This window comes from Streptomyces sp. NPDC015532, assembly GCF_043078065.1.
In the GTDB taxonomy this organism is placed as follows: Bacteria; Actinomycetota; Actinomycetes; order Streptomycetales; family Streptomycetaceae; genus Streptomyces.
In genome coordinates this window covers 1-41,256 of sequence record NZ_JBIBSY010000030.1, presented here as the reverse complement: position 1 = coordinate 41,256, position 41,256 = coordinate 1, and the positions used below count along the sequence as shown (strand labels likewise).

Here is a 41,256-nt window from a genome sequence, read left to right as displayed (position 1 = left end):
CTGCAGGGGGGACCCTGTGGGAGAGTAGGACGCCGCCGAACAATTTTTGAGAAAACCCCCGGACCGGGGATACCGGTCCGGGGGTTTTCTGCGTTTAGGGTCTTTGATATGCGCTACGACCTGATTATTTTCGACAATGACGGCGTCCTGGTGGACAGCGAACCGATCTCCAACACCTTGCTGGCCGCCTATCTCACCGAGCTGGGGCATCCCACCTCGTACGAGGACTCCCTGCGTGACTACATGGGCTCCGCGATGCACCGCATCCACGACCTGGTCCTGGAGCGCACCGGACGGCGGCTGCCGGACGACTTCGACGACGTGTTCCACGCGCGCGTCTTCGCCGCCTTCGAGCGGGAGCTGAAGCCCGTCCCCGGAGCCGGCCAGGTGCTGGAGAAACTGGCCGCGGACGGGGTGCCGTACTGCGTGGCCTCCTCCGGGAGTCACGAGCGGATCCGGGTCGGACACCGGACGACGGGGCTCGACCGGTGGTTCGACGAGGGACGGGTCTTCAGCTCGCAGGACGTCGGGCGGGGCAAGCCGGCCCCCGATCTGTTCCTCCACGCCGCCGAGAGCATGGGCGTACGACCGGAGAGGTGTGCCGTCGTCGAGGACAGTCCGCTGGGCGTACAGGCGGCCAACGCGGCCGGGATGGACGTGTACGGGTTCACCGCCATGACACCGGCCGACAGACTGACCGGCGCCACCCAACTCTTCTCCGACATGGGGGAGTTGGCTGACCTGCTGGTATGACGGAACCCATCGGCGGGCGCTGACATTTGTCATGCCGAGCTCCGGACGATCGTTTCTGTCGGCGGGTGGGGTCCGGCCGCGAAGCTGAGTACATCGAAACGGGACGTACACAGCGACGACGAGGGGACCCGATCATGAGCATCACCGCCGCCGGGATCAGCACCGGAGAGACCACCCGCGCCGCCCGGACGGACACGGTCACGACCCCGGGGACCGCCGGTCCCCGGCCGAGCTTCCTGCCGCTGATCGTGGACGTGGCGGTGCCCGTCGGGTCGTACTACCTGCTCAAGAACGGGTTCGGGATGAGCACGATGGCGGCCCTCGGCTGGAGCAGCGTCGTGCCGGCCGTGCGGACCGTGTGGAGCGTGGTGAGGGAGCGCAAGGCGAACATGCTCGCCGGGCTGATCCTTCTCGTCAACGTGGTCGGGCTCGCGCTCAGCCTGGTCGCCGGTGACCCGCGGCTGATGCTGGCGAAGGACAGCGGGGTCAGCAGCGCGATCGGCATCGGTGTCCTGGTGTCCGTGCGGCTCGGGCGGCCGATGATGACGCCGGGCATGAAGCCGTTCCTCGTGAAGGGTGACGCGGCGCGGGCCGCCGCCTGGGACCGGCTGGCGGCCGGCTCCGAGCCGTTCCGGAAGGCCGAGCGGACGTTCTCGCTGGTGTGGGGCACGGTCCTGCTCGGTGAGTGTGTCGCCCGGGTCGTGGGTGCCTACACGCTGCCGATCGACACGATGGTCTGGCTCGGCACGGTCGTCATGATCGCCTCGATGGTCCTCGCCTTCCTGCTCAGCGGGCGCTTCGCCGTCGTCCCGATGGAGAAGATGCTGGAGCGGGAGCTCGCCGCCGGGGCCGGGACGCGGGGCTGAACAGCCGCGCGCCGAGGGCCCGGACGGGTCCGCCGCGAAGACCTTGACCGTCCGTCCCCGAAGAGCTGAGCAAAATTCACCTTCGGCTTGATCTACCCACCGGTAAGCCGGGGCCCTACGCTCGCCGCCATGACAGATGTGCTGCGGCGCGGTAGGGCCTCTTTGGCGTTCAGTTTCTTCGCTCAGGGTGCCGCCTTCGCGCTGCTCGTGACGCGTATCCCGGCCATCCAGGACCGCTACGGGATCTCCGACGCCCTGCTGCCGGCGTTCCTGGCGGCCGTCCCGGTCCTCGCCGGGCTGGGCAGCGTCACCACTGAGCATCTGGTCAAGCGCATACGCCCCAGCCGCATCCTGCGGTGGTCGCAGCCGGTCGTGCTGCTGGCCCTGCTCGGGGTCGGCGCCGGTGACCAGCTCGTCGAGGTGGCCGTCGCCCTCGGTGCCTTCGGCCTGGCGGTCGGCGGTCTCGACGCCTCGATGAACATGCTCGGGGTGAGTCTCCAGCGGTCGTACGGGCGCAGCATCATGCTCGGTTTCCATGCCGCGTACAGCCTGGGCGGGATCGTGGGCGCCTCGCTCGCGTGGGCTGGGGCGCACTGGCATCTGTCGCTCTTCGTGTCGTATCTGCCGGTCGTGCTGGTGCTGCTGCCGCTCACCCTGGTGGGGAGCCGGTGGTACGTCGACGCGGGCGTGGACACGGAGGGGAAGGAGGAGGCGGTGGCCGGCGCGGGTGCCGGTCCGCTCGTCTTCCGGATGCTGCTGCCGCTGTGCCTGGTGATGACCTTCGCCTACATCGGGGACTCGACCGTCTCCAACTGGAGCGCGAAGTACCTCAAGGACGTGCTGGGCAGTTCGGAGCAGATGGCGACCGTTCCGTACAACGTCTACATGGTGATGACGCTGGTGGGGCGTGCCGTCGGGGACTTCGGGGTGCGGCGGTTCGGGGCCGTGGCGGTGGTGCGGCTGGGTGCCGTGGTCGCCGCGCTCGGGTTCGGGGTGGTGGCCCTCGCGCCGGGGGCCGGGGTGGGCATGCTGGGGTTCACGCTGCTGGGGCTCGGGCTGTGTGTGATCGTGCCGCAGACCTTCGCGGCCGCGGGGCGGCTCTTCCCCGGGGCGTCGGACACGGCGATCGCGCGCCTGAACATCTTCAACTACGTGGGGTTCCTGATCGGCTCTCCGTTGGTGGGCGCGCTGGGTGACGCCTGGAACTACCGCGGGGCCATGCTCGTGCCGATGGTGCTGGTCCTCGCGACCTTGGGGTACGCCCGCTCGTTCGATCCTCAACCGGACCGATACGGTGACGTGCATGAGCGGCCGCGCACAGCTGATGTGGGACGAGGCAGTAACGGGGTATGACTTCGGTCCGGACCATCCGATGGATCCGGTCCGGCTCCGGCTGACGAAGGGGCTCGTCGACGCCTTCGGGCTCGACCGGGCCGTCGACGTCGTCGCGGCGAAGCCCGCCGGGGATTCGACCCTGCGGCTGGTGCACCGCGAGGACTATGTGGCGGCGGTCAGGGCCGCGTCCGCCGATCCCCGGTCGGCGGATCCGTCGTACGGCCTCGGGACGATGGACGATCCCGCGTTCACCGGGATGCACGAGGTGTCCGCGATGATCGCCGGGCAGTCCGTGGGCGCCGCGGAGGCCGTGTGGCGCGGGGAGGCGCTGCACGCGGTGAACTTCGCGGGCGGGCTGCACCACGCGATGCCCGGCGGCGCGTCCGGGTTCTGCATCTACAACGACGCCGCTCTCGCCATCGCGCGCCTTCTGGAGCTGGGCGCCGAGCGGGTCGCGTACATCGACGTCGACGTGCATCACGGTGACGGCGTCCAGGCGGCCTTCTGGGAGGATCCGCGGGTTCTGACGATCTCGCTGCACGAGCACCCGCGGACGCTGTTCCCGCAGACGGGGTGGCCCGAGGAGACCGGGGCGGGCGGTGCGGAGGGTACGGCCGTCAATGTCGCGTTGCCGGCGGGTACCGGGGACGCGGGCTGGCTGCGGGCGTTCCACGCGGTGGTGCCCGAGCTGATCGCCGATTTCCGGCCGCAGGTGCTGGTCACCCAGCACGGAGCGGACACCCACTTCGAGGACCCGCTCGCGCACCTGGCCGTCTCGCTCGACGCGCAGCGGGCCGTGCAGGTCGCCTGTCACGACCTGGCGCACACGTACGCCGACGGACGCTGGGTCGCGCTGGGGGGTGGCGGATACGCGGTGGTGGAGGTGGTGCCGCGCTCGTGGACGCATCTCGTGGCCGTGGCGGCGGGCCGTCCCGTCGAGCCCGAGACGGTGGTCCCGGAGAGCTGGCGCCAGGAGGTCTTCGCCCGCACCCGGCAGTTGGCGCCGATGCGGATGACGGACGGACGGTGGCCGGTGTCCTGGAAGGACTGGGAGGCGGGGTACGACCCGGCGGACCGTCTCGACCAGGCGATCGTGGCGACACGCAAGGCCGTGTTCCCGCTGCGCGGGATGCTTCCGTAGGCGAGGTCTCCCGTGTCGGGAGCCGGCACCCCCGGCGCTGCCGCCCTGGTGGACCTTTAGGCCAACTGTGGGGCATATGGCCCATGTTGCGCATCCGGTACGGGTGAATGCGTCAGCATCGCTGACGTGTTGAGCACCGGCGCGTTGCGTGCCCATCTTCTGGCCGCCCGGCTCGCCGGGCCCGTGGCCACCTCGCGCGAGGAGAGCCTGCGCAGCTACCGGCTCTTCGCCGCCCGCGACCCCCGTCTGATGCTCGGACTCGATCCCGAATGGACATGGTGCCAGCGGGATTTGATCGAGTTGATGGCCGACAAATGCGGAGTTTCGGCTGATCCGTCACACACTTCGGGGCATGATGTGATCGACCCGGAGCGGACCCTGGCGGCCCTCGACGCCTTCGCGGAACGGCTCGGCGAAGCCGCCCGGCGTCGTCACCCTGTGCTTCTCGGTACGGGTCACCCACACCGGCTGATCGATTTCTACGCCGCGCTCGCGGACGCCCTGTCGGCGGCGGGGTGTACCGTCCTCACCCCCGCGCAGGGTAGCTCTATCGACATAACGACCCGGTTCGGTCTACGCACCCACCGCCTCGACTACGTACAAGGTGTCGCGCTGGTGCGCGAACCCGAGGCGGGAGCCGCCGGTCGTGCGACCGGCGCACACACCCATTCACCCCTTCCGGTCCGGACCGTTCTGGCGGCCGCCGCCGCGGGCGGAGGGCCCCTCCCGGAGCTGGTCATCGGGGACCACGGATGGGTCTGCGGGGCAGGTCAGCTGGGGTTCGAGGCCATCGGTCTGGCCGATACGGACGACCCCGCCCTGTTCGTCGGAGAGGCGGAGGGGCGGGTGTCCGTCGCCGTTCCCCTAGATGACGCTGTGCGGTCTGATTACTACCGACCGCTTACTCGCTATGTACTCAATCGAGCGTGTCTGTCACAGTAGGCGGCCGATGGCATCTCCTCTTCCCCACTCGCATCACCCGCCCCTACATTGGGGAGTGAGTGCGCAACGACGAAGAGTCACCGGAAGGGGAAGCCGGTGGCCGTCGAGTGCGGAAGGTTCAGGTGTGACATGGCTGCAGGCGACAGGCCTCTGAACGAGGTCCAGTTCCTTACCGTGGCGGAAGTGGCCTCGGTGATGCGAGTGTCGAAGATGACCGTGTACCGGTTGGTGCACAGTGGTCATCTGCCGGCGATCCGGGTGGGGAGGTCCTTCCGGGTGCCGGAGCAAGCGGTTCACGAGTACCTCCGCGAGAGCTACGTGGGGGTGGAGACCGCCTGACGGCGTTCCGGGAGACCGTTCGCGATCTCCCGGAAACACCTCGATTACGACCTCAGCTCTCGGGCGGGTAGGCTGGCCCCTCATAGGTCGTGTGGGCCCATGCAGCCCAGCACCGAGTAAAGAGAAGTGAGCGAGGGTAGTCGTGGGCTCTGTTATCAAGAAGCGGCGCAAGCGGATGGCGAAGAAGAAGCACCGCAAGCTGCTCAAGCGCACTCGCGTTCAGCGTCGCAACAAGAAGTAAGCGACGCGCGGAAACGCGTACTGTGGCCTCTCACCAGCGGGTGGGAGGCCACAGGCGTATCCGGCCGGGGAAAGGCCGCTCAAGGGTCGGCGAAGGCCGCGCGGCGGCCGGCCGAGGTCCTGGGTGAGGGGCCGGGCGATGGGCCGGGTGTCCCGGCGCGGCGGTGGCCCGCGAAGAGGACCCCCGAAAAACCGCTCGACCGTCGAACGTCTTCGGCCATCTGCGCGGTGTCCGGCTGTGGGCCGAATGGCTGGGTCTGGTCACCGGTTCACCGCTGCCGTCACTTCATGCATCGGGCGGTCATCACAGCGCAACATCAACCCGCTAAGTTGGCCGCACACGGGGAACGCGGCAGGTACGAGCGGAGCTACGTCCAGTTCTGGAAGGAAGGCGCTGATCTTGGGGAAGGTCGTGCTCGTGACCGGGGTGGCCCGGCGGCTCGGGGGCCGGTTCGTACGACGGATCCAGCGTGACCCGCAGGTGGACCGGGTGATCGCCGTGGACGCGGTGCCTCCCGAGCACCACATCGGTGGCGCCGACTTCGTGCAGGCCGACATCCGCCAGCCCACCATCGCCCGGGTGCTCGCCGAGTACTCCGTCGACACGGTCGTGCACATGGATGTGACGGGCACGGCGCTGGGCTCCGGCAGCCGGACCACGGTCAAGGAGACCAACGTCATCGGCACCATGCAGCTCCTCGGCGCCTGTCAGAAGTCCCCGACGGTCAAGCGGCTCGTCGTGAAGTCCAGTACGAACGTCTACGGCTCGGCACCGCGCGACCCCGCCGTCTTCACCGAGACCACCTCGCCCAAGTCGCTGCCCAGCGGCGGCTTCGCGAAGGACACGGTCGAGGTCGAGGGCTACGTACGCGGCTTCGCGCGCCGCAGGCCCGATGTCGCCGTGTGCGTGCTGCGGTTCGCCAACATCCTCGGCCCGAGCGCGGATTCGCCGCTCGCCTCGTACTTCTCGCTGCCGGTGCTGCCGACGGTGTTCGGCTACGACCCGCGGCTCCAGTTCGTCCACGAGAGCGACGTCATCGAGGTGCTGCGGCTCGCCGCGCACGAACCGCAGCGGGGCACGCTCAACAGCGGCACGTTCAACATCGCCGGGGACGGCGTCCTGCTGCTCTCGCAGTGCGCGCGGCGGCTGGGCCGGCCCACGGTCCCGCTCCTGCTGCCGGCCCTCAGCTGGGCCGGTACGGCCGTGCGTACCCTGGGGGTGACGGACTTCTCCCCGGAGCAGCTGCGGCTGCTCACGCACGGCAGGGTGGTCGCGACGGTCCAGATGCGCGAAACCCTGGGCTACGAGCCGAAGTACACGACGGCGGAGACCTTCGCGGACTTCGCCCAGAGCAGGGGTCCCGGACTCCTGCCCCCGGAGGCCCTTGCGGGGGCCGTGGACAAGATCGCCGCGCTGCCTGCTCTGGGCGGCGGCCACCCCCCGACGCAGAGCGCCAACTGAGGAGCGCATCAACGATGGCGGACGCCAAGGTCATTCCGTTCGACGACGACCGCTCGCGCGGGGCTGCGATGCAGCGCCCGGCGAGGCGCCGGGCCGCGGGAAGCCGGCGCAAGGGTGAGCCCGTGGTCGTGCGCGAGGTCCAGCCCATGCCCGGACGGACCCTTCCGCAGGATGATGTTCCCGTGACGCAGGAGGAACAGCCCCGGCAGCCCCAGCAGGGCGGCAACAGCCTGGAGCAGCGCATCGCGGGGGGCCTGTCCTTCCTGCGCCGCAGGCTCACCGGCGACTACGAGATCGACGAGTTCGGGTACGACCAGGAGCTGACCGACCAGGTCCTGATGTCACTGGTCCGGCCGGTGTACGAGAAGTACTTCCGCGTCGAGGTGAAGGGCGTCGAGAACATTCCGTCCGAGGGCGGCGCCCTGATCGTCGCCAACCACTCGGGCACGCTTCCGCTGGACGGCCTCATGATGCAGGTCGCCGTGCACGACAACCACCCCGCGAACCGTCATCTGCGGCTGCTCGCCGCCGACCTGGTGTTCATGCTGCCGGTCGTCAACGAGCTGGCCCGCAAGGCCGGTCACACGCTGGCCTGCGCGGAGGACGCCGAGCGGCTGCTGGAGCGCGGTGAACTGGTCGGGGTGATGCCGGAGGGCTTCAAGGGCATCGGCAAGCCGTTCAGCGAGCGCTACAAGCTCCAGCGGTTCGGCCGGGGCGGCTTCGTCTCGACGGCGCTGCGCGCCGGCACTCCGATCATCCCGTGCTCGATCGTCGGGGCGGAGGAGATCTACCCGATGATCGGCAACGCGAAGACCCTCGCGCGGCTGCTGGGATTCCCGTACTTCCCGATCACGCCGACCTTCCCGTGGCTGGGCCCGCTCGGTGCGATCCCGCTGCCCACCAAGTGGACGATCCAGTTCGGCGAGCCGATCCGCACGGACAGTTATCCGCCGGAGGCGGCGGACGACCCGATGCTGATGTTCAACCTGACCGACCAGGTCAGGGAGCAGATCCAGCACACCCTCTACAAGCTGCTGGTCCAGCGCAGGTCCGTGTTTTTCTGATCATGCAGTTACGATTCTGTTGATCATGTCTTGATATGCCGGTACGTCGATGGGGGCGCCCTCCCCGAGGAGGGCGCCCCCATCGACGTACCGCGGTGGGTCCGTCAGTCGCTGTCCTGCGTGTCGATGCCGAGGCCCGGCAGGAGGCCGGGGAGCAGCGGCGGCAGGGTGACGTCGGGTTCGCTCGGCGCGCTGCTCTTGCCGCTTCCGGACGACGGTGAGGTGCTGGTGTCGTCCTGTGGCGGGTCGAGCAGACCGCCGGTGCCGCCGCCGAGCAGGCCCTCGCCGCTGCTGCCCGAACTGGACGGCTTGGGCTTGGTGCTGTGGCTCTCGCCCGCCGGTCCGCTGCTGGCGCTGGGTGTCGGAGTCTCCGTACCCGGCGAGCCGGTGGACTCCTCGCTCCTGCCCCGGTGACGGCCGGTGCCCTCGGGGGCGGGCGTCGTGGGCAGCAGCGAGCGCAGCGGGTCGACCTCGTCGTCTATGGCCTCGAAGACCGACGAGACCTGGTCACTGACGTCACCGAGCTGCACGGGCAGTCGGTCGCGCAGTGCGCCCCAGGCCTCGCGGTGCGACTGGGAGAAGGCGGACAGGGCCTGGATGGGGCCCAGTGAGCCGTCCCGTTCGTACGCTTCGTGCAGCAGTCGGTGGCCTTCGGTGGCGTCGTGCTGCATGCCGGACAGAGCGCGGCGGATCTCGCCCAGGGACTCGTGGTCGAGGTGTCCCGAGCGGCCCCGCTCCATCAGCCGACGGGCCTCGCTCAGGCGGTTCGAGGCCTGGTCGAGGTAGAGCTCGCCCCGGTCGCTGTCGCCGTCCGCCAGACCCAGCTTGATGTCTTCCATGCCGCGTTTGAGCCCGTAGAGCGAGTCACCGGGCAGGGCGTCGGAACTCGCGGCGGCCACACCGCCGAAGGCTCCGGCGGCCACACCGACGGTGAGCCCGCCCGCGGCCAGTCCTTTGGACAGCCGGGACCGGGGCCGCAGCTTCCCCAGTCCGGTCGCCCGGTGCGAGCCCTTGGCCCGATGAGACCGCTGTTCGGGCAGGCCACGGCCCGGACCCTCGCCTCCGGCGGCGGTGCCTTCCTGCAGCATGGCCTCCATCGCCGCGACGAGCTGGGCTCGCTGCACGATCTTGACCTCGGGGTCCAGCTCCGGTTGGGGCAGCTCGCCGAGACCGGTGGCAAGGGCCAACAGCAGCCCTTGCTCGGTCTGTTCCGCAGCAGCCCGGGACGGTGCCGACCCATCGGGCTGCTCGGCCGCCGTGCCCTGGTCGATCTCCTCCAGGGCCTGGGCGAAGGCGTTCGCCCGCCGGTGTGTTGATACGTTCGCGATCACTGGCGGCACCTCCTCTCGTCATGACGGTCGACTCCCCAGGGGGTCCTGAGGGTTGCACCCCCTGGCCGTGTCCACGCGATCGGGTGATCGGTGAGGGCCAAGGGGTGACCACAGGGAGCCTGTATCCCGCACAACGAGCGTCACGGCACTTGGGTTACGGACGACGGATGCGCGGACCGCGAAGTCAACCGACTTTTACAGAAGGTGAGTTGGACGTCGCTGAGCGTGCGGGGCCACTGTGGTCGAAAGCGGGCTCAGCGGACGTCTTCGGGCAGGAGCCGGGCCAGCGTGCGGACGGCCCGGTACTGGAGGGTCTTGATGGCGCCCTCGTTCTTGCCCATCACCCGGGCGGTCTCGGCGACCGAGAGCCCTTGGAGGAACCGGAGTGTCACGCACTCCTGCTGCTGAGGGTTGAGCCGTTTCACGGCGTCGAGCAGTGCGGCGTTCGACAGGGACTCCAGGACGGAGTCCTCGGGGGAGCGCTCGACCTCGTTGGCGTCGAGCATCTCGCCGGTGGTCACTTCCAGCCGGAAGCGGCTGGACTTGAAATGGTCGGCCACCAGATTCCGGGCGATGGTCACGAGCCAGGCGCCGAAGTCACGCCCCTGCCAGGTGAAGGTGCCGATCCGTCGCAGCGCCCGCAGAAAGGTCTCACTCGTGAGGTCCTCGGCGGTCGCCTTACCTCCAACCCGGTAGTAGATGTAGCGGTACACGGTGTCGCTGTACTGGTCGTAGAGCCGTCCGAAGGCGTCGGCCTCGCCGGCCTGGGCGCGCTCCACGAGATCCATCATCCGGGCGCTGTCACTGTCCGCGGCCGGACGGCGTGCGGTGGTGGCCGAGCCTGAGCGGCCCCGCCTGCCGACCGCCGCGTTGCCGTCGGCCAGGGCGTAGCAAGGTCCGACGGGCGCGGGGAGGGCGAAGGCGGGGACGGCGTACGCGGTGGGGACGAAGCCGCGCAGACGGTCCAGGACCGTTGCGCGCAGCGTAGCCAGGCCCGAGGCGTCAACCCCGACGTGTGAGTACACGGGACTCCCAGAGGCAGAGCTTCCATCACGTGCAGTGCGGGACCTTTCACCCGTCGTAGCGACGGAAGGGCACCGGTTTGCGTCTGAGGAGAATAACGCTTCGTACAGGCAGCACTACACCCAGTTGCTAAAATCATCGATTACGACGCTTTTGGCACGGATCGGTGCCTGTTCAAGTACCGATCGGTGATCGCTTGTTGATCGCATCGGTTCGTGTTCCGTCTGAGTGCAGGGCGTGTTGTGCCCGCCTGCGGAGCACGTGACTGAGTCGCCCAAGACGTGGGTAGGACCATGTGATTGCCTGGCGGAGCAGAGCTCCCGTCCCAGGTCCGGACAGGTATTCGCCCCCTCCGCCCCTACCCGTCCCGTACCTGGGACTCCGCCCTGGACCCCGCTCCTCAAACGCCGGAGGAGCCGAAACTTTCCGCGGCCGGGGCCGGATCGTTCTGGATGGACGTACCCGCAGCCGACCACGCACGGAAGGGGCCGTGCCGGTACATCGATGCCCGTCGCCACCGACGGTCACATCTCCGTCCGACGGCGACGGGCTGATGCACCGGCACGGCCCCGACCCACCCACCGGCCGGAACCGCGAACGCCAGAGGCAGAGGCAGCGGCGAGCTACCGACGGCGACGGTGGAGCGCGATCGCCGCGGCCGTGCCGCCGGCCACCGCGCCGACCCCGGCCGCGGCGGGAATCCCGACCTTCGCGGCCTTGCGCGCGGTGCGGTAGTCCCGCAGCCGCCAGTCGAAGTCCCGCGCGTGCCTGCGCAGTTTCGAGTCCGGGTTGATCGCGTACGGGTGTCCGACCAGCGAGAGCATCGGAATGTCGTTGTGCGAGTCGCTGTACGCGGCGCAGCGGGACAGGTCCAGGTTCTCCGCGGACGCCAGTGCCCGTACGGCCTCGGCCTTCGCCGGACCGTGCAGGGGTTCGCCGACCAGCTTGCCCGTGTAGATCCCGTCCACCGATTCCGCGACCGTGCCCAGGGCGCCCGTGAGGCCGAGCCGCCGCGCGATCACCGTGGCGATCTCCACCGGCGCCGCCGTGACGAGCCACACCTTCTGGCCGGCGTCCAGGTGCGCCTGGGCGAGCGCGCGGGTACCGGGCCAGATGCGCTCGGCCATGTACTCGTCGTAGATCTCCTCGCCGATCGACATCAGCTCGGAGACCCGGTGGCCCTTCACGATCGACAGCGCGGAGTCACGCGCTTCCTGCATGTGCTCCGGGTCCTCGACACCGGCCAGCCTGAACCACGCCTGCTGCCAGGCGAACTTCGCGAGGTCGCGGGTCTCGAAGAACTTCCGCTTGTACAGCCCGCGTCCGAAGTGGAAGAGGGCGGCACCTTGCATCACGGTGTTGTCGAGATCGAAGAACGCGGCGGCCTTGTCGTCGCCGAGCACCGGGAAGTCGGGTTCCTCCACGGCGTCCGGGGGTGCCAGTTCTTCCAGTTCCTGCGAGGACTTGCGGGCTGCCTCCGCAGAGGCCTCGCCTGCCAACACGCTCCGCGCGGTTGCGGAGCGCCTACGGGGAGTGAGCCATCCGAGAGCGGCCATGTCGTGAGCATAGCCAGTCTGTTCGGTGCTTCCGGAGTCGACAGGATTCGGCGCTGTGAACTCTCCGAGGCCACGCCGTTAAACGAGCGGTCCGGCGCGCCGCCGGTCGGCGTGCCGGACTCGTGCGCGGGTCGGGACCGCGCGTGGCGCCGGGCGTGCCCGCCGGGCGTCCGGGGCGGGACAATGGCGCGCATGAGCCCCATGTTCCGGCGCAGCGACCGCCGTACGGAGACGAAGGCGCCCGCGGAGCACCTGGTCACGTTGATCAGGAAGCCCGGGTGTCATCTGTGTGATGACGCACAGGAAGTGATCGAGAAGGTGTGTGCCGATCTCGGGGTCCCCTGGGAGGGGAAGGACATCACCGAGGACGAGGAGCTGCACCGCCGGTACTGGGAGCAGATCCCGGTCGTACTGGTGGACGGGGCGCAGCACACCTTCTGGCGCGTGAACGAGGAACGCCTTCGCAAAGCCCTCGCGCGGTGAGCCGTGCGCGGGGAGGGCGGCCTCGCCCGTGATGTATCCCGACTTGTGACCTGCCCGAGCAGTCCAAGGCGTCCGGAAAGTCGCCTAGGATCGACGGCGATTGGTCTCGGGGGCGGGATTCGTTGAGGAGAGTGTGCGGTTTTGCCCCCTTCATGTGCGGTGCGGAGTCGTCCGCGCGCCGGTTGCATACGGGCGCGCCGGGCATGCGTGACCCCGGTCACGTTGGCCGGGCAAATCGGACACCGTCTTTGTGCACGCGTTCACAAAGACATAGCCTGCATTCGACGGGGCGGTCTAGGTACGTGTGACCGCCTAAAGCCCCGCTCTACCCGCAGGAGCACCGTGGCAACTGGCCGAACTCACCGACCGGCGACCCGCAGCCGAGGGATTCCCGAGGCCACCGTCGCCCGGCTTCCGCTGTACCTCCGAGCCCTCACCGCACTGTCGGAGCGCTCGGTACCCACGGTCTCATCCGAGGAACTCGCGGCCGCCGCGGGGGTCAACTCCGCGAAGCTGCGCAAGGACTTCTCCTACCTCGGTTCCTACGGGACCCGTGGTGTGGGGTACGACGTCGAGTATCTCGTGTACCAGATCTCCCGTGAACTGGGTCTGACCCAGGACTGGCCGGTAGTGATCGTCGGCATCGGCAACCTCGGTGCGGCACTGGCCAATTACGGAGGGTTCGCGTCCCGCGGATTCCGTGTGGCGGCGCTCATCGACGCCGATCCCGCGATGGCCGGCAAGCCCGTCGCCGGGATCCCGGTGCAGCACACGGACGAGCTGGAAAAGATCATCGACGAGAACGGTGTCTCGATCGGTGTCATCGCCACCCCGGCCGGGGCCGCCCAGCCCGTCTGCGACCGCCTGGTCGCCGCCGGAGTCACCTCCATCCTGAACTTCGCGCCGACCGTCCTGTCCGTCCCGGACGGCGTCGACGTGCGCAAGGTCGATCTCTCCATCGAGCTGCAGATCCTCGCGTTCCACGAGCAGCGCAAGGCCGGCGAGGAGGCCGAGGCGCAGGCCGGTGCCGCCGCCCAGGCCGAGCGGGAGAACAACGACAAAGGGCCCGACGGGGACGTTCCCGCCGTGATGCCGGCATGAGTCTCCTCGTCGTCGGGCTGAGCCACCGCAGCGCTCCGGTCAGCGTCCTCGAACGGGCCGCGCTGTCCGCGGACGCGCAGGTCAAGCTGCTCCAGGACACCCTCGCCGCCGAGCCGGCCGCCGAGGGCGCGGTACTCGCCACCTGCAACCGCATCGAGCTGTACGCCGACGTGGACAAGTTCCACGCGGGCGTCGCCGAGCTGTCCACGCTCCTCGCCCAGCACAGCGGCGTCGGCCTGGAGGAGCTCACCCCCCACCTGTACGTGCACTACGAGGACCGGGCCGTCCACCACCTCTTCTCGGTGGCCTGCGGCCTCGACTCGATGGTCGTCGGCGAGGGCCAGATCCTCGGCCAGATCAAGGACGCGCTCGCCACCGCGCAGGAACTGCACACCGCGGGCCGCCTCCTGAACGACCTGTTCCAGCAGGCCCTGCGGGTCGGCAAGCGCGCCCACTCCGAGACCGGCATCGACCGCGCCGGACAGTCCCTGGTCACCTTCGGCCTGGAGCAGCTGTCCGCCGGACGTCCCGTCGAGGCCTGGGCCAAGGACAAGAAGGCCCTGGTCATCGGCGCGGGATCGATGTCCTCGCTGGCCGCCGCGACGCTCGCGCGCATCGGCGTCGGCGAGATCGTGATCGCCAACCGCACCCCCGACCGCGCCGAGCGCCTCGCCGAGATCCTCACCGGCGGCGACGACACGGACGTGCTGGCCCGCGCGGTACCGATGGACTCGGTGCCGGTCGAGCTGACACGTGCCGACATCGCCGTCTCGTGCACCGGGGCGACCGGACTCGTCCTGACCGCGGAGACCGTCGCGGCCGCCGTCGAAGGACGCACGGGAACGCCCGCGGCACGGCGTGAGACGGCGGCCGGCCCGGCCGGTCACCTGGCCTCCGCCGACGCCGGAGCCGAGGACGCCTGCCCGCTGGACCTGTCCGCCGTGCAGGGCGCGACCGGCTTCTCCGTCATGGGCGAGGCGGCCGTCGCCGGCATGGACGCGGCCACCCTGGAGCAGCACGCCGCCTGGGTGGACAAGGGCACCGGAACCGTCGAGCGCCGCGACAGCCGTCGTACGCCCGCCGAGGACGCCGAAGCCGACGCCGAGATCATCGCCGCGCTGGCCGCCTCCGCGGCCACGGCGGGCCGTATCCCCGAGCGCCGCAGGCCCGAACCCGTCGCCGAGGCACCCCGCCCCGCGCCGGTGCTCGCGCTGCTCGACCTCGCGATGCCCCGTGACATCGACGCGGCCGTGCACCGGCTGCTCGGTGTACGGTTCGTCGACCTGGAGACGCTCGCCGAGGCCTCCGCCGACGCGCCGATGGCCGCCGACGTGGACCAGGTGCGCCGGATCGTCTCCGACGAGGTGGCCGCTTTCGGCGCCGCCCAGCGGGCGGCGCACATCACGCCCACCGTCGTCGCGCTGCGCGCCATGGCCGCCGACGTCGTCGCGAACGAGATCGCGCGGCTGGACGGACGGCTGCCGGACCTCGACGACAAGCAGCGTGGCGAGATCACCCAGACCGTGCGGCGCGTCGTCGACAAACTGCTGCACGCGCCGACCGTACGGGTCAAGCAACTCGCTGCCGAACCCGGTGGCGCCGGGTACGCGGACGCGCTGCGGACCCTGTTCGACCTGGACCCGGAGACGGTCGCCGCCGTCTCGCGGGCCGAGAACAACACCGAGAACGCCAAGAACCGAGGGCGAGCATGAGTGAGCAGGCTTTGAGGCTGGGGACCAGGCGCAGCAAACTCGCCATGGCCCAGTCCGGGCAGGTGGCGGATGCCGTGAGCCGGGTGACCGGCCGGCCCGTCGAGCTCGTTGAGATCACGACGTACGGCGATGTCTCCCGCGAGAACCTCGCACAGATCGGCGGCACGGGCGTCTTCGTGACCGCGCTGCGCGAGGCACTGGTGCGCGGGGAGGTCGACTTCGCCGTGCATTCCCTCAAGGATCTGCCGACCGCGCAGCCCGAGGACCTCGCGCTGGCCGCCGTGCCGGTGCGCGAGGACGTCCGCGACGTACTCGTCGCCCGCGACGGGCTGACCTTCGAGCAGCTTCCGGACGGCGCGCGCGTCGGCACCGGTTCGCCGCGCCGTATGGCCCAGCTCAACGCGTACGCGCGGAGCCACGGACTGGCGATCGAGACGGTCGCCATCCGGGGCAACGTCGACACCCGCATCGGGTACGTCCACGCCGGGGAGCTCGACGCCGTCGTCCTCGCCGCCGCCGGACTCAACCGGATCGGCCGGATCGACGAGGTCACCGACTTCCTGTCGGTCGACACCGTTCTGCCCGCCCCCGGCCAGGGGGCCCTGGCGATCGAGTGCGCCGCGGACAACGCGGACCTCGTCGCCGCGCTCGGAGAGCTCGACGACCCGTACACCCGGGCCGCCGTGACCGCCGAGCGATCCCTGCTTGCCGCCCTGGAGGCCGGCTGCAGCGCTCCCGTGGGCGCGTACGCCGACCTGCTGGCCGACGGGCAGATTGTCAAGGAGATGCGCCTGCGCGGCGTCGTCGGCACGACCGACGGCTCGACGCTGGTGCAGCTGTCCACCACCGGTCCCGTGCCCGAGACACATGACCAAGCGATGTCGCTCGGCCGTGAACTCGCCGCCGAGATGCTTGCCAAGGGCGCGGCCGGTCTGATGGGGGAGCGAGCACTGTGAGCCCCACCAACCTTCCCGCCGGTCCCGTCCACGGGCACGTCACCTTCCTGGGTGCCGGACCCGGAGATCCAGGGCTGCTGACACTGCGCGCCGTAGAGGCGCTGGCGAACGCGGACGTCCTCGTCGCCGAGCACGACGTGCTCGACGTGGTGCGCGTTCACGCCAGACAAGGCGTCGCCGTTCTGAACACGGATCCGGACACTTCGCCGGTTCCGTACCAGGGCACAGGCACGCCTCAGCTGACGGTTGTTGACGGTGTGTCAACGACCGTTGGTGACCCCGCGTCGAGGGACGCCGCCAATCTTGTCATGACGGCCGCACGGGGCGGCAAGCGGGTCGTACGTGCGGTGTCCGGTGACCCCGGGCTCGACACCTACGCCGCCGAGGAGATGCTGGCCTGCGTCGCCGCGGGTGTTCCGTTCGAGGTGGTACCCGGCATCGCCGCCGCCGTCGGTGTGCCCGCCTACGCGGGTGTGCCACTGCGGGACGCCCAGGGCGCGGACGTACGGTTCGTCGACGCGCGCACCGCGTCGAACCGCTGCTGGACCGAGGTCGGCGCCTCCGACGGCACCGTCGTGGTGTCGTCGACGCTCGACTCGGTGGCCGCGGCCGCCGGTGAGCTGGTGGCCTCCGGCCGCAAGCCCGACACCCCGATGTCCGTGACGATCGCCGGTACGACGACCCGCCAGCGCACCTGGTCGGCCACCCTCGGCACGATCGCGCAGACGCTGAAGCAGGCGAAGGTGCTGCCGTCCCCGGACGGTGGCCGCCCGGTCATAGCCGTGGTCGGTGAGCGTTCCTCCGCCGCCCAGCGCGACCAGCTGTCGTGGTTCGAGTCCAAGCCGCTGTTCGGCTGGAAGGTGCTCGTGCCGCGCACGAAGGAGCAGGCGGCGTCGCTCTCCGACCAGCTGCGGTCGTACGGGGCCGTTCCCTACGAGGTGCCGACGATCGCCGTCGAGCCTCCGCGCACGCCCCAGCAGATGGAGCGCGCGGTCAAGGGCCTGGTGACGGGCCGCTACGAGTGGATCGCGTTCACCTCGGTGAACGCGGTCAAGGCCGTGCGGGAGAAGTTCGAGGAGTACGGCCTCGACGCCCGTGCCTTCGCGGGCATCAAGGTCGCGGCGGTCGGCGAACAGACCGCGAACGCGCTCGTCGCCTTCGGCGTGAAGCCGGACCTGGTGCCGAGCGGTGAGCAGTCGGCCGCGGGCCTGCTGGAGGACTGGCCGCCCTACGACCCGGTCTTCGACCCGATCGACCGTGTCTTCCTGCCCCGTGCCGACATCGCCACGGAGACCCTCGTCGCCGGGCTCATCGAGCTGGGCTGGGAGGTCGACGACGTCACCGCGTACCGCACCGTGCGCGCGTCGCCGCCGCCGGCCGACACCCGTGAGGCGATCAAGAGCGGCGGCTTCGACGCGGTGCTCTTCACCTCGTCGTCGACCGTGCGGAACCTGGTCGGCATCGCCGGCAAGCCGCACAACGTGACCGTGATCGCCTGTATCGGTCCCGCGACGGCCAAGACGGCCGAGGAGCACGGGCTGCGGGTCGACGTGATGGCTCCCGAGCCGTCCGTGCACAAGCTGGCGGAGGCGCTGGCGGACTTCGGTCTGCGACGCCGTGCGGCCGCGCTGGACGCCGGTGACCCGGTGACCCGCCCGAGCGAGCGCCGCCCGGGCTCGCGCAGGCGCCGGACCACCTGACGCCCCGCGCCTCGAAGCGCAAACACGCCCCGCCGCCTCCTCCGGGAGACGGCGGGGCGTGCTTCGTCGTACGACCGGTCAGACGGACGGCAGGAAGGCCGCCCAGGTGGTCGGGACGAGGGTGAGGCGGGGGCCGTCGGGGTTCTTGGAGTCCCGGACGAGGATGCGGCCCGCGACGACGGCCATCTCTACGCAGTCGGGGCCCTCGTCCGTGCTGTAGCTGCTCCTTGTCCACTCCGGTGCGATGCTCGCTTCGCTGCCTGGCTTCAGGGGCATGTCTCTCCAAGCACTCTCTCGATGAAAGCTGTTGACTCTCGCGGGTCGAGAGCTTGTGCCCGGATGGTCCCATAGCGCATGTCGAGCAGCTGGACCTCTTTCGGATCGGTGATCACACGGCTGATGTGCTGCACTTCGACGTGCCCGACAGTGCCGCCGTCCTTGAGCCTGAGCAGTCTGAAAGAGCCGGCCAGGCCTGAGTTCACCTCACGGCTCAGCGGAAGCACCTGGAGGTCGACGTTCCGGAACTCGGCGATCTCCAGCAGGCTTTCGAGCTGGCGCCGCATGACCTGGCCACCTCCGATGGGCCGTCGGAGAGTCGACTCGCACTGGACGAAACTGAAGAACGGCCGGGCCACGGTGCCGTCGACGATCTTCTGACGGGACACTCGGGCCGCCAGCCTCTGCTCCAACTCGTCCGCGCTGAAAGGCGGTCGGCGCGCGCCGAAGACCGATGTCGCGTACTCCACGGTCTGCAACAACCCATGAATCACCGAGTTGTTGTAGGCGCAGAGCTCGATCGCATCCGCCTCCAGCCTCTTCAGGTCCCGTACCTTCTTCGGGTACCGGACCTCCGCCAAGTCCTCCTTCAGTGCCGCGAGTCGGCCGCCCGCCGACAGGATCTCGTCCGCGCGGTCCAGATACTCGGGGCGGGGGATGCGCCGCCCCCGTTCCACGGAGGAGACCTGCTCCTCCCCGTACCCGATGGCCGCGCCGAACTCGGCCTGGGTGAGGCCGGCCGACTCCCGCCAGAGCTTCAGCTGACGCTGGACGGTCCTCATCACGGCCCCGGCCTCTTCGTCGCCGTCCAGCCCCGCGTCCCCATCGCTCACGCCCGCCACCCTCCCGCCACGCGCTTTCCTGCCCAACTCCGGCACGCGCTCCCCGGTCACCCCGTACAGCCCGGACAGAACCGGACGCCACCCGGACAGACATCGTCCGCACGGGCTGCCGTCCTTCACAGATTACGTACGGGAGAACACGCTGAGTCACGTGAATCAGCGAACCGCGCACTCTCCGCTCCACCATTTCTCGGTGCCGCTCTCCGCCACCCGGCGCGGTGCGCGGCTCGCCCGGCTGCTCGCGGCGGAGCAACTGCACGACTGGGGACTTCCCTTGGACCCGGCCAGGCTCGTCGTCGCCGAACTCGCCTCGAACGCCGTCCTGCACGGCCGCGTCCCCGGCCGGAGTTTCCGTCTCACCCTGTCCGTCCTCGCTCCCCGGACACTGCGCGTGGAGGTCGCCGACGCCCGGGGTGAACGGTGGCCCACCCGGGTGCGGGACGGCGCCGGGGGGTGCGCCGAGTCCGGCTACGGGCTGCTGATCGTGGCGGAGTTCGCGGACCGCTGGGGTGTGCGGTCGGGGCCGGTGCCGTGCAAGACGGTGTGGGCGGAACTCGATCTCGGACCTCGCTGGTGACGCCCGAACCGGAGCCCGGCGAGGAGTACTTCGGTGGCGGGTGCTTCGGCGCGGCGGGCGGTAAAAGACCAAAGAACCCGGGGGAAAAACCAACCAACCAACCAAACCCGGCTCATGTCACACGAGCGGGTGAAACAGGCCGGTACGGGTGGCGCGCGGGCGGTCCGGACCTGCACGCTCACCGCAGGCACCACCCACAACTCCACATGCCCACACATGCTTCGGCCCCCGCCGGGACGGCAATCCCAATGCGGGGGCCTGACCAAAGAGGAAGACAAGCCCCTTCCCCATGGCTGTGACCAAGCTTATCGATGCGCTGCTCCCGAAGCAGGGAGTACGGCGCAACGCCACTCACTCCGGTGTCACGCACGTACGTGAGTACCAGCCCGACCGGTACACGATCGTCGGCAACCACCTCGCCCAGCACCGAGGGCTCTCCGCGACCGCGGTCGGGATCGCCGTGCACATCCTGTCGCTGCCCGAGGGCGCGCGGGTGGACATCCGCAGCCTCGCCGAGTGGTTCCCCGAGGGGCGGGCCCGGATCGCCTGCACGCTGCGGGAGTTGGAGGCGCGCGGTTACGTCGAGCGGGTCCGGGAACGGCTCCCCTCCGGGCAGATGGTCACGCGTACGTACGCCTTCCACGCCCCCGCGCTCACCCGGGCCCGGCGGGAGGGAGAACCGGAAACGGCCGCCGCCCCGGTAGCCCCGCCGATGAAGGCTGCCCCGCCCCCGAAGCGAGCGGCCCCGTACCTCCCGGCCCCGGACCTCCCCGCCTCCGGCGGCTTGACCTGCGACGCCGTGCCCGAGCCGGCCATGGCACCCGACGCCGTACACGTCGGCGCATCGGCTACCGAGGCCGAGACCGCCGAGCCCCCGAAGCCGTCCCGCGACGAGCGCCACGACAAGGCGGAGGCGCTGCTCGCCGGGCTGCGTCGGACCGACATCCGGTTGACGCTGTCCGGGCGGGAGGTACGGCGGCTGACTCCCCTGGTCGTCGCCTGGTTCGAGAACGGTCTCGGCAGAGCGTCGGTGATCCACGCCCTGACCGAGGATCTTCCCCTTCATGTGCGGCACCCGGCCGGCCTCCTCCGCAACCGCCTGCTGGATCTGCTCCCACCGGCGCTGCCGTCGCCTCCGGGGGTCGGTGAGGGCGGGCCGTTCCCGAGTCGGCCGCTGCCCCCTCCACCCGCCATGGCGACCTGCGAAGGGGGCTGCGACAGAGGCTTCAGAGCACCGTTCCGGGGAGCGTGGTGCCGTGACTGCCGCACCGCCCGACCCGGCGAAGCTCCTGTGGCTCCGGTGGACGTACCGGCCCTCGTTTAAGTTTCCCGAGAGGAAATGGCTCTGTGATGAAGCCCGGACATCGTGTTGCGACCGGCCGCCAGGGGATTGTCCTGTCCCGAAGAGACCGCTCATGTTCAGCCGCCCGGCTGGTTCCCCCTTCCTATACTTGGCGCATGGACCAGGAGCTGGAGCGCGCCGCCCTTGTCGCCCTGCTGCGGCGCGGCGATCGCCCGTGGCCTGACCTCACGGATCAGATCGAGACCGTCGGCAGCGCCCTCGAAGTCCTGGAGAACGCGCTGGACGCCTCGGGGCAGGGCGCGCTCTTCGACACAGGTCCCCCGGCGGATCTCGACGAAGTCGCAGCCGAGATCGCCGCCTGGGAGCGCGAGGGCATGCGGTTGGTCACGATCCTCGACGAGGACTACCCGCTCTATCTCAGACTGGTCCACCAGCGTCCGCCGTTCCTGTTCATGCGCGGTAACTCTGCTGAGGAGGACATGCGGGTCGCCGTGGTCGGAACCCGGACCCCCAGCCCCGAGGGTGTCGCCCACGCTCGTGCGATCGCGGGTGGCCTTGCCGAGCGTGGCGTCACCGTGGTGAGTGGGCTTGCCGCCGGAATCGACACAGCCGCCCACGGGTCCGCGCTCGCCGTGGACGGGCGTACCGTCGCCGTCATCGGCACCGGCCTGCGTCACGCCTACCCCGCGCAGAACGCACGCCTTCAGCAGGAGATCGCCGAGCGTGGACTGCTGATCTCCCAGTTCTGGCCGGACACGCTCCCGTCCAAGACGTCCTTCCCCATGCGAAACGCGGTGATGAGCGGCTACAGCCTGGCCACCGTCGTCATCGAGGCGGCCTACCGCAGTGGCGCCCGAATGCAGGCCCGCCTCGCGCTGGAACACGGCCGACGGGTCTTCCTCATGCGCTCCCTCATGACACACGAATGGGCGAGGGAGTACGCGGCACGGCCAAATACCACCGTCATCGACGGGCCCGGGGACGTATTCCGTCGACTGGACTCCCTCGTCCCGGTCACGGGCGAGCTGACCTGGACATAGGGGCGCTGCCGGGATGGCGACCGTCGTCGGACTGTCGGACCGTTATGCCAACTTCCTCATTCACCCGCTGCCGCCGGGCCCAGGCGTGTGCCAGATCTGCCGGGGCCCGGCCAGATTCGGATTTCCGACCTGCTGGTGGTGTCACCAGGCGGGCACGGTGCTCGGGGCAGGCGTCGCCGACACCGTGGTCCCGATCAGTTTGGCCTTGAAAGGGGAGCAGTACGCCAACGAACTCTGGCGCTACAAAAATGCTCCAGGCGTCCAGCAGCGATACTTCAATACAGGACTCGCGGCTGTTCTGTGGCGCTTCCTCGCCCGGCACGAACGCTGTATCGCCCATCAATGCAGGGTCCTTGGCTTCGACACCGTTACGACAGTGCCCAGCACGAGCGACCGAGCGGATCATCCCCTGCGTGCCATGGCCGCAGACATGGTCGGTGTCACGCGCGAGCGCTACCGCGACCTTCTCGTACCGGCACCGAAGGCAGCTGATCTGGGCCGCGAGGTATCGCTTGCGCGTTATACCTCGTCAGCGCTGTGGGGTGAGAACGTGTTGCTGATCGACGACACCTGGGTCACCGGAAACCATGCACAGTCTGCGGCCGCCGCGCTCAGAGCAGCCGGCGCCGGGAGCGTCGCCGTCGTGGTCCTGGGGCGTCATCTCAACAAGAGCTACGGGGACACGGCCGTCCACATCGAGCAGGCGCGGCTTCGGCGATTCGCCTGGGACATCTGCCTGCCGCGGCCCTGGAGCCACGACTGACGGGCTCCGAACGTCCGTCCGCCTCCCCGCCCCAGAGCCCCTCGGGCTCCGACGCGGAGTCGGTAAAGGTGCCCCTGGGACGGGCGTAGCGTAGATGTCATGACGAAGTACGGATCCTTCCCCGGTACGCGTCCCCGGCGGCTGCGCACCACGCCCGTCATGCGCCGGATGGTCGCCGAGACCCGGCTGCACCCGGCCGACTTCATCCTCCCCGCGTTCGTCCGCGAGGGTGTGAGCGAGCCGGTGCCGATCGCGTCGATGCCCGGGGTCGTGCAGCACACGCGGGACAGCCTGAAGAAGGCGGCTGTCGAGGCGCTGGAGGCCGGGGTCTCCGGGATCATGCTGTTCGGCGTTCCCGACGAGGCGAAGAAGGACGCCGTCGGGACGCCCGGCACCGACCCGGACGGGATCCTCCAGGTCGCGCTGCGCGATGTGCGCGCCGAGGTCGGCGACGAGCTGCTCGTGATGTCCGACCTGTGCCTGGACGAGACCACCGACCACGGGCACTGCGGTGTGCTCGACGACCAGGGCCGGGTCGACAACGACGCGACCCTGGAGCGGTACGCCGAGATGGCCCAGGTGCAGGCCGACGCGGGCGCCCACATCGTGGGCCCCAGCGGGATGATGGACGGGCAGATCGGCGTCATCCGTGACGCCCTCGACCAGATCGGCCGCGAGGACGTGGCCATCCTGGCCTACACCGTCAAGTACTCCTCCGCCTTCTTCGGCCCCTTCCGGGAGGCCGTCGGCTCCTCGCTCAAGGGCGACCGCAAGACGTACCAGCAGGACCCGGCCAACGCGCGGGAGTCGCTGCGGGAGTTGGCGCTGGACCTGGAGGAGGGCGCCGACATGGTGATGGTGAAGCCCGCGGGCCCCTACCTCGACATCCTCGCCCGGGTCGCCGACGCGGTGGACGTGCCGGTCGCCGCCTACCAGATCTCCGGCGAGTACTCGATGGTCGAGGCCGCCGCCGAGAAGGGCTGGATCGACCGGGACAAGGCGATCATGGAGACCCTGACCGGCATCAAGCGTGCCGGCGCCCAGAACATCCTCACGTACTGGGCGACCGAGGCCGCGCTGAAGCTCCGCTAGCCTCCCCGCGGGGCGGGGAGGGGCGGTTCCGCGCGAACGCGGCCGGGGCCGCGCCCGCTCAGTACGCGAGCGCGTCGTCCAGGTCCTGCTGCCAGTACGTCACCGTGAGCTTGTCGTCGATGTAGACGCCCTTCGCGGGGAGGGCCGGAGTGGCGCTGCGGCCCCTGTCGAAGCCGATCTCCAGAGTCTTGGCGGTGTAGCCGTTGCCCCCGCTGCCGTCGGCGGCCGACAGCAGCACGCCAGCGTAGCCGGACTCGCCGGGGGCGAGGGTCACGACCGCCTGCGGGTGTGTCTCCTCCGCGACCGGCGGGACGGCCTGGGCCTCGGCGAACCGGGCGATCGGATAGCCGGTCAGGTCGCAGTTCCTCGTGCCGGTGTTGGTGACGGTGAGCAGCAGGTGGTTGAGCGGACGGGACACCACGGTCGCGGTGGTCTTCGTCGTGGAGCCGTCGCAGGCGACGTTCCTGGTGCCGGTCTGACCGGTGGAGCCGGTCGTGGAGCCGGTGCCGTTCTTCTTGCCGGAGCCCTGAGTGGAGCCGGCGGCCGTGGACGTGCTCTTCGAGCCGCCCGTGCCGCCCGTCGGGCTCGCGGTGCCGGTGCCTGCGGGCTTCGCCGTCGAACTCGCGTCTGCCGCCGGTCCGCTCGGCCGCGCCGGGGAAGCGGACGTGCCGGACGGGCCCGCGCTGCGTACGCCGTCGCCGTCGTCGCACGCCGTCAGAGTCAGCGCGGCGAGTGCGACCGCCGTGGCGGCGAGGAAGCGGGTACGGGCGGTACGGGCGGTGCGTGCGGACATGGTGATCCCCCTGGGGTGTCGCTGGTGGGTCTGCCGCTCGACCGGTCGGCGGGAGCGGCGTGCTTGGATGACCGAAGCGTGTGCGGTGTTCCGTCCCGGCGGCCACCATCGCCGGGGCATTCGGGACGCCGGAACGTTCGCGCAGGGTCTGAGCTGGGAAAACAGTGTCGCCCTGGAACACGGTCCGGGACGCGGGGGATGGAGGAAACGGTGGCGGGGGACGAGTTCGCGGGACTGCTGCGGGAGCTGAAGGCGAGGTCCGGGCTCAGTTACGGGACGCTCGCCAAACGGCTGCACATGAGTACGTCCACGGTGCACCGGTACGTCAACGGGGATGCCGTACCGACGGACTACGCGCCCGTGGAGCGCCTCGCGCGTATGTGCCGGGCAACTCCGGAGGAGCTGATCGAGCTGCACCGGAGCTGGGTCCTCGCGGACGCGCTGCGGAGGCAGAAAACCCCGGGCGCGGGGCCCCAGCCGGGATCGGCGGCGGCGCCGGTCGCGGTCCCGGGAGGCGACGGGGACGGCGCCGGGACGGGTACGGACGAGGGGACCGGCTCCGCCCCGGGTGGCGGGGCGGCGGCCGGGAGCGCGACGGGTTCGGTGTCACGCGTGAGTCGGGAGACCGTGGCTCCGGACCCGGACCCGGACCCGGCTTCGGCTTCGGTGTCCGTGCCCGGGACGGAGCCGGAGCGGGTTCCGGTGTCGGCGCGGGAGCCGGCGAAACGGAGCCGGCGGGCTCTGCTGCTCGCCGGTGCCGTCACCGTCGCACTGACCGCGATCGTGTCCGCCACACTGGCCGTTCACTTCGGGTCGGACGGAGGTGGCGACGACTCCAAGGGAGAGGCCGTCGCCCTCGGCGTGCCGCGGACCGCGGGGACCCGAGGCGCGCAGGGCGCCCGTTCGACGCCCGAGGCGCACCGGGGATCGGCCTCGGCGTCCGCCTCGCAGGGTGGCAGTCCCAAGGCGTCCGTCTCGTCGATCGGCGGATCCGTCCCGCCGGACAGCGCGGCCGGGGGCGGCGCGGCCGAGGATGGCGCGGGCGCACCGGCCGTCGTCGCCGACGCGTACAAGTGGGACTCCCCGTGCAGCCAGCACTATCTGGTGAACCGGGACGCCCCGCAGGTTCCGCCGCCGCCGCCGAACGAGTCGGACGCGCGCGGCTGGGTCACCGCGCTCGGCGGGGTCGCGAGCGGGGAACAGATGCTCGCCCTGACGGTGCAGGGCACGGGCAGAGCGACCGTCGTCGTGGAAGCACTGCACGTGCGGGTGGTGCGCAAGGACGTTCCACTCGCTTGGAACGACTACGTGATGGGCGTGGGCTGTGGCGGAGGTGTCGAGACGAAGTCGTTCACCGTGGACCTCGACGCGGGGCAGCCCGTGACCGCGCTCAAGGGCGGACAGCGGGACTTCCCGTACAAGGTCAGCGAGTCCGACCCCGAGGTCTTCTACGTGTTCGCGGACGCACGGGCGCACGACGTGAGCTGGTACCTGGAACTCGACTGGTCCAGCGGGACGAAGAGCGGCACGGTGCGCGTCGACGACCACGGGAAGCCGTTCCGCACGAGCGGGAACACGGGCCGGCCCGCGTACGACCATCCGCTGGGCGGCAGCGAGTGGGTATCGGCTTCCTCCGAGTGATCGGGGCGCGATCAAGTCCCTTCAGGAGTTAGGTTGTTGGCCGTTGGACGACGCGACTCTCCAGGGAGATCCCCATGTCAGGTGACGCCCTCAGCCAGGACCCCGCCGAGCTGAGAAGGAGGATCGACACCAGCAAGGCGCACCCCGCCCGGGTCTACGACGTCCTCCTCGGCGGCAAGGACAACTACCCCGTCGACCGGAACGCGGCCGCCGCCGCGCTCGCCGCGAACCCGCGCGGCTACCTCGACGTCCGGCACAACCGCGACTTCCTGCGCCGCGCCGTGACCACGCTCGCCGCGGAGAACGGCATCCGGCAGTTCCTGGACATCGGCACCGGACTGCCCACGCAGGAGAACGTCCACCAGATCGCCCAGCGGATCACCCCGGACGCGCGGGTCGTGTACGTCGACAACGACCCGGTGGTCCTGGCCCACGCCCGCGCCCTGCTCACCAGCGGACCCGAGGGCCGTACGGACTACATCGACGCGGACTTCAAGGAGCCCAAGCAGATCCTCGAACAGGCCGCCGAGACGCTCGACTTCGAGCAGCCCGTCGCCCTGGTCCTGGTCGCCATCCTGCACTTCATCGAGGACGCGGAGGCCTACCCCATCGTGCGCGGGCTCGTCGACGCGCTGCCGTCCGGCAGCCGGCTCGTCCTGAGCCACCTCACCGAGGACCTGAACGCGGAGGACATCCGCGCGGTCCAACGGACGTTCACCGAGCGGGGATTCACCTTCGTCCTGCGCTCGAAGGCCGAGGTCGAGCGCTTCTTCACCGAGAACGGCCTGGTCCTGGACGAGCCCGGTGTCGTCCCCGCCCACCACTGGCACCCCGACGGCGGCACCCCGGCCCCCGAGACCGCCGAACCCGCCTTCCTCGCCACGCTCGACGTCGTCGACAAGGTCCGCTACCTCGACATCAGCGACGTCACGGACGCGGACATCAACGTGTACGTCGCCACCGGCGTCAAACCCTAGGCGCCGTAGGCGAGTTGTGATCCGTCCGCATCGCGGAACCGGCGGGTGTAGAGGCCACGTACCTGTCTAGGGTCGGTCAGGGGCGGCCCCGGCACGACGGGGCCGCCCGCGAGGACGCCGCCGCCGAGGCGCCGTCCCCGAGGACGCCGTGCCCAAGGACAAGGAGCCGTCACCGTGACCGTCACCGAACCCGCCGCCACGACCGCACCCGTGCCCCCGCTCGCCGCGCGAGCCACCGCGATCGGCGGTTCGCCGGTACGGGACATCCTCGCGGTCACCGCCCGCCCCGAGGTGATCAACTTCGCGGGCGGGCTGCCCGCCCCCGAACTGTTCGACACGGAAGGCATCGCCGCCGCGTTCCGGGACGTTCTCGCCGAGGAACCCGAACGGGCCCTCCAGTACTCGACGACCGAGGGCGAACCGTCGCTGCGGACGGCCCTCGCCGACCGCACGAGCGCGCGCGGACTGCCCACCGGGCCTGACGACATCCTCGTCACCACCGGATCGCAGCAGGCCCTGTCGCTGCTCGCCACCGCCCTGCTCGAACCCGGGGACACCGTCCTGGTCGAAAGCCCCTGCTATCTGGCGGCACTTCAGGCGTTCGCCTTCGCGGGGGCACGCGTGCTGGCCGTGCCGGGGGACGACGAGGGCATCGACCCCGACGCCCTCGGTGAACTGGTGGCCCGCGAGCGCCCGAAGCTGCTCTACACCGTGCCCACCTTCCAGAACCCGACCGGACGCAGCCTGCCGGCCGACCGGCGGGCCGCCGTCGCCCGCGCCGCCGCCGCGCACGGCCTGTGGATCGTCGAGGACGACCCGTACGGAGAACTGCGCTTCGAGGGCGAGCGGCTCCCGTGGATCGCCTCCCTCGACGGTGCCGGGGACCGGACGGTGCTCCTCGGCTCGTTCTCCAAGGTGATGGCGCCCGGCATGCGGCTGGGCTGGCTGCGGGCGCCCGCGGCGCTGCGGCGCGCGTGCGCCGTCGCCAAGCAGGCCGCCGATCTGCACACCCCGACCGTCAACCAGCTCGCCGCGGCCCGCTATCTGGCCGACCGCGACCTGGACTCCCACGTGGCCCAGGTCGCGGCCGTCTACCGCGAACGGCGTGACGCCATGCTCGCGGGAATCGCCGCCGCCCTCCCGGGCGGGTCCACCTGGACCCGCCCGGAAGGCGGCATGTTCCTCTGGGCCCGCCTGCCCGAGCGCTACGACACCACGGCCCTGCTCCGCCCGGTGGTGGACCAGGGCGTGGCCTACGTCCCCGGCGCCCCCTTCTACGCGGGCACTCCGGAGACGTCGACCCTGCGCCTGTGCTTCGTCACCCAGACACCGGACGAGATCACCGAGGGGCTGCGGAGGCTGGGGACGGGGCTGCGGAAGGAGCGGACGGGCTCGGGGCCGGGGAAGTAGCGGACGGGGTCGGGGTTGCCGAGGCGGTAGACGGGGACGGTGAGGCGGGAGACGGAGCCGGGGGACGTGGACGGGGTCGCGTCGCTCGGGGACGTGGACGGGGCCGCGGAGGTGGAGGGGGCCGCCCGGACCGCGTCCCGGCCGGCCGGCCGCTGGCCGGCCCGCTTTCGAGTTCCCGTTCCGGGCCGAGGAATTTTCCGGCGGCCGGGCGAGCGGCTCAGTCCCACCAGAAGGACCACACCCGCTCGTTCAGCACCTCCCGCTCGGCGTACTCGCGCAGCGTCGTGTGGTGGCCCTGGGTGATGTTGTCCGGGCAGAAGGCGAAGTGCTCGGCCGCGACCGCCTCGGCCTCCGCCACGGTCGTCGGCGGGGCCGCCACGGAGAGCACCAACTGGTCGAAGGTCAGGGCCACCACGCGTATCCCGAAGCGGTCCTCCCAGGAACGGAGCACGGCGCACAGACGCGCCACGTCGTTCTCGTGGTTCAGCGGTCCCGCCCAGCCGAGCGCCGCCGGGATGTCCGCACTGCGGCGCGCCGGGACGAGGGCGAGCCGCGCTTCCTTCAGCCATGAGCCGGGGTCCGCGAGGGCCTCGGCGATCTCCGCCGCGCGGGTGTCCGGGTCCGTGTCCGGCGGGGTGGCGGCCGCCAGGCCCGGCCATACGGGGCCGTACGGGGCGACGGTCACGTCGTAGGGGTCCGGCTTGCCGAAGAGGCTCTCCACGACCTCTCTGCTCGCGTACTCCTTGTCACCGCCGAGTTCGTCCGCCGCGTACTGCTCCCAGAAGTCGGCCAGCACCTCGTCGGCGTCGTGATCCCCGGGGTACGACATCTCCTCGGGCATCAACTCCCAAGCCCCCGGGCCGTCGTGCGGGCCGCCCACGTCCAGCAGCACCGGCAGCAGACCCGAGGTCCGGGCGGCGGACAGGGCCGCCCAGCCGCCGGGAACCGCCCGGTCCTCGGCGTGCCACAACAGGGGCTCGTGCCACGGGCCGTCGATCGTCGCGTCGATCAGTCTCCCGGGCGGGAGTTCGAGTCCGAGCGCGCGCCCGCTCGGGTCTGCCGTCAGCCGCGGCAGCGGGTTGGGAAGGGTCGCCATGCCGGTGACTTTAGGGGCCGCCACTGACAACGCCCGGGGCGCGGTACGACAACGCCCGGGGCGCGGTACCCGGGCGCGCACACGAACGCGGCCCACACCTGGGGCGAGGCGTGGGCCGCGTTCACGAGCACGTGGTCAGAGGCGCTCGGGCGTCCTGATGCCCAGCAGGGCCATGCCCTGGTGGAGCGTGCGGGCCGTCAGGTCGCAGAGGAACAAGCGGTTCTCCGCGACCTCCTGGGCCGGCGCCGGCTTGATGACCGGGCACTGGTCGTAGAACGTCGTGTACAGCGAGGCCAGTTGGTACAGGTACGCCGCCAGCTTGTGCGGCGCGTACTCGGCGGCGACCTCGTCCAGCGTCTCGCCGAACCGGTCCAGGTGCAGACCGAGCGCCCGCTCCGCCGGGGCCAGTTCGAGCTCCGGGTGCGCCAGCGGCGCCCGCTCGCCGGCCTTGCCGAAGATCGACCGGATACGGGCGTACGCGTACTGGAGGTACACGGACGTGTCACCGTTCAGCGAGACCATCTGGTCCAGGTCGAACTTGTAGTCCCGCACGGCGGAGGTCGACAGGTCCGCGTACTTCACGGCGCCGATGCCGACGTACCGGCCGTTCTCCTCGATCTCCGGCTCGCTCAGGCCCACCTTCTCGGCCTTCTCCCGCACCACGGCCGTCGCCCGGTCGATCGCCTCGTCCAGCAGGTCGACCAGCCGGACCGTCTCGCCCTCACGGGTCTTGAACGGCTTGCCGTCCTTGCCCAGCACCGTGCCGAAGGCGAGCTGGTGGGCCTTGACGCCGTCGTTCAGCCAGCCGGCCCTGCGCGCGGTCTCGAAGACCATCTTGAAGTGCAGGGACTGCCGGGCGTCCACCACGTAGATCAGGCTGTCGGCCTTCAGGTTGACGACCCGGTCACGGATCGCGGACAGGTCGGTCGCCGCGTAGCCGTAGCCACCGTCCGACTTCTTCACGATCAGCGGCACCGGGTTGCCGTCCGGGCCCTTCACGTCGTCGAAGAACACGCACAGCGCGCCGTCCGAGCGGACCGCCACGCCCGACTCCTCCAGGAGGCGGCACGTCTCGTCCAGCATGTCGTTGTAACCGGACTCGCCGACGACGTCCGGGTCCCGGATCTCCATGTCCAGCTTGTCGAAGACCGAGTAGAAGTAGATCTTCGACTCGTCCACGAACTTCTGCCACATGGCCAGCGTCTCGGGCTCGCCCGCCTGGAGGTCCACCACCCGGCGCCGCGCCCGCGTCTTGAACTCCTCGTCGGAGTCGAAGACGGTCCGCGCCGCCTTGTAGAGCCGGTTCAGGTTCGACATGGCCTCCTCGCCGGAGACCTCGCCGCCCTTGTGGTCCAGCTCGTGCGGGTGCTCGATCAGGTACTGGATGAGCATGCCGAACTGCGTGCCCCAGTCGCCGATGTGGTGCCGGCGCACGACGGACTCGCCGGTGAACTCCAGGATCTGCACCACCGCGTCACCGATCACCGCGGACCGCAGGTGACCGACGTGCATCTCCTTGGCCACGTTCGGCTGCGCGTAGTCGATCACCGTCGTGCCCGGGTTCTTCGCGAGGGGCACCCCGAGGCGCTCGCCGTCCGCGTACCGGTCCGCCAGGTTCGCGACGATCGCCCGGTCGGTGATCGTGATGTTGAGGAAGCCGGGTCCGGAGACCTCGATGTCCTTGATCACGTCACCCGACTCGACCCGGGCCACGACCTGCGTCGCCAGCTCGCGCGGGTTCGCCTTCGCCTTCTTGGCGAGGGCCAGGATCCCGTTGGCCTGGAAATCGGCCCGGTCGCTTCGGCGCAGCAGCGGGTCCGCGGAGCCGGCCTCCGGCAGAGCTGCCGAGAGGGCGTCCGCGAGGCGCTGATGGACGGAAGCGGTGAGGGACGTGACCGAGGCCATGGAGTGGCTGCCGTTCTGCTCGGGTTCCGGAGTGTGCGCGTACAAGACAAGTACAAGCAAGTACAAGCTGAGTACAGGAAAGCCAGTATCCCACGCGGTGAAAAGCCGTTTTCGCGGTTGAGGGCCGAGCTGGGAGAATGGTCGCGTCAGCTGTACCGGCGTATGAGAAAGAAGGACGTGCGCATCGTGGCTCAGAGCACCGAGACCACCGACTGGGTCTCCCGTTTCGCGGATGAGGTCATCGAGGAGTCGGAGCGTCGGGCCCCGGGCAAACCTGTCGTCGTCGCGTCCGGGCTCTCCCCGTCCGGCCCGATCCACCTCGGCAACCTCCGCGAGGTCATGACCCCGCACCTCGTCGCCGACGAGATCCGCCGCCGCGGGCACACCGTGAGCCACCTGATCTCCTGGGACGACTACGACCGCTACCGCAAGGTCCCGGCGGGCGTCGCGGGCGTCGACGAGTCGTGGGCCGAGCACATCGGCAAGCCGCTGACCTCCGTCCCGGCCCCGGTCGGCTCCGCGTACCCGAACTGGGCCGAGCACTTCAAGGCCGCCATGACCGGGGCGCTGGCCGAACTCGGCGTCGAGTACGACGGGATCAGCCAGACGGAGCAGTACACCGCGGGCACCTACCGCGAGCAGGTCCTGTTCGCCATGAAGCACCGCGGCGACATCGACGCGATCCTCGACCAGTACCGCACCAAGAAGGCCCCCGCCAAGAAGCAGCAGGGCCAGAAGCCGGTCGACGAGGCCGAACTCGAAGCCGCCGAGGGCTCGGGCGCCGCCGCCGAGGACGACGGCAGCTCCGCCTCCGGGTACTACCCGTACAAGCCCTACTGCGGGCAGTGCGACAAGGACCTGACCACCGTCACGGCCTACGACGACACGACGACCGAGCTGTCGTACACCTGCTCCGCCTGCGGCTTCGCCGAGACCGTCCTGCTCAGCGAGTTCAACCGCGGCAAGCTGGTCTGGAAGGTCGACTGGCCCATGCGCTGGGCCTACGAAGGCGTGATCTTCGAGCCGAGCGGCGTCGACCACTCCTCCCCGGGATCCTCCTTCCAGGTCGGCGGCCAGATCGTCGGGATCTTCGGCGGCAAGCAGCCCATCGGCCCGATGTACGCCTTCGTCGGCATCTCCGGCATGGCCAAGATGTCCAGCAGCAAGGGCGGGGTCCCCACCCCGGCCGACGCGCTCCAGATCATGGAGCCGCAGCTCCTGCGCTGGCTGTACGCCCGCCGTCGCCCCAACCAGTCGTTCAAGATCGCCTTCGACCAGGAGATCCAGCGGCTCTACGACGAGTGGGACAAGCTCGCCGGCAAGGTCGCCGACGGATCGGTCCTCCCGGCCGACGCCGCCGCGTACAGCCGTGCCGTCGGCACCGCCGCCGGGGACCTGCCCAGGACCCCCCGCCCGATGGCGTACCGCACCCTCGCCTCCGTCGCCGACATCACCGCCGGCGCCGAGGACCAGACCCTGCGCATCCTGAGCGAGCTCGACCCCGAGAACCCGCTCGCGTCCCTGGACGAGGTCCGGCCCCGGCTCGACAGGGCCGAGACCTGGATCAACACGCAGGTCCCCGCCGAGGAGCGCACCGTCGTCCGCGACGAGCCCGACGCCGAGCTCCTGACGTCCCTCGACGACCAGGGCCGCGAGTCGCTGCGCCTGCTCCTCGAAGGACTGGAGGCGAACTGGTCCCTGGACGGCCTGACCCACCTCGTCTACGGCGTTCCCAAGGTCCAGGCGGGCTTCCCCGCCGACGCCACCGCCAAGGAACTCCCCGCCGAGATCAAGGTCGCCCAGCGCACCTTCTTCGCCCGGCTCTACCACCTGCTCGTCGGCCGCGACACCGGGCCGCGTCTGCCCACACTGCTGCTGGCCGTGGGACAGGACCGGGTGCGCAAGCTGCTCAGCGCGTAACCGCACACGGCACAGCCGTACGAGGAAGGGGCGCCCGGTTCTCACCGGGCGCCCCTTCCTCGTACGGCTCAGACGCTCACACCCACCCGCGCGTGCGCCGACGTGCTCACGCGATGTGGTCCTCCTGGAGCTCCGCCGTGTGGCGGTTGGTGAAGCGGTGGACCATGCGGTCGGCCTCACGCTGCGGGAGCGTGACGCGGTACGTCGCTTCCACGTCACCTCTGAACTGGCCCGAGGTCGGGTAGCTGCCGTCTATCGACTTCTTGAAGACCATGTAGTAGTCCTCCTCGGTCGGCTCCGTGCTGCCGCCCGAACCCAGCCCACGGGTACGGCCCGGGCCGGAAGGGATCGGGAAGGTGCCGGTGTCCTCCGGAGAGGGCTGCGGGGCGGGCTCGGGTTCAGGGGCCGACGGCTCCTCGTACTGCTGCCCGAACCACCGCTGCTCCTCGAACTGCTGCTGTTCCTGGAACTGCTGGGCGGACCGGAACTGCTGTTGTTCCTGGAACTGCTGCTGCTCCTGGAACTGCTCGGCCTGCTGCTGCTCCGCGTACCACTCCCGGTACGCCGCGTCCGGGTCGTAGTCGCCCTGGTACTCGATGGACTGGGGGTTCCGCGCCTGGAGCCACGGATTCTGTGGCTCGGCGTGGTCCGGCGACTCGGGGCGTTCGCCGACCTCGGGAGCGGGGCGCTGCTCGATGGGCTGGGGCTGAAGGGCCGCCGTGAGATCGGGGGTGCGACTGCTCGCGGACGCGTCGGCCGGAGCCAGGGCGGGCGCGGGCGCCGGAGGCAGCAGCGCGGGCTCTATGCCGGCCGCGGCGAGACCCGCCGGGGCCGTCTCCGCGAGGGGCACGCCGTAGCGGGCCAGACGCAGCGGCATCAGCGACTCGACGGGGGCCTTGCGGCGCCAGGCGCGGCCGAAGCGGGAGTGCAGGCGGGCCTGGTAGACCAGCCGGTCCTGCTCCAGCTTGATGACCTGCTCGTAGGAGCGCAGCTCCCACAGCTTCATCCGGCGCCACAGCAGGAACGTCGGGATGGGGGAGAGCAGCCAGCGCGTGAGGCGCACGCCCTCCATGTGCTTGTCGGCCGTGATGTCGGCTATGCGGCCGATCGCGTGGCGGGCCGCCTCGACCGAGACCACGAACAGGACCGGGATGACGGCGTGCATGCCGACACCCAGCGGGTCCGGCCAGGCCGCCGCGCCGTTGAACGCGATCGTCGCCATCGTCAGCAGCCACGCCGTCTGGCGCAGCATCGGGAACGGGATGCGGATCCAGGTCAGCAGCAGGTCGAGGGCGAGCAGGACGCCGATTCCCGCGTCGATGCCGATCGGGAAGACGTAACTGAAGTTCCCGAACCCCTTCTGGAACGCCAGCTCACGGACCGCCGCGTACGAACCGGCGAAGCCGATTCCGGCGATGACGAGCGCACCCGCGACGACCACGCCGATGAGAATCTTGTGCATCCGTGTCAGCTGTATGGGCGCGGCCACCTGTAGTCCCCTCCCTTGCGTGTTGTTGCGCGCAACAGAGTGGCACATGTGTGTGGCGTACGGATGCGCGGTATGGACGGAGTCCGGTTCCCGAGAGAACCGGACCCCCCTGACTGGCCCGCCGGAGGCCCGGATCGGGCCGTGGGCGTCGCCCCGGATCCGGCCCAGGACAGGGCGCCGGATCCGGTCCTGGCCGGGTCAGCTCTTCTTCGCCGCCGACCGCGACGGCGAGGCACTCTTGGAGCCGGTCCTGGACGCGGCCCCGGCTGCGCTCTTGGACGGTGAGGCCGACGGCGACTTCGAGGAGGACGGGGCCTTCGACGAGGAGCCCGGATCCGGAGCGCCCGTGCCCGCCGCGGCGCCGTCCCCGTTCGCGGCGGCCACCGAGGCCACCGCCTCCTTCGTGGCCTTCTCGGCCGCCTTCAGCAGAGCGGCGGAGTCCGGGCTCTTCTCACCCGCGAGTCCGGCGCCGTTGTAGTCGAGCGTCACGACCACGTTCTCGACGCGCGCCACGATCGTCTGCTGCTTGAAGGAGCCTTCCTTCTTCTTCAGGCCGTACCGCACGGCCGTCGCCTCGTCGCCCGTACCGGCGACCGGGGCGGACTTGCCGTCCAGCGCTCCCGTCACCGTCTGGGCGGCCGCGACCTGCTTCTGGAAGTACGCGTGGGCCTGGTCGTCGCCCGAGCCGCGGGCGTCCGAGTCGAAACGCAGCAGTGCCACGTTCAGCCAGCGGAACTGAGAACCCTTCACCCCGTTGTTGTCGAGGCTGGTCCAGTTGCAGTTGCCGCGCTGCTTGGGTTCGTCCAGCTTGCCGGACTTGCCCGACTTGGAGCCCTTCGGTATGAGTTCGTCCAGCGTCTTCTTCGACAGCACCGAGCAGGCGTTGGGCAGTGTCGAGTACGCGGCGGGCTGGACGGCAGGGGTCGAGGGGCTCTCGGACACCGTCGCTCCCGGAGCCGCGCTCTCGTCCTTCTGCGCGTCGTCACCGGAGCCGGAGTCCGAGGAACAGCCCGCGACGACGAGTATCACCGGGACGGCGGCCGCGCTGACAAGGATGCGGGTGAGTCGCTGTGCTCGGCCTGCTCGCTGTACTGGTCGGTGCATGGTTCCTTCACTCGTGGCGCTCGTGGTACGGCCGCACATGGGGCGTGCGACCGCTCGGGTCCGAGGGGCCACGGTACGCGGTGGGGCACCAGGGCGGTTCCCGTTCGGGGGGTTTGCGCCGGGGTGCCCCCAGGAGCCGCGCGGCCCCTAGCCGTTGAGCCGGGAGGCCAGCTCCTGGGCCAGTTTCTGCGCCCTGTCCTGCATTTCCTTGCTGTCGGGGGCATTCGCGGAAGCCGTCGGCTGCTCCGAGTATTCGATCGTCACGATCACGTTGGACGTGCGGAACACCACAGTCACCGTGCGCTGCTGGGCCGTCGACGAACCGGTGCTCAGCTTGTCGTCGAGGAACGCCTCGTCGCCGAGGTCGTCCAGGACGCGCGGCTGGAGATCGGCCGGGGGCTGCGAGGCGGAGGGGGAGGACGGGGCGCCTGAGGCGTCGCTGCCGTCCCCGGCGTTGCCGCCGCCGGCCGGGCCGACGGCGCTGCCGCTCGGGCTCGGAGTGGCGTCGCCGGACGCGGAAGCGGCGGGCTCCGGGAGGTCGGCCGCCGTCTGCCTGGCGATGTAGAGCTCGCCGGCCTTGCTCTCGTCGCTCACCGTGTTGTCGTACGAGACCACGCGCTCGAAGTCGACGAAGAGGTGATCGGTGGCGGCGGCGGAGGCCACCTTCCAGTCGCAGCCGTCGCGCCGGTCCGTGTCGTACGTGAGCGTGGCCTCGCCCTCGTACGCCTTCTCCTGCTGCGTCTCGTCGGACGCCTCCTGGATGCCGGGCAGCAGCGCGTCGAGCGTGTCGTGATCGGCCGCGCCGCACGCCTCCGGGAGGGTGCGGTACTTGCCGGGCTGGGCCACCGGGGCCGTCGTGCCCGTGTCGCCGCCCTTGGAGTCCGTGGCCGAACTCCCCACGCCCGAACCGCCCGTGCAGCCCGCCAGCACTGCCGCGAGGAGCACGGCGGCGCCAGATACATACGCCTTCCGCTGCACGGTCAGGCTCCTCTCGACGGTTCCCGACGGCGCTTCGGCCCGGGTGTCCTGTGGTTATTCGGTTGCCGCACGGGGGCGACCCCTGGAGACAATGTGTATCGCACGCACAGCCGTGGACGCCGGTCCGTTGTCCTATACGTCGACCTAGGCGCCGGTTTTGCGATTTAAGACTTCTGCTGTTTTTCTGGGGATAGAGGACGATATGTCGTACGTAGAGATGCCGGGGGCGCAGGTACCCATCCGCATGTGGGCCGACCCCGCCTCGGTCGAGGACGTCGCGCTCCGCCAGCTTCAGAACGTGGCGACTCTTCCCTGGATCAAGGGCCTCGCCGTCATGCCGGACGTTCACTACGGCAAGGGCGCGACGGTCGGCTCCGTGATCGCGATGAAGGACGCGGTGTGCCCGGCGGCGGTGGGTGTCGACATCGGCTGCGGAATGTCCGCGGTCAAGACCTCCCTCACCGCCAACGATCTGCCGGGCGACCTCTCGCGGCTCCGCTCGAAGATCGAGCAGGCGATTCCGGTGGGGCGGGGGATGCACGACTCCCCGGTCACCCCGGACGGCTTCCACGGCCTGGCCACCGCCGGATGGGACGACTTCTGGGGGCGGTTCGACGGGGTGGCGGACGCGGTGAAGTTCCGTCAGGAGCGGGCTGTGAAGCAGATGGCGACGCTTGGATCAGGAAATCATATGATCGAAACCTGTCTTGATGAGTCAGGTTCGGTCTGGCTGATGCTGCACTCCGGCTCGCGGAACATCGGCAAGGAACTCGCCGAGCATCACATCGGTGTCGCGCAGAAGCTCCCGCACAACCAGGGACTCATCGACCGGGACCTCGCTGTCTTCGTCTCCGACACGCCCCAGATGGCGGCCTACCGGAGCGACCTCTACTGGGCCCAGGAGTACGCCAAGTACAACCGCACGCTCATGATGGCGCTTCTCAAGGACGTGATCCGCAGGGAGTTCAAGAAGGCGAAGCCGACCTTCGACACGGAGATCTCCTGCCACCACAACTACGTTTCGGAGGAGCGGTACGAGGGGATGGACCTGCTCGTCACGCGCAAGGGTGCCATTCGTGCAGGCTCCGGTGAGTACGGGATCATCCCGGGCTCGATGGGCACCAGTTCGTACATCGTGAAGGGGCTCGGGAACGAGAAGGCCTTCAACTCTGCTTCGCATGGGGCGGGTCGGCGCATGAGCCGGAATGCCGCGAAGCGCCGGTTCACGACGAAGGACCTGGAGGAGCAGACGCGGGGTGTGGAGTGCCGCAAGGACTCCGGCGTCGTGGATGAGATCCCGGGTGCGTACAAGCCGATCGAGCAGGTGATGGAGCAGCAGCGCGACCTCGTGGAGGTCGTGGCGAAGCTGAAGCAGTTCATCTGTGTGAAGGGCTGATGCCGGCGAGGCCCCGGACCGGGGCCTCGCCGTTCGTTCGGTCAGGCGTCGGCGGGCAACGGGGTCTTGCCCGTCCGTAGACGCCAGAGCCGGACGTAGCAGCTCTTCTCGGTCCTGCCGAGTTCCTTGGCCGCCGCGGCGTCGTTGTTCAGTGCCAGCAGCAAGCGGTCCTCCGATGGCGTCCAGCGACGGCGGTCCGGCGCTACGCGCATGTCGGCCGGGCGCGACCAGGTGGGGAGAGACTCGACGGCGGTCCGCTTGCGGTCCAGTGACAGGCAGCCCGGGTAGTAGAGATGGGCGCCCAGCTTCTGGGCTGCTTCCTTCGTGTAAAGGATGGTGAAGACGCCGTCGCGGGCATTGCGCTTGAGGGACCGTTCTGCGCCGGTGATCCTGCCCGCGTAGAAGCACATATAGGCGCCGATGGCGGCGCTGGCGGTGGTGAGGGAGACGAAGGGAAAGCCCTTGGCCGTGAAGCCCACCGAGCCGTCCGCGTCGATCACTCCTCGGAGATAGTCGCGTTGCGCGAACGGGACGCGAGGGGGCGTGATGGTCCTGGACTTGGGGCCGTACGGCAGACCGAGTTCGTTCAGTTTCGTCCTTGCCTCAAGGGCGCACAGGGTCCAGATCGCGGACGTGTGGCTGGCGGCGAAGTTGGTCGACCGGGTGCGTCCGCTGATGTTGCTGTGGTACGGGGTCAGGCGTTGGAACTCGTGCAGAATTCCGACATCGCGAGCACTGAGCTCGACAGTCATGCGCCCTTTCTGGCCTGTCCCCTGGGAGAGGTGCCCGTCGGCTTGCAGGAAGCCGAACATGTAGGCGTAGTCGGGGACTTCGAGATCCATGAACTCTGTTGTCGCGCTGCGGGGTTCGTCCGGAGCGCAGGGGACCGCGTTAGGCTCGCGTTCAGCCATCAGGAAGGCTCACTTCCGTGCTGGTCAGGCCCCTGGCCGGGATGGCAGTCCCGGCCGGGGGCCGTCGTGTTTGATGGTGTGGCGCGAGCCTAGGTCGGGCGTTCGGAAGGCGTGCGGGTGATCGACTGACTTCACCCGTGTGAGGTATGTGCCGGGCTGCTGAGGTGGGGTGTTGCCGTCGGGTGGTGAGTCACTTCGTTGACAGGACCGCGTAGATCATGACGAAGGCCACGATGTGGATGCCGAAGAGGAAGTACGCCAGGTAGTACCAGACATAGCGTTCGCGCTTCTTCTCCAGGGCCAGGCGCGCCTGTTCGCCGGCCGGAGGCGGTGGCTTCGGCGGCTGGGGTGACGGTGACTCGTCCGTGGTCACAGTTCGCGGTGGACCTTCGTGTTCGACGCCTGGGCGCGGGGGCGGACGACGAGCAGGTCGATGTTCACGTGGCTGGGGCGCGTGACGGCCCACGTGATGGTCTCGGCGACGTCGTCGGCGGTGAGGGGCTGGGCGACGCCCGCGTAGACCTTGGCCGCCTTCTCGGTGTCGCCGCCGAAGCGGGTGAGGGCGAACTCCTCGGTCTTGACCATGCCCGGGGCCACCTCGATGACCCGGACCGGCGTGCCGACGATCTCCAGGCGCAGCGTCTCCGCGAGCACGTGCTCGGCGTGCTTGGCGGCCACGTAGCCGCCGCCGCCCTCGTACGTGCCGTGGCCCGCCGTGGAGGACAGGACGACGACCGTGCCGTCGCCGCTGGCGGTGAGCGCCGGGAGGAGGGCCTGGGTGATGTTCAGGGTGCCGATGACGTTCGTCTCGTACATCTGGCGCCACTGGGCGGGGTCGCCCGTCGCGATCGGGTCGGCGCCGAGCGCGCCGCCCGCGTTGTTGACCAGTACGCCGATCGTCTTGAACGCCGACGCGAACTCGTCGACCGCGGTGCGGTCCGTGACGTCCAGGGCGTACGCGGTCGCCTGGCCGCCCGCCGCGGTGATCTCCTCCGCCAGCGCCTCGATGCGGTCCTTGCGGCGGGCCGTGACGACGACGCGGTAGCCCTCGGCCGCGAGCTGCCGGGCCGTCGCGGCGCCGATTCCGCTGCTTGCACCGGTGATGACGGCGATACGGGACGCGGCGGCGGGGGTCATACGGCTGCTCCTTGGCGGTGTCTGTGGGTCTGCGGTCTCCGGCCAGGATAGGCGGGGGTCAGTTGCCCCCTCGGGGGGCGTACATGATCACCGCTGCTCCGGCCAGGCAGATCAGGGTGCCGGTGATGTCCCAGCGGTCGGGGCGGTAGCCGTCGGCGATCACGCCCCAGGCGAGGGAGCCGGCCACGAAGACCCCGCCGTACGCGGCCAGGACGCGGCCGAACTCGGCGTCCGGCTGGAGGGTGGCGACGAAGCCGTACAGGCCGAGGGCCATCACCCCGGCGCCGATCCAGATGCCGCCGCGGTGTTCGCGTACGCCCTGCCAGACGAGCCAGGCGCCGCCGATCTCCAGGAGTGCGGCCAGGACGAAGAGGAGAGCGGAGCGGGCGATCAGCATGGGGTCACTGTGCCAGGACGGGGCGCTGCGGCGGCGTTCGCGGGTGCGGGTTCGCTGTGCTGGCGGGTGCGGGTGCGGGTGCGGGTGCGGGTGCGGGTGCGGGTGTCGGTCGGTGCGGGTGCGTTGTGGGTCGGGGCCGTGCCGGTGCATCAGCCCGTCGCCGTTGGGTGAGGCGTGGGCGTCGGTGGCGACGGGCATCGATGTA

39 protein-coding genes are annotated in these 41,256 nt (G+C 70.2%); 24 read left to right on the top strand and 15 right to left on the bottom strand.

Annotated features, from left to right (window positions below):
- Positions 1 to 108: 108 nt before the first annotated feature.
- From ACF07B_RS42555 to ACF07B_RS42515, 9 genes are all read left to right on the top strand, one after another.
- Positions 109 to 753: an HAD family hydrolase gene (locus ACF07B_RS42555; RefSeq protein ID WP_369486418.1), complete on the top strand. Its 645-nt coding sequence runs from the start codon at positions 109 to 111 to the stop codon at positions 751 to 753.
- 134 nt (positions 754 to 887) lie between these two features.
- Positions 888 to 1,619, top strand: a complete 732-nt coding sequence (locus tag ACF07B_RS42550; protein WP_392182887.1) for a VC0807 family protein — start codon at positions 888 to 890, stop codon at positions 1,617 to 1,619.
- Between the two features lie 129 nt (positions 1,620 to 1,748).
- Positions 1,749 to 2,972: an MFS transporter gene (locus ACF07B_RS42545; RefSeq protein ID WP_392182886.1), complete on the top strand. Its 1,224-nt coding sequence runs from the start codon at positions 1,749 to 1,751 to the stop codon at positions 2,970 to 2,972.
- Positions 2,923 to 4,095, top strand: coding sequence for an acetoin utilization protein AcuC (locus ACF07B_RS42540; protein ID WP_392182885.1), 1,173 nt, complete (start codon positions 2,923 to 2,925; stop codon positions 4,093 to 4,095). The genes ACF07B_RS42545 and ACF07B_RS42540 overlap by 50 nt, the downstream gene beginning before the upstream one ends.
- 126 nt (positions 4,096 to 4,221) lie before the next feature.
- Positions 4,222 to 5,037: a phosphatase gene (locus ACF07B_RS42535; protein WP_384241364.1), complete on the top strand. Its 816-nt coding sequence runs from the start codon at positions 4,222 to 4,224 to the stop codon at positions 5,035 to 5,037.
- 129 nt (positions 5,038 to 5,166) lie between these two features.
- Positions 5,167 to 5,376: a helix-turn-helix domain-containing protein gene (locus ACF07B_RS42530; RefSeq protein WP_192582492.1), complete on the top strand. Its 210-nt coding sequence runs from the start codon at positions 5,167 to 5,169 to the stop codon at positions 5,374 to 5,376.
- 142 nt (positions 5,377 to 5,518) lie between these two features.
- The gene (locus ACF07B_RS42525; RefSeq protein WP_003948845.1) at positions 5,519 to 5,617 is read left to right on the top strand and encodes a 30S ribosomal protein bS22; all 99 of its coding nucleotides are present in this window, start codon (positions 5,519 to 5,521) and stop codon (positions 5,615 to 5,617) included.
- A 399-nt stretch (positions 5,618 to 6,016) separates the two neighbouring features.
- Positions 6,017 to 7,078 (top strand): NAD-dependent epimerase/dehydratase family protein, encoded by a 1,062-nt coding sequence (locus tag ACF07B_RS42520; RefSeq protein ID WP_369486423.1) that lies wholly within the window; start codon positions 6,017 to 6,019, stop codon positions 7,076 to 7,078.
- 14 nt (positions 7,079 to 7,092) lie between these two features.
- The gene (locus tag ACF07B_RS42515; protein ID WP_384241366.1) at positions 7,093 to 8,142 is read left to right on the top strand and encodes a lysophospholipid acyltransferase family protein; all 1,050 of its coding nucleotides are present in this window, start codon (positions 7,093 to 7,095) and stop codon (positions 8,140 to 8,142) included.
- 104 nt (positions 8,143 to 8,246) lie between these two features.
- Here the strand turns inward: ACF07B_RS42515 and ACF07B_RS42510 are convergent, their stop codons facing one another.
- From ACF07B_RS42510 to ACF07B_RS42500, 3 genes are all read right to left on the bottom strand, one after another.
- On the bottom strand, positions 8,247 to 9,473 hold the full coding sequence (locus ACF07B_RS42510; RefSeq protein ID WP_392182884.1) for a DUF5667 domain-containing protein: 1,227 nt from the start codon (positions 9,471 to 9,473) through the stop codon (positions 8,247 to 8,249).
- Positions 9,474 to 9,727: 254 nt separating this feature from the next.
- Positions 9,728 to 10,498 (bottom strand): ECF subfamily RNA polymerase sigma factor, BldN family, encoded by a 771-nt coding sequence (locus ACF07B_RS42505; RefSeq protein WP_326786275.1) that lies wholly within the window; start codon positions 10,496 to 10,498, stop codon positions 9,728 to 9,730.
- A 621-nt stretch (positions 10,499 to 11,119) separates the two neighbouring features.
- On the bottom strand, positions 11,120 to 12,052 hold the full coding sequence (locus tag ACF07B_RS42500; RefSeq protein WP_392182883.1) for an HAD family hydrolase: 933 nt from the start codon (positions 12,050 to 12,052) through the stop codon (positions 11,120 to 11,122).
- A gap of 183 nt (positions 12,053 to 12,235) precedes the next feature.
- Between ACF07B_RS42500 and ACF07B_RS42495 the strand changes: the two genes are divergently transcribed.
- The 5 genes from ACF07B_RS42495 to ACF07B_RS42475 all read left to right on the top strand — a co-directional run bounded on the left by ACF07B_RS42495 (position 12,236) and on the right by ACF07B_RS42475 (position 18,004).
- Positions 12,236 to 12,535: a glutaredoxin family protein gene (locus ACF07B_RS42495; protein ID WP_362408156.1), complete on the top strand. Its 300-nt coding sequence runs from the start codon at positions 12,236 to 12,238 to the stop codon at positions 12,533 to 12,535.
- A 342-nt stretch (positions 12,536 to 12,877) separates the two neighbouring features.
- On the top strand, positions 12,878 to 13,636 hold the full coding sequence (locus ACF07B_RS42490) for a redox-sensing transcriptional repressor Rex (protein WP_369485653.1): 759 nt from the start codon (positions 12,878 to 12,880) through the stop codon (positions 13,634 to 13,636).
- Positions 13,633 to 15,348 (top strand): glutamyl-tRNA reductase, encoded by a 1,716-nt coding sequence (locus tag ACF07B_RS42485; protein WP_392182882.1) that lies wholly within the window; start codon positions 13,633 to 13,635, stop codon positions 15,346 to 15,348. The genes ACF07B_RS42490 and ACF07B_RS42485 overlap by 4 nt, the downstream gene beginning before the upstream one ends.
- Positions 15,345 to 16,304 (top strand): hydroxymethylbilane synthase, encoded by a 960-nt coding sequence (gene hemC / locus ACF07B_RS42480; RefSeq protein WP_369485651.1) that lies wholly within the window; start codon positions 15,345 to 15,347, stop codon positions 16,302 to 16,304. Before ACF07B_RS42485 ends, hemC begins: the two co-directional genes overlap by 4 nt.
- Positions 16,301 to 18,004, top strand: coding sequence for a uroporphyrinogen-III synthase (locus ACF07B_RS42475; protein WP_392182881.1), 1,704 nt, complete (start codon positions 16,301 to 16,303; stop codon positions 18,002 to 18,004). Before hemC ends, ACF07B_RS42475 begins: the two co-directional genes overlap by 4 nt.
- A gap of 78 nt (positions 18,005 to 18,082) precedes the next feature.
- Here the strand turns inward: ACF07B_RS42475 and ACF07B_RS42470 are convergent, their stop codons facing one another.
- Together ACF07B_RS42470 and ACF07B_RS42465 are read right to left on the bottom strand one after the other, a co-directional pair.
- On the bottom strand, positions 18,083 to 18,280 hold the full coding sequence (locus tag ACF07B_RS42470; RefSeq protein ID WP_392182880.1) for a DUF397 domain-containing protein: 198 nt from the start codon (positions 18,278 to 18,280) through the stop codon (positions 18,083 to 18,085).
- Positions 18,271 to 19,062 carry a helix-turn-helix transcriptional regulator gene (locus tag ACF07B_RS42465; RefSeq protein ID WP_392182890.1) on the bottom strand — a complete coding sequence of 264 codons (792 nt, stop codon included), beginning with the start codon at positions 19,060 to 19,062 and terminating at the stop codon, positions 18,271 to 18,273. Before ACF07B_RS42465 ends, ACF07B_RS42470 begins: the two co-directional genes overlap by 10 nt.
- 202 nt (positions 19,063 to 19,264) lie before the next feature.
- Between ACF07B_RS42465 and ACF07B_RS42460 the strand changes: the two genes are divergently transcribed.
- From ACF07B_RS42460 to hemB, 5 genes are all read left to right on the top strand, one after another.
- The gene (locus ACF07B_RS42460; RefSeq protein WP_392182889.1) at positions 19,265 to 19,699 is read left to right on the top strand and encodes an ATP-binding protein; all 435 of its coding nucleotides are present in this window, start codon (positions 19,265 to 19,267) and stop codon (positions 19,697 to 19,699) included.
- A gap of 289 nt (positions 19,700 to 19,988) precedes the next feature.
- Positions 19,989 to 21,023 carry a helix-turn-helix domain-containing protein gene (locus ACF07B_RS42455; protein ID WP_392182879.1) on the top strand — a complete coding sequence of 345 codons (1,035 nt, stop codon included), beginning with the start codon at positions 19,989 to 19,991 and terminating at the stop codon, positions 21,021 to 21,023.
- A gap of 134 nt (positions 21,024 to 21,157) precedes the next feature.
- Positions 21,158 to 22,042, top strand: coding sequence for a DNA-processing protein DprA (dprA, locus tag ACF07B_RS42450; RefSeq protein WP_392182878.1), 885 nt, complete (start codon positions 21,158 to 21,160; stop codon positions 22,040 to 22,042).
- Positions 22,043 to 22,055: 13 nt separating this feature from the next.
- Entirely contained in the window at positions 22,056 to 22,805 is a 750-nt protein-coding gene (locus tag ACF07B_RS42445) for a hypothetical protein (protein ID WP_392182877.1), read from the top strand.
- Between the two features lie 99 nt (positions 22,806 to 22,904).
- Positions 22,905 to 23,897: a porphobilinogen synthase gene (gene hemB / locus ACF07B_RS42440; RefSeq protein WP_392182876.1), complete on the top strand. Its 993-nt coding sequence runs from the start codon at positions 22,905 to 22,907 to the stop codon at positions 23,895 to 23,897.
- Between the two features lie 58 nt (positions 23,898 to 23,955).
- Here hemB and ACF07B_RS42435 read toward each other — a convergent pair whose 3' ends face one another.
- Complete coding sequence (locus ACF07B_RS42435) at positions 23,956 to 24,690, bottom strand: DUF4232 domain-containing protein (protein ID WP_392182875.1); 735 nt, start codon at positions 24,688 to 24,690, stop codon at positions 23,956 to 23,958.
- A gap of 198 nt (positions 24,691 to 24,888) precedes the next feature.
- On the opposite strand from ACF07B_RS42435, the gene ACF07B_RS42430 reads away from it, so the two are divergent.
- The 3 genes from ACF07B_RS42430 to ACF07B_RS42420 all read left to right on the top strand — a co-directional run bounded on the left by ACF07B_RS42430 (position 24,889) and on the right by ACF07B_RS42420 (position 28,718).
- Positions 24,889 to 26,331, top strand: a complete 1,443-nt coding sequence (locus ACF07B_RS42430; protein WP_392182874.1) for a helix-turn-helix domain-containing protein — start codon at positions 24,889 to 24,891, stop codon at positions 26,329 to 26,331.
- A gap of 74 nt (positions 26,332 to 26,405) precedes the next feature.
- Positions 26,406 to 27,308 (top strand): SAM-dependent methyltransferase, encoded by a 903-nt coding sequence (locus tag ACF07B_RS42425; protein WP_392182873.1) that lies wholly within the window; start codon positions 26,406 to 26,408, stop codon positions 27,306 to 27,308.
- Between the two features lie 174 nt (positions 27,309 to 27,482).
- Positions 27,483 to 28,718, top strand: a complete 1,236-nt coding sequence (locus ACF07B_RS42420) for a PLP-dependent aminotransferase family protein (protein ID WP_392182872.1) — start codon at positions 27,483 to 27,485, stop codon at positions 28,716 to 28,718.
- Positions 28,719 to 28,935: 217 nt separating this feature from the next.
- On the opposite strand, the gene ACF07B_RS42415 is transcribed toward ACF07B_RS42420, so the two are convergent.
- Both ACF07B_RS42415 and argS read right to left on the bottom strand, forming a co-directional pair.
- Complete coding sequence (locus ACF07B_RS42415; protein WP_392182871.1) at positions 28,936 to 29,814, bottom strand: DUF4253 domain-containing protein; 879 nt, start codon at positions 29,812 to 29,814, stop codon at positions 28,936 to 28,938.
- A gap of 135 nt (positions 29,815 to 29,949) precedes the next feature.
- Positions 29,950 to 31,719, bottom strand: a complete 1,770-nt coding sequence (gene argS, locus ACF07B_RS42410) for an arginine--tRNA ligase (RefSeq protein WP_392182888.1) — start codon at positions 31,717 to 31,719, stop codon at positions 29,950 to 29,952.
- A 177-nt stretch (positions 31,720 to 31,896) separates the two neighbouring features.
- Between argS and lysS the strand changes: the two genes are divergently transcribed.
- Entirely contained in the window at positions 31,897 to 33,639 is a 1,743-nt protein-coding gene (gene lysS, locus ACF07B_RS42405; protein WP_392182870.1) for a lysine--tRNA ligase, read from the top strand.
- A 106-nt stretch (positions 33,640 to 33,745) separates the two neighbouring features.
- Here the strand turns inward: lysS and ACF07B_RS42400 are convergent, their stop codons facing one another.
- From ACF07B_RS42400 to ACF07B_RS42390, 3 genes are all read right to left on the bottom strand, one after another.
- Entirely contained in the window at positions 33,746 to 35,101 is a 1,356-nt protein-coding gene (locus ACF07B_RS42400) for a DUF2637 domain-containing protein (RefSeq protein ID WP_392182869.1), read from the bottom strand.
- 225 nt (positions 35,102 to 35,326) lie between these two features.
- Entirely contained in the window at positions 35,327 to 36,232 is a 906-nt protein-coding gene (locus ACF07B_RS42395) for a DUF3558 domain-containing protein (RefSeq protein ID WP_392182868.1), read from the bottom strand.
- A 147-nt stretch (positions 36,233 to 36,379) separates the two neighbouring features.
- Positions 36,380 to 37,210 (bottom strand): DUF3558 domain-containing protein, encoded by an 831-nt coding sequence (locus tag ACF07B_RS42390; protein WP_369486643.1) that lies wholly within the window; start codon positions 37,208 to 37,210, stop codon positions 36,380 to 36,382.
- A 202-nt stretch (positions 37,211 to 37,412) separates the two neighbouring features.
- Here ACF07B_RS42390 and ACF07B_RS42385 point away from each other — a divergent pair, with 202 nt between their 5' ends.
- On the top strand, positions 37,413 to 38,606 hold the full coding sequence (locus ACF07B_RS42385) for an RtcB family protein (RefSeq protein ID WP_369486642.1): 1,194 nt from the start codon (positions 37,413 to 37,415) through the stop codon (positions 38,604 to 38,606).
- 41 nt (positions 38,607 to 38,647) lie between these two features.
- Here ACF07B_RS42385 and ACF07B_RS42380 read toward each other — a convergent pair whose 3' ends face one another.
- From ACF07B_RS42380 to ACF07B_RS42365, 4 genes are all read right to left on the bottom strand, one after another.
- Positions 38,648 to 39,448, bottom strand: a complete 801-nt coding sequence (locus tag ACF07B_RS42380; protein ID WP_392182867.1) for a hypothetical protein — start codon at positions 39,446 to 39,448, stop codon at positions 38,648 to 38,650.
- Between the two features lie 259 nt (positions 39,449 to 39,707).
- Complete coding sequence (locus tag ACF07B_RS42375; RefSeq protein WP_328449608.1) at positions 39,708 to 39,890, bottom strand: hypothetical protein; 183 nt, start codon at positions 39,888 to 39,890, stop codon at positions 39,708 to 39,710.
- Positions 39,887 to 40,654, bottom strand: coding sequence for an SDR family NAD(P)-dependent oxidoreductase (locus ACF07B_RS42370; RefSeq protein WP_369486640.1), 768 nt, complete (start codon positions 40,652 to 40,654; stop codon positions 39,887 to 39,889). Before ACF07B_RS42370 ends, ACF07B_RS42375 begins: the two co-directional genes overlap by 4 nt.
- Positions 40,655 to 40,712: 58 nt before the next feature.
- The gene (locus ACF07B_RS42365) at positions 40,713 to 41,051 is read right to left on the bottom strand and encodes a YnfA family protein (protein ID WP_369486645.1); all 339 of its coding nucleotides are present in this window, start codon (positions 41,049 to 41,051) and stop codon (positions 40,713 to 40,715) included.
- Positions 41,052 to 41,256 lie beyond the last annotated feature (205 nt).

What these genes read in the sequence shown, in the direction of transcription:
- dprA (WP_392182878.1), top strand. Translation starts at nt 21,158, where the DNA reads ATGGACCAGGAGCTGGAGCGCGCCGCCCTTGTCGCCCTGCTGCGGCGC.
- ACF07B_RS42555 (WP_369486418.1), top strand. Translation starts at nt 109, where the DNA reads ATGCGCTACGACCTGATTATTTTCGACAATGACGGCGTCCTGGTGGAC.
- ACF07B_RS42395 (WP_392182868.1), bottom strand. Translation starts at nt 36,232, where the DNA reads ATGCACCGACCAGTACAGCGAGCAGGCCGAGCACAGCGACTCACCCGC.
- ACF07B_RS42500 (WP_392182883.1), bottom strand. Translation starts at nt 12,052, where the DNA reads ATGGCCGCTCTCGGATGGCTCACTCCCCGTAGGCGCTCCGCAACCGCG.
- ACF07B_RS42515 (WP_384241366.1), top strand. Translation starts at nt 7,093, where the DNA reads ATGGCGGACGCCAAGGTCATTCCGTTCGACGACGACCGCTCGCGCGGG.
- ACF07B_RS42455 (WP_392182879.1), top strand. Translation starts at nt 19,989, where the DNA reads ATGGCTGTGACCAAGCTTATCGATGCGCTGCTCCCGAAGCAGGGAGTA.
- hemB (WP_392182876.1), top strand. Translation starts at nt 22,905, where the DNA reads ATGACGAAGTACGGATCCTTCCCCGGTACGCGTCCCCGGCGGCTGCGC.
- ACF07B_RS42435 (WP_392182875.1), bottom strand. Translation starts at nt 24,690, where the DNA reads ATGTCCGCACGCACCGCCCGTACCGCCCGTACCCGCTTCCTCGCCGCC.
- ACF07B_RS42400 (WP_392182869.1), bottom strand. Translation starts at nt 35,101, where the DNA reads ATGCACAAGATTCTCATCGGCGTGGTCGTCGCGGGTGCGCTCGTCATC.
- ACF07B_RS42545 (WP_392182886.1), top strand. Translation starts at nt 1,749, where the DNA reads ATGACAGATGTGCTGCGGCGCGGTAGGGCCTCTTTGGCGTTCAGTTTC.
- ACF07B_RS42485 (WP_392182882.1), top strand. Translation starts at nt 13,633, where the DNA reads ATGAGTCTCCTCGTCGTCGGGCTGAGCCACCGCAGCGCTCCGGTCAGC.
- ACF07B_RS42495 (WP_362408156.1), top strand. Translation starts at nt 12,236, where the DNA reads ATGGCGCGCATGAGCCCCATGTTCCGGCGCAGCGACCGCCGTACGGAG.
- ACF07B_RS42380 (WP_392182867.1), bottom strand. Translation starts at nt 39,448, where the DNA reads ATGGATCTCGAAGTCCCCGACTACGCCTACATGTTCGGCTTCCTGCAA.
- ACF07B_RS42445 (WP_392182877.1), top strand. Translation starts at nt 22,056, where the DNA reads ATGGCGACCGTCGTCGGACTGTCGGACCGTTATGCCAACTTCCTCATT.
- ACF07B_RS42465 (WP_392182890.1), bottom strand. Translation starts at nt 19,062, where the DNA reads ATGAGGACCGTCCAGCGTCAGCTGAAGCTCTGGCGGGAGTCGGCCGGC.
- ACF07B_RS42540 (WP_392182885.1), top strand. Translation starts at nt 2,923, where the DNA reads ATGAGCGGCCGCGCACAGCTGATGTGGGACGAGGCAGTAACGGGGTAT.
- ACF07B_RS42385 (WP_369486642.1), top strand. Translation starts at nt 37,413, where the DNA reads ATGTCGTACGTAGAGATGCCGGGGGCGCAGGTACCCATCCGCATGTGG.
- ACF07B_RS42470 (WP_392182880.1), bottom strand. Translation starts at nt 18,280, where the DNA reads ATGCCCCTGAAGCCAGGCAGCGAAGCGAGCATCGCACCGGAGTGGACA.
- ACF07B_RS42415 (WP_392182871.1), bottom strand. Translation starts at nt 29,814, where the DNA reads ATGGCGACCCTTCCCAACCCGCTGCCGCGGCTGACGGCAGACCCGAGC.
- ACF07B_RS42425 (WP_392182873.1), top strand. Translation starts at nt 26,406, where the DNA reads ATGTCAGGTGACGCCCTCAGCCAGGACCCCGCCGAGCTGAGAAGGAGG.
- argS (WP_392182888.1), bottom strand. Translation starts at nt 31,719, where the DNA reads ATGGCCTCGGTCACGTCCCTCACCGCTTCCGTCCATCAGCGCCTCGCG.
- ACF07B_RS42370 (WP_369486640.1), bottom strand. Translation starts at nt 40,654, where the DNA reads ATGACCCCCGCCGCCGCGTCCCGTATCGCCGTCATCACCGGTGCAAGC.
- ACF07B_RS42365 (WP_369486645.1), bottom strand. Translation starts at nt 41,051, where the DNA reads ATGCTGATCGCCCGCTCCGCTCTCCTCTTCGTCCTGGCCGCACTCCTG.
- ACF07B_RS42430 (WP_392182874.1), top strand. Translation starts at nt 24,889, where the DNA reads ATGGAGGAAACGGTGGCGGGGGACGAGTTCGCGGGACTGCTGCGGGAG.
- ACF07B_RS42530 (WP_192582492.1), top strand. Translation starts at nt 5,167, where the DNA reads ATGGCTGCAGGCGACAGGCCTCTGAACGAGGTCCAGTTCCTTACCGTG.
- ACF07B_RS42550 (WP_392182887.1), top strand. Translation starts at nt 888, where the DNA reads ATGAGCATCACCGCCGCCGGGATCAGCACCGGAGAGACCACCCGCGCC.
- hemC (WP_369485651.1), top strand. Translation starts at nt 15,345, where the DNA reads ATGAGTGAGCAGGCTTTGAGGCTGGGGACCAGGCGCAGCAAACTCGCC.